A 55,207-nucleotide genomic window follows, 5' to 3' on the forward strand; every position below is an offset into this window, starting at 1 on the left:
AAAGTCCACGCGCTCTCGGAGTTCTTGCAAACACTCGACGTCCCCTTCGCGAAGGGCGGTGCGCTTCGCCCATCCCTGTTCAATCGCGTGCTGGCGCAGCTCGAAGGCCACGACCACTTCCCGCTGGTCAGCGAGGTCGTGCTGCGCGCGCAGGCGCAGGCCGAATATTCGTCGGAGAATTACGGTCATTTCGGCCTGAATTTGCGCCGCTACGCGCATTTCACCTCGCCAATCCGCCGCTATGCCGACCTCGTCGTGCATCGCGCGCTGGTCCGCGCGCTCGGCCTCGGCGAAGGCGCCCTGCCCGACAGCGAGACGGCGGAAAGCCTGAGCGAAGTCGCCGCGCATATCTCGCTGACCGAGCGGCGCGCGATGAAAGCGGAGCGCGAGACCGTAGACCGTCTCATTGCCCACCATCTCGCCGACCGCATCGGCGCGAGTTTTCAGGGCCGCGTTTCCGGCGTCACGCGCGCCGGGCTCTTTGTCAAACTCGCAGAAACTGGCGCCGACGGATTGATCCCGATCCGATCCCTTGGCACGGAATATTTCAACTATGACGAGGGCCGCCACGCGCTGGTCGGCACGCGCAGCCGCACCATGTACCAGCTCGGCGACGTCGTCGACGTCCGCCTGATCGAGGCAGCCCCCATCGCAGGCGCGTTGCGTTTCGAACTGCTGTCGTCATCCAGCGAGACCGCGCCGCGCGACCGCAGGCAGGCTGGTCCGCAACGCCGTCCCTCGCTCAAGGCGCAGCCCGGACGCAGCCCGGCGAAAAAACACAAGCCCTCGAAGCCAAAGCCTGGCAAAGCGAAGAAGAACAAGGGCAAAGGCGGGGGCCAGAAGGGCAAGGCATGGTGACCATGAGCACGGCCCCAAAAATCTGGACGCGCGAGACCGGCCTCGTCGAGAAGCGCGACGTCTGGGCGGCGATGAAGCGCGGCTTTCGCGGCCGCTGCCCGCGCTGCGGCGAGGGAAAGCTGTTCCGCGCCTTCCTGAAGACGGCGGACAATTGCGCACAATGCGGCCTCGACTTCACGCCGCACCGCGCCGACGATTTGCCCGCCTATCTCGTCATCGTCATCGTCGGCCACATCGTGGTGCCCTCGATCCTCTGGATCGAGACCAATTACACCACGCCGATCTGGCTCAGCTTTGCGGCCTATTTGCCCTTCACCTTCTTCGCATCGCTCGGACTGTTGCAGCCCGTGAAGGGAGCCGTGGTCGGATTGCAATGGGCTCTGCGCATGCACGGGTTTGACGAGAACCCGCCGGATGGTATTCCGCCTGTGTAAGCAAAATAAGCAAAAAGCAGTTTGGGTGAGGATATGACGGGTACGGCGCAGACGACTGAGAAAGCCAAGGTCCACGAGGAGAAGGAAGCCGATCACCATCCCTATTTCCGTCCCCGGGATGCGGCGACACTGATCCTGGTCGATCGCAGCGGCACCGTTCCAAAGGTCCTGGTCGGCAAGCGCCACGACAAGGTGGTGTTCATGCCCGGAAAGTTCGTCTTCCCCGGCGGCCGCGTCGACAAGGATGATTATCGCGTGCCGGTCGCGGCCTCCATGACCACCGAGTTAGAGGCCAATCTCGCCAAGGGCAGCCCGAAGACCCCGGCCTCACGCGCAAAGTCGCTGGCGATCGCCGCGATCCGCGAGGCCTGCGAGGAAACCGGTCTCTGCCTCGGGCGCAAGAGCCAAGAGAAGACTGAGGGCAAGGCCAAGCTCGAAGGCCCCTGGAAGCCATTTGCGGATGCAGGCCTGCTGCCCGACCCCTCCAGCCTGTTCCTGATCGCGCGCGCGATCACCCCGCCCGGCCGCGTCAAGCGGTTCGACACGCGCTTCTTCACCGCGGATGCGTCTGCGATCACCCACCATGTCGAGGGCGTGATCCATGCGGATGCGGAGCTGGTCGAGCTGGTGTGGGTCGAGCTCGGCTCAAGGCCGCTCGCCGATCTGCATCCCATGACCCGGAATGTGCTCAACGAGCTTCACGCCCGTCTTGCCACCGGCCCGCTGCGCCACGACGCGCCGGTGCCGTTCTTCCATTTCTACGGCGGCAAGATGCAGAAGGATGTTTTGATCTGAGCTGACAACGAAAAACAAAATAATCTTCCCGCGCCTCCCGATGGCGGAGTTCCGCGGCATGCCTATGTCTTCCCCAACGACACCCAGAACGGATACGGGCGATGGCACAACGGCAACTCAAGCTTGGCGCGTTCATGCGCCCGATCAGCATCCACACCGGCGCCTGGCGCTACCCCGGGGCCTGGCCCGACGCCAATTTCAACTTCGGCCACATCAAGACGCTGATCCAGAAGCTCGAGGCGGGCAAGTTTGACGCCTTCTTCATGGCCGATCACCTTGCCGTGTTGAACATGCCGGTCAACGCGCTCAAGCGCAGCCACACCGTGACCTCGTTCGAGCCGTTCACACTGTTGTCGGCGCTGTCGGCCGTCACTGAGCGCATCGGCCTGATCGCGACGGGATCGACCACCTTCGACGAGCCCTATCATGTGGCGCGCCGCTTCGCCTCGCTCGACCATCTCAGCGGCGGCCGCGCGGGCTGGAACATCGTCACCACCTCGAACCCCGATGCCGCGCTGAATTTCGGCCTCGACGACCACATGGAGCACGCCGAGCGCTACAAGCGCGCCCGCGAATTCTACGACGTCGTCACCGGCTTGTGGGACTCCTTCGCCGATGACGCCTTCGTGCGCGACGTCGAGAGCGGACTTTTCTTCGACCCCACGAAAATGCATGTGCTCGACCACAACGGCAAATACCTGAAGGTCCGCGGCCCCCTCAACATCGCCCGCCCCGTGCAGGGCTGGCCGCTGATCGTGCAGGCCGGCGCCTCGGAAGACGGCAGGCAGCTCGCGGCCGAAACGGCTGAAGCCGTCTTCACCGGCGGCGGCAGCCTTGCCGACGGGCAAAAGCTCTATGCCGACATCAAGGGCCGCATGGAGACAATCGGCCGCGATCCCGAGCATCTGAAAATCCTGCCCGGCGCCTTCGTCGTGGTCGGCGACAGCGTCGACGAGGCCAAGGAAAAGCGCGCGCTGCTCGACAGCCGCGTGCATTACGAGAGCGCCATCGCCTCGCTCTCGGTCGTCCTCGGCACCGATGCCTCCGGCTTCGATCCTGACGGACAATTGCCGGAGATTCCGGAGACCAACGCCAGCAAGAGCGGCCGGCAGCGCATGGTCGACCTCGCCCGGCGCGACAAGCTCACCGTGCGCCAGCTCGCCCAGCGCGTCGGGGGTTATGGCGGCCTGTCCTTCGTCGGCACCGCGAAAACCATCGCCGACCAGATGGAGGAATGGCTGGTCGGCCGCGGCTCCGACGGCTTCAACATCATGTTCCCGTTCCTCCCCGCCGGCCTCGACGATTTCGTCGACAAGGTCGTCCCGGAGCTGCAGCGGCGCGGGATTTTCCGGAAAGAGTATGAAGGGACCACTTTGAGGGAGAATCTGGGCCTGCCGAGACCGAAAAACCGCTTCTTCGAGGGGTGAAAGGGCCCGATTTGAGTGGTTTTCAGCCCCGAAATCCTTGACTTCCCCCGGTTTCTGGCTAGGTTGCCGGCCAACGCGGGCCGTTTGGCCGGCTCCCGATTCCCAAATATTCTGAGGTTCAGAACATGGCCAAAGCGGTCACCATCAAGGTCAAGCTCGTGTCCTCGGCCGACACCGGCTTCTACTACACGGCCAAGAAGAATTCGCGCACCATGACCGACAAGCTGGTCAAGAAGAAGTACGATCCGGTCGCGCGCAAGCACGTCGAATTCCGCGAAGCCAAGATCAAGTAAGATCGGCGACAAGCGTTGAAGAGTTTGCGGGGCCCTTGCGGGCCCCGTTTTCGTTTCGGCCTCGCTCTCGCCACGCTGTCATTGCGAGGAGCTTTTGCGACGAAGCAATCCAGACTGCCACCGTGGAGGGATTCTGGATTGCTTCGCTGCGCTCGCAATGACGGGTGTGGGCGACAGCACTGCCCCCTCTCCTGTCTGGACGCGCTGCTGCCTGCACGATGCGCAGCCGTCAGCCTCGCGAAATCCTCGCATGGTTAGAAGACGTAGCCTCGCAGGCTCCAATTGCGAGGCTGCTACGACGTCCACCGCTCTAACTCGTCAGCCCGGAGCGCGACAATTTCCAGCCGCCCATGAATTGCAGCCCCGCCGCGGCCAAACCATCCGGACATGCAACGCCCGCTGCGCTGTGCCGGGCTGGCTTCGCACATCTTCAATCAGGACGAGTTGCCGAGGCCGAGCTGTGTTGCCGGCAGGCGCTGACGCTGGACGAGCAACATCCGGATGCGCTGCATTTGCTGGGCGTGCTTTGTTTTCACGCGCAGCAGCCCGACGCCGCCGTTGAATGGATCGGGCGCGCCGTCCAGCAGGCCCCGAAGGCTGAGTATTCCCTGAGTCTCGCCACGGTGCTGGAGCGGCAGGGTCGGCTCGAGGACGCACGGCAACATTACAGCCACGCCTTGAGCCTCAGGCCTGATGATGCGGTCCTCCAAAATCACCTCGGCAATCTGCTCGCGCAACTCGCGCACAACGACGAGGCTGTGCTGCATTACCAGCGGGCCCTGAAGCTGAATCCGCAATATTGGGAGCCCGCGCAAAACTGCGGCATGCTGCTGCTTGAACTTGGCCGGCACGCGGAAGCCGTAAAGTGCTTCGACGTCACCGAGAAGCTGAATCCTTCCGCAGCCCTGTATCAGATGCGCGCCGTCTGCCTCTCGGCCGTGAACCGCTTCGAGGAGGCCGAGGCCGACTACGAAAAATCCATCGCGCTGGATCCGAGCCTCGCGGAGACGCACAACAATCTCGGCCTGCTGCATTGGCGATTTGGCCGGCTGGAGCAGGCCTTTGCCTGCTTCGATTCCGCGCTGGCGCTTCGACCGGATTTTCATGCGGTGCTCAACAACAAGGCCGTGGTCCTGTTGCATCTGCAATTGCTGGACGAAGCCTTCGCGACCCTGCACAGATCGCTCGCGGCCGCCCCCAACGATGCGCAGACGCTGTTCTATCTGGCGACGCTACAGCTCCTGTCCGGCGACTTCGATCGCGGCTGGCTTGCGCGCGAAGCACGTTGGCGGCTTCCCTCCGTCGGCCTGGTCGATCGCGGCTTTTCAAAGCCGCTTTGGCGGGGCGACGAGCCGCTCGACGGCAAGACCATTTTGCTGCACTCCGATGAGGGATTGGGCGATGCCATCCAGTTCGCGCGATATGTGCCGATGGTGGCCGCGCTCGGAGCCAAAATCATCCTGGAGGTCGAACCTCCGATCCAGCAGTGTCTGGCCGGCATCGCCGGCGTCGCAGAATGTGTCGGCCGATCGTCGACGCCGGCGTTCGACCTTCACTGCCCTCTTGGGACGCTGCCGCTCGCATTCGGAACGCAGCTCGATACGATCCCGCTCGCGCAAGGCTACGTTCCCGCTCCCCCGGCGGCGCGCGTGAAGGCGTGGCAGGACCGGCTTGAAGACCGGCTCGGTCCCCGCACCCGCTTCCGCGTCGGTCTGGTCTGGGCAGGCAATCCCGATCACAAGAACGACCACAATCGATCGATGACACTTCGCACGCTCGCGCCGCTACTGGATTGCGACGTCCAGTTCGTCTCCCTGCAAAAAGGCGTCCGCGATCAGGACCGCGCCTTCCTCGGCGAACGCCGTGACATCGTCGACCTCACGCAGCATCTGACGGATTTCAGCGAAACAGCGGCGTTGATCGGCTGCCTCGATCTGGTGATCTCTGTCGACACCAGCGTCGCTCACCTCGCCGGCGCGCTTGGAGCGCCCGTCTGGACGATGGTGCCGTTCAATCCGGACTGGCGCTGGCTGCTCAACCGTGACGACAGCCCGTGGTATCAGTCGATGCGGCTGTTCAGGCAGCCCAAGCGAGGCGACTGGGCCACCGTGGTGGACGACGTCCGTCGCGAACTCGAGAAGCGGGTCGCCGCCGGGCGAGCAGAGCAAGACCAAGCGTCGCTGCTGCCTGCTTGATCGTGACGCGCGGGTTGCCCCCCGCTCGTGTCCCGGGCGCGCTGCAACGCGCGAGCGTTGCTGCGCAGAACCGGGACCCAGAAAGCTCCGAGGAAGCTGCCGATCTGTTGGGTCATGAAAGCGAGGCCCCGGACTGTCGCGTCCGCTATGTGCGCACAGAAACGACGTTGAAATCGGACGGCCCGATGTCAGCCATGAGCAGAAGCCAGAGTGCACCTGGATCGCAGTCGGGATTGAGCTTCCGACTTGAAGAGAGCCGTTTTGACGTTCTTCAGAAACTCGATGTACGTCACGCCGCTCACTCGAATGACGATCTGCTGTGCGATCGCCAGACCGAACAGGGCGAGATTTTTTCTGACGATGAAGCCGATCACGACACACCTTTTCGGAGAGTGACCCCGCGAAGGGCGCGGCTGCCTGCGTCTTCCGATCGATCCATCGATCGGATCATCTCTGCTGCAAGGCCATGCGAACACCGAGACCGAGGTAGATCGCTCCGACGACGCGGCCTTGCCAGCGACCGATGCTGCGATGACGGGCGAGCCAGCCGGTGACCTGCCCGGCGGCAAGAGCGATCAACGCCGTGTAGATTGCGCTCATGATCACGAAGACGACGCCGAGGACCGCAAGCTGCGCGACGACGGAGCCTCGATCGGGATGTACGAACTGAGGCAGGAAGGCCAGGAAGAACAGCGCCGTCTTCGGGTTGAGCACTTCGGCGAGAACGGCCTGCCGGAAGGCGAGCGGCGCGTCGACCAGACGCGACTGCGCCAACTTGAGATCTTCGCTTCGCTCCATCAACGCGCGGATGCCGAGATAGATGAGGTAGGCGGCACCGGCATACTTCACCAGGCTGAAGGCAACAGCCGAAGTCATCAGCACTGCCGACAATCCGAGCGTGGCCATCGCCGTGTGAAGCATGTCGCCGGTGGCGATGCCCAGACCGGTGGCTATTCCGACGCGATGTCCGCCTACGGATGCGCGCGCGAGCACCAGGAGGACGGCGGGACCAGGAATGAGGAAGAGACCGAGAACCACCGCAATGTAGGTCAGCAAGGTGTCGAAATGGATCATGGATAGTCCCGATTTGGCCGTTGCTGACCAGGAGCCAGCCAGACGCGGCCTCTCAATGCAAGTCCTGAATGGACTAATCTTAGAGGCCCGGAGCGTGTGACGTCTGTTTTGAGCCGGAACCGTTGATTACGGCGAAGCAGCGCGGCGTCCGTTGCATCTCCCTAAGCAGACGCTCATGCCCGTCTACGCCGTCCGCAAGACCGGTGCGGGCGGCTGCGCCGGCCGCATCAGCGCGAACGCGACCTGGATGATGCCGCCGGCCAAGCCCAGCGCCACGCCGATGCGCCAGGCCATGTTGTAGGAGCCGAGCGCGTCATAGATCACCCCTCCTCCGTAGGCGCCGAGGAAGCTGCCGACCTGGTGGCTCATGAAGGCAAGGCCCTGGATCATGGCCTGCCAGCGCAGGCCGAACATCTCGGCGACGGCGCCCGCGACCAGCGGGCCGACGCCCATCCAGAGGAAGCCCATGATGGCGCCGAACAGCAGCGTCGAGAACGGCGTCGCGGGCAGCATGAAGTACCAGGCGAGCGCCAGCGAACGCAGGATGTAGATGCCGCCCAGCAGCGCCAGCTTGTTCCAGCGCTGGCCGGCCCAGCCGAAGAACAGCGAGCCCAGCACGTTGAAGCCGCCAATCATGCCGAGCGTCTGCGCGCTCAGCATCGGATCGAGGCCGCAGATCGCCAGATATGACGGCAGATGCGTGGTGAGGAACACGAGCTGCATGCCGCAAACCAGATAGGCGCAGGTCATCACCACGAAGGAGGCATTGCTGAACGCCAACCTGGCGACGGACGCGGCCGTGGCGTCGCCGATGTCGTCGGCGGCGGGCTTCGGCAGCGGGATGGCGTCGACGCGCCCGGCATACCAGGCGGCAGGAATCATCAGCACCGACATGACGACGAAGCCGGCGAGACCGACGCGCCAGCCAAAACCCTCGTTGAGCACCTGCCCGATCGGCGCCGACAGCAGCGCGCCGAGCGAGCCGGCGCCGGAGACGATGCCGAGCACGGTCGAGCGTACCGTCGCCGGCACCGCGCGTGCCGCCACCGACATCGCGATCGCGGCCGCCGTGCAGGCGAGCGAGGTGCCGATCAGCACGCCGGCGCCGATCATGATGCTGACGAGGCCGTTCGCGGTCGTCATCAGGATCAGGCCCGCGATGTACATCAGCGATCCGACGATCATGATGGGCCGGAAGCCGTAGCGAACGGTCATCGCGCCGGCGAGCGGCTGGAGAAAGCCCCAGGCGAGGTTCTGCACGGCCAGCGCCAGCGTGAAGTCCGACACCGAGAGGTGGATGTCGTGCGTCAGCGGCTGCATGAAGATGCCGAGCGACTGCCGCAGCCCCATGCTCAGCGTCAGCATGATCGAGGCGCCGATCAGGATCGGCAATGTCGGACGCAGGACCTGCAACAGGGGCATTGTTGTTCTCCCTCGTGGGCACGGCACGCGTGCCGGCGTCTGCAATTCGCGTCGATTTTGGTTACACAGACCTGTGTAATTAGTCTATAGAAGGGTCGGACTGTCAAGCGAAGAGGACGTATCCGGCCGCATGGCTCCCCCGCCCGCCCCACAGACGATGAAAGAGCGGATCCTCGAGACCGCCGACAAGCTGTTCTATCTGCAAGGCATTCGCGCCATCGGCGTCGACACCATCGCCGCCGAGATCGGCATCTCCAAGCGCACGCTCTACAACCACTTCCCATCCAAGGATGCGCTGATCGCGGCTTATCTGGAGCGCCGCTTCGTCCACGCGCGCCCCTCCGAGAAGCCGCCGGCCGAGCAGATTCTCGGCACCTTCGATTCGCTGGAGCGGCGTTTTGCAGCGAAGGATTTTCGCGGCTGCCCGTTCGTGAATGCAGTTGCCGAGCTCGGCCCCTCCGACCGCGCGGTGAAGAAGATCGCCATCGCCTTCAAGGAAAGCCGCCGCGTCTGGTTTCGCGAGCGGCTGACCGAGCTAGGTGTTGCGGAAGCGGACGCGCTCGCCACGCAGCTCGTGCTGCTGGTCGACGGCTCGATCGCGCAGGATCTGGTGCGCGACGATCCTGCGATGGCGCGCGCGGCGAAGGACGCGGCGAAGGTGCTGCTGCGGAATGCGGGGGTGGATGTTGGTGGTGATGCGCCGAAGCTCGTGAAGGGCAAGCACGCACCGCAATAGCCGCTGTCGTCCCGGACAAGCGCAGCGAAGCGGAGCGCAGATCCGGGACCCATACGCCGCAGCAATAGTTTGGCGAAGACTCGGGGTTATCTTCCGGCGCGAAGACCGTTCATCCCCGATAAATCACGCGGTATGGGTCTTTGCGTTCGCAGGGACGACACTGAGTGTTTCGCCGGGACGACTGCAGTATGGGCGCGCAGCCCCCTCGGCCTCACGCCGCCTGCGACACCACGCGATTGCGCCCGTCGTGCTTGGCGCGGTAGAGCGCCGTGTCGGCGCGCTTCAGGACATCACCCACCGCCTCGCCCTTCTGCTCCAGCGTGGTGAGCCCGATCGAGATCGTGACCTCGATGCGCTTGGTGCCCTTGTGGACGGCGAACGGCTCGCCGGCGATCGAGCGGCGCAGGCGCTCGGCGACCATGCCGGCGACGTGGAGATCGGTCTCCGGCATCACGATGACGAACTCCTCGCCGCCGTAGCGGCAGGCGAGATCGATGCCGCGGATCGACTTGCGGACACGCACGGCGAATTCGCGCAGCACGTCGTCGCCGGCGTCGTGGCCGTAATTGTCGTTGATCGACTTGAAATAGTCGATGTCGAGGATCATCAGCGCCAAGGGCTTGCCGCGGGTCGAGGCCTGCTCGGCCAGCGTCGCCAGGTGGCTCTCCATGTAGCGGCGATTGTGCAGGCCGGTGAGCGCGTCGGTGATCGCCATCTCGATCGAGTTCTGCACGTTGTCGCGCAAATGATCGGTGTAGCGGCGGCGGCGGATCTGGGTGCGGGCACGCGCAAGCAACTCGGTCTTGTCGATCGGGCGCAGCAGATAATCGTTGACGCCGATCTCGAGGCCGCGGAGCAGCCGCGTGGCATTTTCCGCTTCCGCGATCGCCAGGATCGGCACGTGGCGGGTGCGCTCCAGCGAACGCGCCTGGCTGCACAGCCGCAGGCCATCGAAATTGTTAAGATCGAGCGAGACGATCAAGAGATCGTAATTGCCTTCGGCGGCGTGGAACAGCGCTTCGGTAGGATTCGGCTCGACGTCGATGGTGTGCTCGGCGGCGAGGATCGTCGCCAGCCGCTCATAGGATGATTGCCGGTCGTCGACCAGCAGGATGCGGCCGCCCTTGCCTGCATCGGCGATGGCGCTGCGCTCGGGCGCCTGCATGCCGATCTCGAGCGAGGTGATGGCGCGCATGCGCAGCTCGTCCGTCATCATCTTCAGCCGCGTCAGCGAGCGCACGCGCGCGATCAGCACGACGTCGGAGACGGGCTTGGTCAGGAAATCGTCGGCGCCGGCTTCAAGTCCGCGGTTGCGGTCGGACGGACTGTCGAGCGCAGTGACCATCACGACGGGAATGTGGTGCGTGGCCGGATCGGTCTTGAGGCGGCGACAGACTTCAAAGCCGTCCATGTCGGGCATCATCACGTCGAGCAGGACGATGTCGCATTCGGCGCGGCTGGCCAGCGCCAGCGCCTCGGTGCCGTTCGAGGCGGTCATCACGTCGAAATATTCGGCCGAGAGACGGGCTTCGAGCAGTTTGACGTTGGCGGGAACGTCGTCGACGACCAGGATACGCGCGGACACTGTGAACTCACTTCCTATCCGATAAAACGCCGGACCGTCTCAATGAATTTGCCGACCGAGATCGGCTTGGACAAATAGGCTTCGCATCCGCCCTCGCGGATGCGCTCTTCGTCGCCCTTCATCGCGAACGCCGTGACCGCGACGACGGGAATGGCGCGCAGCTCCGGATCGTCCTTGATCCAGCGCGTCACCTCGAGCCCCGACACCTGCGGCAATTGGATATCCATCAGCACCAGGTCAGGCCGCATCTTGCGCACGAGGTCGAGCGCCTCGTAGCCGTTGCTGGTGCCGGAGGTCTGGTAGCCGTGCGCCTCCAACAGGTCGCGGAAGAGCTTCATGTTGAGCTCGTTGTCTTCCACGATCAGGACGGTCTTAGCCATCCCGCCCTCCTGATTGGCACGAAGCCCTATACATGTGACGCCTCAGGCGCCGCTTTCCGGCGCTTCGAAAACTGGATTCAAACTAGCCTCAGATTCGCTTGAGTTTCGTTAAACCCGAGGGGCCACTTTCTGCGATGTGGTTTCCAGTTGCTTGTCCGGGCCAGCAAGACTCGGGCCCGAGACTCAGTCCCGAGACTCGGTCCCAAGACTCGGGCATATTCCAAAGTAGACACCGAAAGTTAACGGAAAGGCAAACTGGGCCCGTGAAAAAGCCTGTTCACAACCCTCGCGAAGTCGCTGAAATCGTTGCGATTCAGGCGTTGTCCTTTATTGCGGGCGACCCTGAAAGGCTGGGCCTGTTCCTGGCTGAGACAGGTGTCGGCCCGGAGACGCTGCGGAACGCTGCCTCGGACCCCAATTTCCTGCTCAGCGTGCTCGATTTCGTGCTGCGCGATGACGACACCGTGAAGACTTTTGCCAAGGCCTCGGAACTGCATCCGACCAACGTTGCCGCAGCGCGGCAGGTGCTGGGCGATGCGCTCGGCGACCGGACCTGGGAGCGCGACGTGCCGTGAGCGCCGTCGATCCGGCCGGGCCCCGCTGCTTCTGCCGGGATTGTCTGGCCGATCTGGACATGAGCGTGCAGAACTTGGGCCTGCGGCGCTGTTCCGCCTGCGGCTCCCCTCGCCTCGTCCGCCACCGCGCGCTCGCGGGCCTGACCATCGCCCATATCGACTGCGACGCCTTCTATGCGAGGGTCGAGAAGCGCGACAATCCTGACATCGCCGACAAGCCCGTCATCATCGGCGGCGGCAAGCGCGGCGTGGTGTCGGCCGCCTGTTACATCGCGCGCACCTATGGCGTGCGCTCGGCGATGCCGATGTTCAAAGCGCTCGAAGCCTGTCCGCATGCGACCGTGATCGGGCCGGACATGGCAAAGTATGTCCGCGTCGGACGCGAGGTGCGACAGGCCATGCAGGCGCTGACGCCGCTGGTCGAGCCGCTCTCGATCGACGAGGCTTTTCTCGATCTCTCCGGCACCGAGCGGGTGCACGGCATGATCCCGGCCAAGGTGCTGGCGCGCTTTGCCCGCGACGTCGAGCGCGACGTCGGCATCTCGGTCTCGGTCGGCCTGTCCTGCAACAAGTTCTTGGCCAAGATCGCCTCCGATCTCGACAAGCCGCGCGGCTTTGCCGTACTCGACCGGGAGGAAGCGCGTTTGATGCTGGCTTCGAGGCCGGTCGGCTTCATCTTCGGCGTCGGACCTGCGACGCAGGAGCGCCTCGTGCAGCGCGGCTTCCGCATCATCGCCGACCTGCAGAAGGCCGACGAAATCGAGCTGATGCGGCAGTTTCCGAGCGACGGCCGCCGGCTGTGGCGGCTCGCCCGCGGCATCGACGACCGCCGCGTCGAAGCCGATCGCGGCGCCAAGACGATTTCGAGCGAAACCACCTTCGAGACCGACATCCGCGATTTCGTGGCGCTGGAAAAGATCCTGTGGCGGCTGTGCGAAAAGACGTCGTCACGGCTCAAGAGCAGTGAGCTTGCCGGATCAACCGTCACGTTGAAGCTGAAGACCGCCGACTTCCGTCAGCGCACGCGCTCGCAATCGATCGCCGCACCGACGCAGCTTGCTGCAAAGATCTTTTCGATCTGCCGCGAGATGCTGGCGAAAGAAATCGACGGCACCGCCTTCCGCCTGATGGGCGCCGGCGTCAGCGCGCTCCGCGACGGCTCCCCCGCCGACGACACCGACATGCTCGACCGCCGCGCCGCGCATGCCGAGCGGGCCGTGGACAGCCTGCGCAAGAAGTTCGGCAGCGCCGCTGTCATTCGAGGTATCGCGTATGACGGGCCGGAGAAAGCGCAGGAATGACTTGGCTGCCCGCTCGACTCAGTCGCGTTCGAAGATTTGCGCACCCGGATAAACAAGTTGAAGGTATTTTTTGGGGTGAAAGTCTATGCTTATTTGCGCCTTCGGTCGTAAAGCTCCTTACGATGATAAAGCGGTCGCCGAGTTTTCGTTTTGTTGCCGATCCTCAAGCATTTCTTGAGGGGCTGGACCAATCTGACGAATAAGGGCTCAACCCATCCTACCGGCCGACATCTCCCGCAGGAGCGCCATCGCTTCATCGGCCCGGTCGACAGGCACGAAGAGATGATCGTGGTGAAAGGCCGATACGGCGTTCACGCTGATCCCGGCCGCGGCCAGACGCGCAGTGAGGGCTGCCAGGAAGCCCACTGCATCGAGCGCGGAGTGAACCGTCAGGGTGATCAGGCGCGAGGCGAACGCGTGGGCCAGTCCTGCGGCTTCGGCTTTCTCACGCAGGATGACCAGCGTCGTCCCTTCCTGCTCACGGAACGTTAGCAGCGGATTGATTGCTGCGGGAATGCTTGCGCCCGGCGCAAGCGTGCAAAACACGAAGATGCCGTCCAGCATCTCCGGCTTCATGCTCTTCAGCAGCGCATCAAGATCGCGTTCGCCCGTCACCATTCCAGCCCTCTAGCCGCGCGAGCGGCTGTTGATGCCACGACCAACATACCTTGGTATATCGCCCCTAATCCTTCTAGTACGCCGACCTTATCTGTTCGGCTGTCCATTCCACATGCCCATTCGAATGCACTGATTGGCGCCTACTTTGCGTTTCGCTCACGTAAGCCCAGTATGCATCTCGTCGGCTCTGCCGATTTTCCGGTTGCCACATTGGAAAACGGTAATCGCGCTCATTGGCGAAGCGAAAGTCGACGGCTCCAATCCGGTAGTGCTTCGTGTGAAGATCAGGGAATCTCTGCTCGATGTGAGCCATAATTTGATCGTTCATTGCATTGTCGAGGAACCCCCGATTTCCCTCAGCGCGAAGATATGCCGTCCATTGATCTGGATGCTCTTGCTTGTAGGAATCGATTAGCGCAGTAAGTTCACCGGTGGACCACTCTCTTAGGCCCATATCGCGTCCCGGGCGCGTGGATCTGATCGTCATTGTTGGCCGCATGATTAAGTGCTCCCAGTACCTACCTGCCAAGCAATCATCGCTCTCTCAGGCTCTCTTGCTTATACCGCAGCAGCGGCGACATCACATAGGCGAGTTTCTGTCGTACCTGGAGAGCGATGTCCCTGACTTTTGGACAGAGATTCGGGAGGTCTACGATGAAATTGGCTTTGCGGAAATTTCGATTGTGGGGAAATTTCGTGAGCTGACGGCGAGCCGATTTGCTGTGCCCGAAGACCTTGATTGTTCAACAATCTCTGCGGGGATCGTGGAAGAGATGGATCGCTTGTTTCACTTCAGAATGATGCGCCCCGAAAATCGAGAGAAAATGTGGCGCCTTCAGGAAGATTGGATGGCCGCAAAAGAGAGCATGACGTTCGATGAATGGCGCCAAAGCGTCCAGCACGGGCGAAAGGCTAAGTAGTCTTAAGAACAATCTCAGCGAAGCTGCGAGTTACGGTGACAGTGCACTTAATTGTCGTAAATCCGAATTAGATTGCGCGTTAAACTTATCGATCTGACGATGCCGCGACGCGGCGGGCGGTGACAGCGCTGGACTGTCGCTGAAATCCCTGAAGTGAGATAGTTGCAGTGACGGTGCCGGACCATCGCCTAAATTGGCGGCACCGCAATCGCGAAGTAGCTGGTTCAGCATGAAATGAGGGGCGCTCGTTCGTCGGATTCCGAAAGCCGAAACGTCGGGGCGGCCAGCCCGTACCGCATTTGAAAAACGCCAGCATGGCAGAGTGCCACTGTTTTGCCCGACGCGTCAACTAAAATTCGTAAAAGACGAAATTAAGGTCACCCTGTCCCGTTTGGCAGCTGCGTTTCTACTGTGCATGGGGTTGTTTTCACGTTTTGCGGGAGCACGTGCCGGAGCGGCTCGTCCATTCTTCCTCAGCCTGAGACCGCCCGGCTGCGCACTCAATCCGCAACTGCAATCGCCTCGATCTCGATCAGCCACTCCGGCGCCGCAAGCGCGGTGACGCCGACGAGCGTCGAGGCCGGCGGCTCCATGCCTTCGAAGAAGGCCGAGCGGGCCTTGCCGATGATCGGGCGCAGCTCGGGCTCGTAGCCGACGACGAAGGTCGTGATCTTGACGATGTTGCTGTAGCTCGCGCCGGCTGCCTTCAGCGCATGACCGAGATTCTGCATCACCTGCGTGGTCTGTGCGGCGAGATCGCCCTCGCCGACGATCCGTCCCTCCTCGTCCACCGACACCTGGCCGGAGATGTAGATCGTGCGCGCGCCGGAGGCGGTGACGACGTGGGAATAAGCGGGATTGTGGTGCAGACCGCTGGGGCGGAGATGATCGAGCTTCGGCATGGGCGGGCTCCCGGAGTTTTTGGTTGGGAGGGAGCCTAACTGGAGATGGCGTTGACGGCTAGTGTCGCCGCTCAATTGCAGGGCTTGCTGTCCTTGACGTCGAACTTGCCCATCGCACCGGAAATGACGAAGTCGTTGTAGTCGAGCACGAGCTGGCGGGAGACGCCGTTTTCGTAGAGCTCGAACGACATCGCATAGACCGGCGTCTGCTCGCCTTCCTTCTGCTGGACCTCACGGTCGAAATAGCTGACGGTCACCGGCCAGCGCTGCAGCGTTTTCATGTGCTCGTCCGACGTCGACGGATCGGGCGAAGCGGTGCGCTCGGCGGGGATCGGCTGACCGATCACGGTCAGCGTGTTGTAGACCTTCTGGCCATCGTCGGAACCGTCATAGACGGACAGCTCCAGCAGCGATTTGCCCTCTTTGGCCGCCGCAATGATGTGCTGGATCTGCTCGGTCGGGAACACGATCTTGCCGTCGAGGGTGAAATTCTTCGGTGCCGGCAATTTCAGCTTGACGTTGATGTGGTCGCCGTCGCGTTCCGCCGAGCCGGCGACCAGGCCGGCCTCGGTCTCGTTCATCCGCGTCTCGATCTTGAAGCGGTAGCTTTTCCCGGTGGCGTCCTCCCAGGAATTGGAGCGGAGATCGCTGAGCGTGACCTTGCCCTCGCCGCTGTCGAGCTCGGAGACCTGGCGGAATTCGGACGTGTAGCCTTCGCAGCTGCTGCCGGCGAAATTGTAGAGGATGCGGCCACGCGCGCTGTTGATGGAATTGGAGCGCGATTTGACCAGGCTCAGATCGTAGAGCGCCTGGTGCGCAAGGAACGGACCGTTCGCGGCATGGACGCCACCGGCGCCGAGCGCGGCCGCCGCGAGCGCCATCACACCGAGGGAAGTCCGGAAAAGGTGAACCATGTCTGTTCCTTGGGGACGCGCAGATTCGGCACTTTAATGGCCGTTCCATTGCGTCGCAACTACGGCAGTTTCACGTAAAGTTGCGCCTCTCCGTTGAACCTCCTGACCTGCCTTGAGAAAATCAGTCCCACCTCGGCGTCCGACCGCTCTATCGGCTTGCTTGCATGTGGCGGCATGATGGGCGAAACAGGGCGCGTCCGGCCGTCACCAGGCGCGCCGGAGCGGATGAATTCCTGGACATCGAGGTCGAGACATGGCGGGCACGGTCGAGCAGAAACTGGCGGAACAGGGCATCAAGCTGCACGACGCCCCCACCCCCGTCGCCAACTACGTACCGTTCGTACGCACCGGCAATCTGCTGTTCGTCTCCGGCCAGGTCTGCTTCGATCCCGCCGGCAAGCTGATCGCCAAGGGCAAGCTCGGCGCCGGCGTCTCGATCGACGACGGTGCAGCGGCCGCGCGTGGCTGCGCCGTCAACCTGCTCGCCCAGGTCAAGGCAGCGCTCGGCGACCTCGACAAGGTCGTGCGGGTGGTGCGCCTCGGCGGCTTCATCAACTCGGCGCCGGATTTCCTGGACGGGCCAAAGGTTCTCAACGGCGCCTCCGACCTGATGGTCGCGGCCTTCGGTGACAAGGGCCGCCACGCCCGCACCACCGTCGGCGTCGCCTCGCTGCCCGCGGATGCGGCGGTCGAGGTCGAGGGCGTGTTCGAGGTCGCCTGAGGTCCGCATCGTGCGTGCTCCGGATTGGCTGACAGCGCGGCCGGTCGCCCATCGCGGCCTGCATGACATTTCGCGTGGCATCGTGGAAAACATGCCGGGCGCGGTGCAGGCTGCGATCGCCTGCAATTTCTCGATCGAGGTCGACATCCAGCTCTCCGCCGACGGCGAGGCCATGGTGCACCACGACCACGCGCTTGGCCGCCTCACCGAGGCCAGCGGCCCGGTGGTCGCAAAAACCGCGGCCGAGCTGAGGGCCGTCAAGTTCAGGGATACGCCTGAACGGATGATGTCGCTCAGCGACCTCTGCGCCATGGTCGCCGGCCGCGTGCCGCTGGTGATCGAGGTGAAGAGCCATTTTGACGGCGACCGCAAGCTGGTGAAGCGGATGACCGAGGTGCTGGCGTCGTATCAGGGGCAAGCGGTCGGGATGTCCTTCGATCCCGACCAGGTGCTGGCGCTGCGCGAGCTGCTGCCCTCCCGCCCGCGCGGCATCGTCGCGCAGCGGAGCTATGAGGACGAGTACTGGGCCTACCTGACGCAAGCGCAGCGCGACAGCATGCTGTACCTGCGCCACGGCTTCCAGACCCAGCCGCATTTCGTCGCCTTCAAGGTCGACCACCTTCCGGCGCCCGCCCCTTGGATCGCCAGCAACGTCTTCGGCTGCGCCCTGCTTGGCTGGACCGTGCGCACGCCGGAGCAGCGGGCGCGGGTCGGGCAATATGCCGATCAGATGATCTTTGAAGGCTTCGTGCCGTAGCCTTGATGTTCCCCACCCTTGAAGTCGCTGCTGCAATGCACGATCTTGGGCGCAATGGGATCATCTGACATCACGCTGGAGGCCGTACCGTCCATTGGCGAAGTATCGCCGGAGGATTGGGACGCCTGCGCCAATCCTGGCAAGGCCTGCAACGGGCATGGCGCGGGAACCTCATCCGGGCTTTCAGGCGATTCTCGCGGCCTTTTAAAGCTTGCCTATAACCCGTTCGTATCTCACGCGTTTCTTTCCGCCGTTGAGAAGTCGGGTTCAGCCACGATCCGCACCGGCTGGGGACCACGGCATCTGGTGGCCAAGATCGACGGCCGCGTGGCCGGCGTCGCGCCCTGCTATCTGAAATCGCATAGCCAGGGCGAATATGTTTTCGACCGCGGCTGGGCCGACGCCTATGAACGCGCCGGCGGACGCTATTACCCGAAGCTGCAGGTCTCAGTTCCCTTCACGCCTGCGACGGGGCCGCGGCTCCTGGTGCGCGACGGCGTCGACCGCGAGCGCATCACGGACGCACTGGCGAGCGGCCTGGTGGCGCTCTGCGGCGTCAGCAAGGCCTCCTCGGTCCACGTCACCTTCGCCCGCGAGGCAGAGTGGAAGCTGCTTGCCCGGCACGGCTTCCTCCAGCGCACCGACCAGCAGTTCCACTGGCGCAACGAGGGCTTTGACACCTTCGACGACTTCCTGGCGACGCTGAATTCCCGTCACCGCAAGTCGATCAAGCGCGAGCGGCGCGATGCGCTCGCCGCCGGCGTCACCATCCACTGGCTCACAGGCAAGGACATCACCGAGGACGCCTGGGACGCTTTCTTCGCATTCTACATGGAGACCGGCTCGCGCAAATGGGGCCGTCCCTATCTCACGCGCGAATTCTTCTCGCTGATCGGCGAGACCATGAGCGATGACGTGCTGCTGGTGATGGCCCGCCGGAACGAGCGCTGGATCGCAGGCGCGATCAACTTCATCGGCTCGGACACGCTGTTCGGCCGCAACTGGGGCGCGGTCGAGCATCATCCCTTCCTGCATTTCGAGGTCTGCTATTACCAGGCCATCGACTTCGCCATCAACCGCGGCCTCACACATGTCGAGGCCGGTGCGCAGGGCGAGCACAAGATCGCGCGCGGCTACCTGCCGCGGACGACGCATTCCGCGCACTTCATCGCCGATCCCGGTCTGCGCCGCGCCATCGACGATTACCTCAAGCGCGAGCGCGCCTATGTCGCGGAGGCGGGACGGGAGCTGGCCGAGCTCGGCCCCTTCCGGAAAGGCATCGACGAGGCGCCTTGACGCGCGCACCGGGCTGGTAACAGTTAGCGCAGAATCTTTGGAGCTGCCGCCATGACCACCTACGACCCCGACAACATCTTCGCAAAGATCCTGCGCGGCGAGTTTCCCTGCCACAAGGTCTACGAAGACGAGCATGTCTTCGCCTTCCTCGACATCATGCCGCGCGTGCCCGGCCACACGCTGGTGATCCCGAAGGCCCCTGCCCGCAACATCCTCGACATCAAAGCCGACGACTACGCCCACGTTGCCCGCGGCACGCACAGAATCGCGGCTGCCGCAATGAAGGCGTTCAAGGCCGACGGCATCACCGTGCAGCAGTTCAACGAGGCCGCCGGCGGACAGGTGGTGTTTCATCTCCACATGCACGTGCTGCCGCGCCACGACGGCGTGGCGATGCTGCCGCCTGCCAGCCGCAAGGAAGACGTCAAGGTGCTGGAAGAGAATGCAACGAAGCTGATCGCGGCGCTGAAGAGCTGATCGTCACTCCGTCTGAAAATCCCCCGACTGCGGCGCAGCCAGTGGCGTGAACTCGCAGCGGTCGGGCTTGAGGTCGATCAGCGGCGTGTTGTCGATGCAGTCGAGCCCCCGCACCAGGATCGCATTTCCCTCGATGCCGACCAGCTTCACGATCGAGGTGCCGATCGGATTGGGCCGCACCGGCGAGCGCAGCGAAAACGTGCCGCGGGTCTTCTCGTTGTTCTTCGGACTTTGCAGCACGATGTCGCGGCGCGACTTGTCGAGCCAGTAGAGCACTTCGAGATTGCTGTAGAAATCGACGCCCTTGATCGCGGGCACGAACGGCTCGAAGATTTCGAGGCGGCATATCGGCCCGTCCTGGCGTCCCTGCCGCGGCGTCTCCAGCCGCGAGGTCCAGGGCGTGCGGATGCGACCAATGAAGACGAGGCCGGCATCCTGCGTCGACGGCAGCTCGATGGCGACCTCGCCCTCGCGGAGTTCGTTTTCGCGAACCATATTCCCAGTTCCTTGGCTGTTCGGAGGCGGTTTTAGCCCAACCACCACTGGCCGGCCAGCATGAAGGCTTCGCCGGCGACAACGCCCGCAAAAATGGAGCGGCGGGTCAGCAGGAACACGACCAAGCCGGCGCCGACTGCGCCGTAGCGCAAGCCATCCGGCACGCTCGCGAGCGCGCCTGGCGGCTCGACCACGATCTGGGCGATGACGCCGGCCAGGATCGCGGTCGCGACCGCCCTCACCCAGACCAACAGCTCGGATCCCTCGTCGATGCCGCCGCCGAACCATAGGCCCAGCATGCGCCATATTTGGTTGGGAATGACGCCGGCGACGAACAGCACGACCAGCGCCTGCCAGTCGCCGACGAGCTGCGCGGCACTCATGCGCGCACGTCCCGCCACCAGTGCACGCCATAAGCGATCGTGCCCGCCGCCAGACCGCTGACGAGGATGTCGAGGCCTGAATTCATCTTCGCGGCCAGCGGATAGAGCAGAACCCCAAGCGCGAGCGCGACGACATCGGCGACCTCGCGGCAGTTGCGCGCGGTCGAGAACAGGAAGGACAACGGCGTCAGCAGAAGAATCGCAGCGCCAAGCGTCCGCGTCAGATTGGCGGCGAGGAAATAGCCGATCGTGTTGGCGGTCAGACACACCGAGACCAGACCGAAGCCAAGTCCGTTCACGAAGGCGATGCGCCGCTCTCGCGGCACTTGCGGCAGGAAGCGATGGCATTCGACCCACAGCGTCACGGCCGTCAGATGCGCCGCGAAGAACAGCTCGCGCCGCTTGGTCGTCGGCGTGCGCATCAGGGGCAGCACGGAGACCACCATCGGAAACAGCCGGATCGCGCTGACGGTGACCGCGATCGCCGACTGGATCACGGTCGCGCCCGAGCCGAGCGTGGTGATCAAAATGATCTGTGCCGGCCCGGCCCAAACGAACAGTGTCGAGCAAAGCGCCCAGACCAGACTGAAATGGCTGTCATGGGCGAGCGCGCCGATGCCGAGATAGGTCGCGAACAGGACGAGCGTGAGGATCGTCTGCGTGATCGAACGCAGCCCCCAGGTGAAGGCGCGCCACGAACTTTGCCATTGGGGGGAATCGAGCGGAGGAAGCGCCACGGGACGGCCGGCTGAGGTTGCGGAATCGTGGCCGCATAACGGGCAATGCGGGCGGCCGCGTCAAGGAAGCGCGCGGCGGGGCTGGCATGCGCGCGCCCCTTACCCGCTCACGCCCCGGTTCTTCAGCACGAAGCACGCCCCGCCCGCTTTCCGGATGCGGTTGCAGAGATCGTCCGCTTCGGGCCGCGTGTCGGTGCCGATGCGCACCTGGTAGAAGGCGTGCGAACCGCGGCTGCGTACCACCGAACTTAACAGGCTCGGATCGCGCTCGCCGATCACGGCGCTGAGGCGCGTGACGGCGCGGGAATACATCGCCAGCGCCTTGTTGCGGTCGAAGCCGGCGGCGAGCTGAACGCCCCAGATCTTGGCGGCAGCGAGCTCGACATGCTGCTCGAGCTCGGCAACGAACGGGTTCGGCGCACGCTTCAACAGCGCCATCAGATCACGACAGCTCGTTGGCGGTGAGCTCGGCGGCCCCTTGCCGGTGCTGCCGGCCTTGGCCCATGCGTCAACCGTCGCGCCGGTGATGGCGTAAACGTAGTTGCGCGTCTGCTCCGGCATGCCGCCGGTGCCGGCGAGCCATTCCTGCACCCGCCGCGGGCCGGCGTTGTAGGCGGCGGCGGCCAGGCCGAGATTGCCGAACTGGTTGCGCAGCTCGTTCAGGAACTCGGCCGACTTCGGCAGGGCCTGAACCGGATTGAAGGGATTTAGAAGCCCGCGCTCGCTCGCCGTGCCCGGCATGAACTGCGCGATGCCCTGCGCGTGCTCGCCGCTGCGCGTCATCGGGCCCACCGCATCGGCCTGGAAGCGGCTCTCCTGCCAGATGACGCGGGCGAAGAATTCCAGCGGCAGATTGGCGTCGCGCGCGGCCGCCTCCACGATCAGGCAGATCGATTCCCGCGTATCGCTCTCGCGCGCATCGGCGGCCTTTTGCGGCGGCATCGCGAGCTCCTCGACGCTCGGGACGGCGACGTTGGTCTTGGCGGGCGAGCTGTCCCATGCCATCGCGTGTGTCGCGGATACGAGCAGCGCGGGGATGATGCGTGATGCAATTCGAGTCAGTCGTGCCCAAGTATCGCCGTGGCGCGTTCCGGCGCGGCATGCAACAAGGTGATCTGCCATGTCGTGGCGTCGTGCCATGGTTAGACGAGTTGCCAATCTATGCTGCCTGACCTGCTTCTCCCAATGCGTTCCCCTGCCAAACGGATCCGTGCGATCCTCGCCCTGGCATTGTTGATTCTGTCCGCCGCGCCAGCCATGGCGCAAGTGAGCTGGCGGATGACCACCGAATATCCCGAGAACAACATATCCGGGATCGGGCTCACCAGTTTCGCCGATCGCGTGACCGCGCGCACAAACGGTTTCGTGAGCGTGACCAATGCCTTCGACAATCAGCTGAAGATCAGCTCGGGCGAGATGCCGCGCGCGGCGCTGGACGGCCGGATCGCCCGCGGCGACGCCTTTGCGGGCGCGCTCTCGGGCCTCGACCCCGTGCTCGGCCTCTCGACGCTACCCTTCCTGGTGCAGTCGGTCGACCTCGCCCATGCCGCCAACTTGCGCGCACGGCCGCTTTACGAAAAGGCCCTCGCCGCCCGCGGCCTCAAGCTGCTCTATCTGACGATCTGGCCGGCCACGGGCCTGTGGTCGGATCGCGCGCTCGCAGGCGCCGACGACCTGCCAAAACTCAATATGCGTGCTTACGATGCCAATTCCAGCGAGGTGATGAAGGCGGCCGGCGCCAACGCGCAGTTCCTGCCGATGGACAAAGCGCTTGCCGGCCTGAAGGAGCATCAACTGAACGCCTTCCTCACCTCCGGCGATGGCGGTGCGGGACGCAAGCTGTGGGACTTCCTGCCGTATTTCACGGCCATCAACTACGCGATGCCGGTCTCGATCGCCTTCGTCCGCACCGAGGCATTCACCGCGCTGCCAGAGCAGATGCAGCGCGAGGTGCTTGCGGCCGCCGCCGACACCGAGCAAAGCCAGCTCGCGCTCCTGGCCCATCGTACGACCGAGAATTATGCGCGCATGCGCGACAACGGCGTCAAGATCGCCGAGCCCGCGCCGCCATCGCTGGTCGCGGCACTTCGGAGGGCCGCAACGGCTACGATCGCCGCCTGGGAGGCGCAGGCGGGCGCGGATGCCGCTGCGATCGTCGAATGGGCGAAACAGCAATGACGGGAACGGCCCTTGACTTGAGACCCGATCCGGCTAGCAACGGACCGGCAGTTTCAATGTGGGCCAGCTCCCAATGGCGACTATCTTCTTCGATCTCGACGGCACGCTGACCAACCCGAAACCCGGGATCACCCGCTCCATCCAATACGCCCTGGAGCGGCTGAACCTCGCGGTGCCGAGTGAGGACGAGCTGACCTGGTGCATCGGGCCGCCGCTGCATGCGAGCCTGAAGAAACTCACCGGAACCGACGCACTGGCCGATCAGGCGCTCTTGCTCTATCGCGAGCGGTTCAGCGATATCGGCCTGTTCGAGAACGAGGCCTATGCCGGTATTGTCGACACGCTGACGACGATTGCCGCGAGCCGTCAGCGCATGTTCGTCGCGACCAGCAAGCCCGCTCTCTACGCCACCCGCATCGTCGATCATTTTGGACTGAAGCCGTACTTCGAACGCGTGTTCGGCTCCGAGCTTGACGGCACGCGTGTCGACAAGCGCGAGCTGCTGCGCTACGCGCTCGATGAGACCAAAGTGGACGCGAACAGTGCCATCATGATCGGCGACCGCAGCCATGACGTGGTCGGCGCCCGAACCAACGGCATGACCGCCATCGGCGTGCTCTATGGCTATGGCAGCGAAGCCGAACTCAAGGACGCCGGCGCGCATCACATCTGCGCCGTGCATCCGGAGTTGCTCGGCCATTGCGTCACCTAAGCGGCGACCGTCTCGACCGCCGCAAGCATCCCCGTCTTGGGGTGACAGTTCAGATACTCGAAGAACTGTTCATCGACAGCTGCCACCGTGACCTCGTGATAGAGCCGCAGCTTGGCTGACGGCCCGAGCGTCGAGAGGTACTTCATCGCCGCACCGAAGATCTTGACGTGCGTCGGATGCGATTCCGCCCAGCGCTCCAGGGCGGCGAGACTTTTCCACCAGCTCTGACCGTAAGATTTTTCACTCGCCTTGCCATCGGGCGAGAGCACTTGCATGTAGCGGTTGGCATAGCAGCCGATCGCGAGACCGTCGTCGCGCAAGAAATCCATACCCTCGCGGAGCACCGGCTCGACGTCGTCGAGATAGAGCTTGCGCTCGGACGCCTCGGTATCGCTCCAGTCCTGCCCGGAGCGGATCAGACAGAGATTGTCGTTCGCCTTCACACGCAGCCGCGCACCATCACGGATCACTTCCGGATTGCCGCCCGGCGACATTGGGTCGGTCTGCGACAGCGGAATGCGATCGCGCATGCCGCCCCAATAGGCATGCTCTTGTACCTCGCCGCTCATGCCGTCGGCGATCACGGCAACACCCTCGGGCCTGCCGAGCGAAGAGAACAGCGTCTCATGCCGCGCCACCGTAGGACGCAGCACCTCGATGAAGGTGCCGATGCCGTTGCGCTGCTTTCCGGTCCACGCCTCGCGTGCCGGCGCAAACCAGCCGTCGAACCGCCCGATGTCGTCCCAATAGGCGACCGAGACAATGTTCGCGTGGCCGGCCTGGTCGACATAGTGCGCGCGGTCCCAATGCGAGGGACCACCTTCGCCGACGAACAGCCCGGCGATGTCCGCGAGCGCTTCCGTCGCAGCCGCCGGGGTCGCTCCACGATACTGCACGCCGAAATAAGCCATCACGACGCGGCTCACGACGGGCTTGTAACGCGCCACGAACGATGGATATGGCGGCTGGTAATCGTCCGGCACGCGCTTGTGGCGTGTGCGCTCGGTTTCGAGATGCATGGGAATTGCGGATTCCATGATCGTGCCTCTCCTTGATCGCAGCGATCAACTGGCTGCCGCGTTGATGTCTGTGGGCTCAATGGTATCCACCGGCAGCGCGAACTGCTCGACGCGCTTGTACGGCTTCTTGTTGAGCAGCAGCCGCGTGACGTCGGGCCGCGAATAGTGCCCGGCTGGATCGGCGGCGTTCTTGGCCACGCCGATGGCGCCAAGGTCGATCTCCGCGATCAGCAGCCCCTCCTGGTCTGGCGCCAGCCTGTCGCCGATCTGGCTGCCGTCGGGACCGTAGATCGCGGCAAAGCCGCCGCCCACATGCAGCAGCGCGTTCTTGTCCGGCCGGTCGCAGAGTTCGTCGATCATCGCCTGCGATACCGTCGCGCAAGGTGCGAGCACGAAGCAGGAGCCCTCCACCGCATAGACGCGCGAGGCGGCGTTGTTGACCTCGGCGCCGAGCGCCGGCGCAAAGGGGTCGTACAGCGAAAAGCTCGGCCAGGCCGCCACATGCACCTGCTCGTTCTGAGCGTACATCGCGTATTTCGACAGCGGCTGGAGATGCTCCCAGCAGCACAGCGCGCCGATGCGGCCGATGTCGGCGCGCGCATGCACCGCAAGATCGCTGCCGTCGCCCTCGCCATAGACGGTGCGCTCGGCATGGGTCGGCCGCAGCTTGCGGCGTTTTGCAATTGTCTCGCCATCCGGCCCGATCAGCCATTGCGCCAGATAGAGGCTGCCGCCATCGCGCTCGGACAACCCGAACACGGCCGTAAGCTTCGCTTTCCGCACCGCATCTCGCAACTTCTCGGCCTGCGGGTTGTCGTAAGAGAGCGAATTATCAAAGTAGCGCTGCACGAAGCCGCGACCGATTGCCCAGGCCGGCGAGTCCATCCAGATATGCCAGGGGTAACCGGGGATGAAGGCTTCCGGGAAGGCGATCAGCTTGGCGCCCTTCTCCGCCGCGTCCCTAATCAGCGCGATCGACTTGTCGATCGAGGCGTCGAGGTCGAGCCAGGCGGGTGCCGCCTGCACCACCGCGACCTTGTATTTCGGATGTTCGATGCCCATTGCCGCCTCCATTGCCGGTTGATCGGAGACCACGTCCGATGCAGTCTATTGGGCCAAACCGGGCGGCCGCGCGCTCGACCGCGACGGAACAAAAACTCGACTGGCAAAAACTCGACTGGAAGGATCGCCGCCCCGGTACGGAACTTGCCTGCGGTCAGGCCGGATCTGCGCCACCATGCGGTTTAGCTGGATGTGAAAGGGAGGCCTGCCGATGACAATCCAGTTCACGACAGACGGCAGCCCCGGCTACCGGCGGCTCGCCCTCTGGCAGGACATCGTCTGCGACGTCTTCGTCGGGCTCGACTGCAAATCGGACCTCGGCAGTGCCTTTCACGGCTCGGTGACCCAAGCCGCACTCGGCAAAGCCGTCTGCTCCGAGGTGTGCTCCGACCGCCAGCACGTTTTCCGCACGCCGTCGCGTATCGCGCGCTCGGATCAGGATTATGTTCTCGTTGCGCTCGGCCATCACGGCGATGGCGGCGTGGTGCAGGATGGCCGGGAGACCGTGATTCATCCCGGCGAGTTCGCGCTCTACGATACCACGCGTCCCTATGAGCTGAAGTTCAAGGACACGTTCTCCCAGACCATCTTCAAGGTGCCCCGCGAGATGTTGCAGCGCCGGCTCGGCCGCACCGAGACGCTCACGGCGATTGCCTTCGGGGCCGATGTCCCGCTCGAGCGGCTCGCCTATGATTTCATCTTCCGCCTCTGCCAAAGCGCGGACCGGCTCGCGCCCAACAGCGCCGCCGCCCTGTCCGAGCAGGCCGTCGACCTGCTCGCCATGGCGCTGAGCGAACGGCTCGGCGGGGCGTCGCTGCCGTCCTCGACCCATCGCTCCGCCCTGCTCTACCGGCTCAAGGCATATATCCGCACACGCCTCGCCGACCCCGACCTCTCGTTAGCCGAGACCGCCGCCGCGCTCGGCATCTCGTCGCGCTACGTCAACGATCTCCTCGCCGACGAGGACACCTCGTTCCAGCGCCATGTGCTTGCCGAGCGTCTCGCTCAGTGCAAGCGCGACCTCGCCTCGCCCGTGCTCGCCCAGCGCCACATCAGCGAGATTGCGTTTGCCTGGGGCTTTAACGATCTCTCGCATTTCGGCCGCGTCTTCCGCGAGCATTTCGGAATGTCGCCACGCGACTTCAGGCAGAGCCAGTCACGACACTGAAAGCCGTTCCGGTCAGCCATCATCGCGAGCCTTCGCCTCCGGCGAAGGCAATGCTCGCCAATTCCAGATTGCCAGGTCTTGCGGTCTGCCTCAGGCTGCCGCGTATGAGGTCTCGCGCGACAATAAGCGGATCGGAACTGCTGCTGGGTGTGATCGCGATCCGGCTCGCGGTGCTGGTCCTGGTCGGCTGGGGCTTGACGCTCCTGCCTCGGCAGGCACGTGACAGCGAACCTGCCTGCGTCGCCTCGTCCGCCGAGGGGATTGAAGCGCAACCTGCCGCGAAGACGGTCGGTTCGCGCGTCGCAGATGCGATATTCGATGACATGCGTCTGCACGACTAGGCCATTTTCCGAGCAAGGCGGGTATGTCAGCGTGCAATAGGACAACGGGCCTGCTTGCATTACGATCTGCCTTCAAGGCCGCGCCAACCAATCAGCGGCCGTGAGGAGCAGTTCGATGGAATACCGACGCTTGGGCCGGTCCGGCCTCATGGTACCCGCTTTGAGCCTTGGCACGGGCACGTTCGGCGGCGTCGGCCGTCTCGCGGCTTGGGGGACGACCGACGCCACGGAAGCGCGGCGTCTTCTGGACATTTGTCTCGAGGCCGGCGTGTCGATGTTCGACACCGCCGACGTCTATTCGCTCGGTGAATCCGAGCGGGTTCTCGGTGAAGCCATCAAGGGCCGCCGCGACAAGGTGCTGGTCTCGACCAAGGCCACCTTCCGCCTTGGCGACGGCGCCAACGACATCGGCTCGTCACGCCAGCATCTGCTCGCGGCCATCGACGCTTCGCTGAGCCGGCTCGGCACCGACTATATTGACCTGTTCCAGCTTCATGGCTTCGACGCAATGACGCCGCCGGAAGAAGTGCTGAGCACCCTCGACGTGCTCGTCCGCGCCGGCAAGATCCGCTATGTCGGCGTCTCGAATTTCTCGGGCTGGCACCTGATGAAGTCGCTTGGCGTTGCCGACAAGCACGGTTTCCCGCGCTACGTCGCCAACCAGACCTACTATTCGCTGGTCGGGCGCGACTATGAGTGGGAGCTGATGCCACTCGGTCTCGATCAGGGGCTTGGCGCCGTGGTCTGGTCACCGCTCGGGTGGGGCCGCCTCACCGGAAAGATTCGCCGCGGCCAGCCGAAACCTGAAGTGAGCCGCCTGCCCCAGACCGCCGATTTCGGGCCGCCCGTGCCGGACGAGCACGTCTATCGCGTCGTCGAGGCCATCGACGAGGTCGCCAAGGAGACCGGCAAGAGCGTCTCCCAGATCGCGCTCAACTGGCTGCTGCAGCGCCCGACCGTTTCGACGCTGATCATCGGCGCGCGCAACGAGGGGCAGCTGCGCGAAAACCTCGGCGCGGTCGGATGGTCACTGACCAAGGATCAGATCGCGAAGCTCGACGCGGCAAGCAAGGTGACCTTGCCCTATCCGTACTGGCACCAACGGGGCACCTTCTCCGACCGCAATCCGCCGCCGGTGTAGTTGGCTTACCCGCAAGGGCTGGCTTGAGGCTAGCGCGCGAAGGTCTGGCCGATCCATGCCTGGGGCGTCGGGAGACCTGCTTCCTGCACAGGAACCGCCCGTGCCCTGCCGGGTTGCGATGGACAGCGCAATTTCCTAATCCGGGGATCATCACGGCTCGAATCAAGCACGCCTCCATCATGTCGTCCGCCCCGATCGAGCACGCCGACGGCCTGCCACAGCCCCAGCGCAATCAGGCGATCCTGACCATTGCGCTCGGCATCCTCATGGCCGTCGTCGACAGCGCCATCGCCAATGTCGCGCTGCCGACGATCGCAACCGACCTGAACGCGAGCCCCGCCTTCTCGATCTGGATCGTCAACGGCTACCAGCTCGCGATCACGATCTCGCTGCTGCCGCTGGCGTCGCTCGGCGAGATCGTCGGCTATCGGCGCGTCTATCTGGTCGGGCTCGCGCTGTTCACGCTCGCTTCCGCTTTCTGCGCGCTGGCGCATACGCTGCCGCTGCTGACGATCGCGCGCATCATCCAGGGGTTTGGTGCGGCCGGCATCATGAGCGTCAACTCGGCGCTGGTTCGCTTCACCTACCCGCGCAACCTGCTCGGCCGCGGCATCGGGCTCAACGCGCTCGTCGTCGCCTTCTCCGCCGCGGTCGGGCCGACGCTTGCCGCCGGCATCCTCGCCATCGGCAGCTGGCCCTGGCTGTTCGCCATCAACGTTCCGCTCGGCGTGATCACGCTTGTGCTCGGCCTGCGCAGCCTGCCGCACACGACGCCGGCGAGCCATTCCTTCGACTGGCAGAGCGCGGGGCTCTCGGCGATCACTTTCGGCGTCGGCATCGCCGCGATCGACAGCGTCGGCCACGGCGAGGCGACGATCACCTGCCTCGTCCAGTTCGCCGTCGCGATCGTCGCCGGCGCGTTGCTCATCTATCGCGAGACGCACATGAAGTCGCCGCTGCTGCCGGTCGACCTGTTGCGCATCCCGGTGTTCGGGCTCTCGATTGCGACCTCGATCGCCTCGTTCTGCGGGCAGATGCTGGCCTTCGTCGCGATCCCCTTCTACCTCCAGAGCCGCTTCGGCTACTCGGCCGTGCATATGGGCCTCTTGATCACGCCGTGGCCGATTGCAGTGGCGTTCGCCGCTCCGCTGGCTGGTCGCCTGGTCGAGCACTATCCGGCCGGCCTGCTCGGCGGTATCGGGCTGACGCTGTTCGCCTGTGGCCTCGCCGCGCTCGCCTTCCTGCCCGCCAGCCCGACACCGCTCGACATTATCTGGCGGATGGCGCTCGCCGGCGCCGGCTTCGGCCTGTTCCAGACCCCCAACAACCGCACCATGATCGCCGCCGCTCCGCGCGAGCGCTCCGGCGGCGCCAGCGGCATGCTGGGCACGGCACGGCTGCTCGGCCAGACCACCGGAGCTGCGCTGGTCGCGCTGTTCCTCGGCCGTTATCCGGTCGAGGGAACCCGGATCGCGCTTCTCACGGGCGTTGGATTTGCCATGTGCGGCGCGATGCTGAGCATGCTGCGGCTGTCGCCCGCAGGTGCGCGCGGCGCCGAGCACGTCCGCGTGCAGGACGATCAGCGCCTGCGGGGCGAATAACAGGCATCCCTACAGCGACGGCAACGCAAGCAAAAAGGCCGGCTCTTCAGCCGGCCTTTTCGATTCATGATGCCCTGATCAAGCCTTGACCAGCGGGCCCTTCGAGGTCGGCCCCTTGGAGCCGCCGGGGCCACCGGGCTTGTTGGGCTTGCCCGGCGGACGCTTGCGGGCGGGCAGCTTTTCCTGCTTCGGCGTGACCGGGCCCTCGACGAACTCGAAGCCGATCTTTTCCTTGGTCTCGTCGGCCTCGTCCTTGACCAGGACGACGCGAACGTGACCACCACCCTTGAGCTTGCCGAACAGCACCTCGTCAGCCAGCGGCTTCTTGATGTGCTCCTGGATGACACGGGCCATCGGCCGCGCACCCATCTGCTCGTCATAGCCATGCTGGACCAACCAGGCCTTGGCGGGCTCGGACAGCTCGATGGTGACGTCGCGATCGCCGAGTTGCGCTTCAAGCTGAAGCACGAACTTCTCAACGACCGTGCCGATCACCTCGACGCTGAGATGGCCGAACGAGACGACGGCGTCGAGGCGGTTGCGGAATTCCGGCGCGAACTGCCGGTTGATCGCCTCGTGGTCGTCGCCTTCCCGCTTCGAGCGCGTGAAACCGAACGCCTGCTTGGCGAGATCCGAAGCACCCGCATTCGTGGTCATGATCAGGATCACGTTGCGAAAATTGACCTGCTTGCCGTTGTGGTCGGTGAGCCGGCCGTGATCCATGATCTGGAGCAGCACGTTATAGAGGTCGGGATGCGCCTTCTCGATTTCGTCGAGCAGCACCACGCAATGCGGATGCTGGTCGACGCCGTCGGTGAGCAGGCCGCCCTGGTCGAAGCCGACATAGCCGGGAGGCGCGCCGATCAGGCGCGACACCGTGTGGCGCTCCATGTATTCGGACATGTCGAAGCGCAACAACTCGACGCCGAGCGACGCCGCGAGCTGCTTTGCAACCTCGGTCTTGCCGACGCCGGTGGGGCCGGAGAACAGGTAGCAGCCGATCGGCTTCTCCGGTTCGCGCAGGCCCGCGCGGGCGAGCTTGATGGAGGCAGCCAGCGACTCGATCGCCTTGTCCTGGCCGAACACGGTGCGCTTCAGGGTCTGCTCGAGATGCTTGAGCACCTCGGCGTCGTCCTTCGACACGCTCTTCGGTGGAATCCGCGCCATCGAGGCGATCGTGGTCTCGATCTCCTTGATGCCGATGGTCTTCTTGCGCTTGTTCTCGGCGACCAGCATCTGCGCCGCGCCGGACTCGTCGATCACGTCGATCGCTTTGTCAGGCAGCTTGCGGTCGTGGATATAGCGCGAGGAGAGCTGAACCGCGGCCTCGATCGCCTCATTGGTGTACTTCAGCCGGTGATAGTCCTCGAAGTACGGCTTGAGGCCCTTAAGGATGGCGATGGCGTCCTCGACCGTCGGCTCGTTGATGTCGATCTTCTGGAAGCGCCGCACCAGCGCGCGGTCCTTCTCGAAGTGCTGACGGTATTCCTTGTAGGTGGTCGACCCCATGCAGCGGATCGTGCCCGAAGCGAGCGCGGGCTTGAGCAGGTTCGATGCATCCATTGCGCCACCCGACGTCGCGCCCGCACCGATCACGGTGTGGATCTCGTCGATGAACAGGATCGCGTTGGGATGTGCCTCGAGCTCCTTCAGCACCTGCTTGAGGCGTTCCTCGAAGTCGCCGCGATAGCGCGTGCCCGCGAGCAGCGTGCCCATGTCGAGCGAGAACACGGTCGCAGCCGCCAGCACCTCCGGCACCTCGCTGTCGACGATGCGCTTGGCCAAGCCCTCCGCGATCGCGGTCTTGCCGACACCGGCCTCGCCCACGAACAGCGGATTGTTCTTCTGGCGGCGGCACAGCACCTGGATCGCGCGGTTGATCTCGGAATTGCGTCCGATCACCGGATCGATCTTGCCGTCACGCGCCTTCTTGTTGAGGTTGACGCAATAGGTTTCGAGCGCCTCGCCCTTCTTCTTGGCGTCCTCGGCACCCTTGGTCTCGGTCTCCTCGTCGACGCCGCGCACCGGCCGCGCCTCGGAGACGCCCGGCCGCTTGGCAATGCCGTGGCTGATGTAGTTGACGGCGTCGTAGCGCGTCATGTCCTGCTCCTGCAGGAAGTACGCGGCATGACTCTCACGCTCGGCGAAGATCGCGATCAACACGTTCGCACCGGTCACCTCTTCACGACCGGAGGATTGCACGTGGATCACCGCGCGCTGGATCACGCGCTGGAAACCGGCGGTCGGCTTGGCGTCGTCGGCGCCATCCGTCACCAAGTTTTCGAACTCGGTCTCAAGATAATTGACGAGGCTCGTGCGGAGCTTGTCGAGATCGACGCTACAGGCACGCATGACAGCGGCTGCATCGGAGTCATCGATCAAGGAGAGCAGGAGATGCTCGAGCGTCGCGTATTGGTGATGACGCTCGTTGGCGATCGCCAGTGCACGATGCAGGGATTGTTCAAGGCTTTGGGAAAAAGTCGGCATTCGCGTCCTCTATGGCCCCCACCATCATGATCGCCATCGCCCGGTCAGGCAACAACAACCTTTGTCACATATAGTTATACAAGACTGCGGCAAAAGACCGGTTCCGCGACTCGATGGGCATTACGCGCCCACCGCATTCTCGATGCAAAACCCGTTCCGATTTGGGCAAAACTACCCATTTGGGCAGGATTGGCGACGGTGCTGATTTTCGCCGGATCATGCAGCGGTATGCGGTGACATCACACACCGCACGAAAAGAACCGATCTAAAGAACTGGGACTCGCGCGATTACTTCTTTTCCATCACGCATTGCAGCGGGTGCTGGTGCTTGCGGGCGAAATCCATCACCTGCGTCACCTTGGTCTCGGCAATCTCGTAGGTGAAGACGCCGCACTCGCCGATCCCGTGATGATGGACGTGCAGCATGATCTTGGTCGCGGCCTCGACGTCCTTCTGGAAGAACTTCTCCAGCACATGGACGACGAACTCCATCGGCGTGTAGTCGTCGTTGAGGATCAGCACGCGATAGAGGTTGGGCCGCTTGGTCTTGGGTTTGACCTTGGTGATGACGGACGTGTTCGGACCCGCCGGGCCATTGGAACGGTTCTCATCGTTGCTCATCCGGGGAGCGTGGGCGGCGGCGGCGCCGGACAGGTCTCGTCTGGAAGTCAGTTGCGGCATGGCTCAGGCGTTCAAATTCCCCACGGAAGCGTATGACGGTTCACCGCGCGGCCCCGCAGTCGAGAGCCTAGCGCCGGCGCACCGCCTTATTGGATCGCCGCTTCCAACCGGTTCCGGTCGAAGCCGGGTCGGTCGCAGGGAATATGGGCCCGCCCCCGGCTCGCCGCAAGCGTGCGCAGGTCCAGCCGATACGGCCGCGTCGGTCCCGATTCCCAGCCCGGCGATCCTGACCAAGGTTAATCAATCCGGAACGATTTGACAAAACAATCCGTTCCTCGGTTTCACCTCCTTAACCAAAAACGCTTCGGCAAAGGGGACGCGACCTTTTGCGCGCCTCCAACTCCGGTTTTGTACGGTCGAGTTTACCTGATATTCAATCGCGCTCCCTGAAATGAGGCAAAGCCAGAGATTTCGGGGAACGTCATGTTTCGCCTGCCCGCCGCCCGGTGCATTCGTCGATGCCTAGCCCGCTTTGCCGCCGGCGAGCGAGGCAACGTCGCCGTCATCTTTGCGATCATGCTGTTCCCGACCATCTATTTGTTGGGCATGACGCTCGATTACACCCAGGCCCAACGCCGGCAGTCGCAGCTGGACGCCGCAGCCGATGCCGCTGCCATCGCAGCCGTGACCCCGTCGATGATGGCCCAGAGCACGACCGTCGCACAGACGACCGCCACGAATATCTTCAATGCGACGGCGAACGCAATCGCCGGCGGCCTGACCGGGAATCCCGTCCTGACGGTCAACGTCGGCAACATCGGTCTGGTGCGCACCGCGACCGTCAGCTACACCGCGAACTCCAGCAACGCCTTTCCGACATTGCTCGGTGCCCCCGTGTGGCCGATCAGGGGTGCAGCGACGGCCAGCGCCTCCGGCGCGCCGAACATCAACTTCTATCTGCTGCTCGACGACTCGCCATCAATGGGAATTGCAGCGACGCCGGGCGATATCACCAACATGATAGCCGCGACGAAAAACCAACCCTCCGGCTCAGCGAACTGCGCGTTCGCTTGTCATGAAGCGCATCCCAACCTCGACAGTGGCGCCAACTCCTCGACCACGGACAACCTCACCATCGCACGCAACAAAAACATCACGCTGCGCATCGACCTCGTGGCCCAGGCGACCGCAAGTCTCATGACCACGGCGAAAGCCACACAGGCGGCGCAGAACAACACTTACAAGGCCGCGATCTATACATTCGACTACGGCTTCAACACGATTTATGCGCCTTCGGGACTGCCGTCCGCCGACCTGACGACTGCCGGGACTCAGGCCGCCAACAATATTTCGCTTCTCACCGTCGACCATCAGAACTGCGTCGTTTCGGGAAGCTGCACCACCGACTATGGCACAGACATCGAAAACGCGCTCACCAGCGTCAACAGCCTCATGCCCTTACCCGGCGGCGGGTCCAATCAAACCGGAGACACGCCTCAGGAAGTGGTGTTCCTCGTCACCGACGGCGTTGACGACAAGATGGTATCCTTGAAGTCCTCCTGCAGCGGCACGCCGCTTGCCAACGGCTCCAAGTATCGGTGTCAGCAGCCGATCAACACGTCGATATGCACGACGATCAAGAACCGGGGAATTCGCATCGCGGTGCTTTATACCGAGTACCTGCCGCTGCCGACCAACAGCTGGTACAACAGCTATATCGCGCCGTTCAACAATCCTGACTCGAAGACCGGACAGATCGCGCAGAATGCGCAAGCCTGTGCATCGCCTGGCTTGTACTACGGCGTGCAATCGGGCGGCGACATCGCCGATGCACTCAAGAAACTGTTCCTGTTGGTCGTGGAAACGGCCCCTCACCTGACCAACTGAGCTAACGTCATGCCCGAGTTGCGAGCCATATCCGGAAAGCGACGCCTTCGCGAGCTGTTCGCAACTTTCCGCAAAGACGAAGACGGCGCGAACGCCGTCGAATTCGCGCTGGTTGCGCCGGTGTTCATCGCGTTGCTGGTTGGAATCATCCAGATCTTCCTGGTCTTCTTCGGCCAGCAGCTGCTTCAGCAGGTCGTGCAGCAGTCGGCGCGCCAGGTCATGACCGGCCAGGTACAGGCGGCCGGCATGACGCAGACCCAATTTTCGACCCTGGTCTGCTCGCAGGTCCGTATCATCTTCAACTGCAACAAGTTGATGATCAGCGTTCAGTCCGGGAGCAGTTGGTCGGCGTTGAGCGCGGCTGCACCAACATTAACTTTCAATGCCGACGGCACTGTCGCCAACAGCTGGCCCTACAACCCGGGAGGCCCCAGCGACAAGGTCATCCTGGCGGTGATCTACCAATGGCCGGTCTTCATGGGACCGCTCGGCTTTACCCTTGCAAACCTGCCCAACGGCAATCGCCAGATCACGGCATCCGCCGCTTTCCAGAACGAGCCCTATCAATGACCCGCTTGCCCATGCGCCTGAGGGAATTCCGGGCCGACGAAAATGCCGTGGCAGCCATCGAGCTTGCCATCGTGCTGCCGTTCATGCTGCTGCTTTGCATGGGCGGAGTCGAACTCGGCAACGCGCTCTCGATCAACGTCAAGGTGACGGCTACGGTGCATACCATCGCCGACATCCTGTCGCAGAATAAGTGCGTGACCACGTCCGACGTCAGCGGCATCCTCAACGCCTCGTCGAAAGTCCTGTCACCCTATGACATCTCCAAGGCCGTGGTGACCGTCACGGAGGTGCAGCCGACAGGCGATAGCCTCACAGCCAAAGTGATCTGGAGCCAGTCACTCAACGGCACCGCGAGAACCGCCGGGACGACCGTCACCCTGCCGACATCCCTGACGGGGGTGCCGACGACAGCTGGGCTCATCCTCGGTGAGGCGACATACTTCTACACGCCCAACCTCGGCTACACGATCAGCGGGACGGTTTCGCTCAGCGACAGCTACTACTTGTATCCCCGCCAAACGAGCTTTGTCCCGACGATCACGAGCGGGACGACGCCGCCGGTGCCGGGAGCCTCATGTCCAACTTCTTGACGTGAAGCCGCTCGCAAAAAAAAGCCCGGCTGGTTCAGCCGGGCTTTTTGATTCGAGAAGTTCAGAAAATTACTGGGCGGCCGGGGTGAACTTCGACACGACCGTTTCGACCGGCTTGAACGCCTGCTTGGCGAGGTCGCTATAGAGGCCGGCGATCTTCTGCGATTCCGCGACGAAGGTCTCATAGGCGGAACGGGCGAAATCGGTCTGGGCTTCCATCGCCTTGTCCAGCGACTTCACGCCGGAAAGCTTCTCGACGAAGGACTTGGTGTCTTCGAACGACTTCTTGGTGTAGTCGCCGTAAGCGCTGGCGATCGCCTGGAGGCCGTGCTGCACCGAGGTCGCGGAAGCAACGCACGTCTCGAAATGCTCTTTCCCGTAGTTCTGAAAGTCTTCAACCTTGAACATCTTGGAATCCTTTTCCCTGGCTCGCGTCCGGAAGCCCCGGCTCCCTGACTCTGCCTACAATTAGTGCAACGCACAAAAAAGTCAAGAATCTTGTGCGACGCACAAAAATCATTGCAAGTTACAGAGATTCCCGGGCTTTCCCGCAAGGGTTTCTTAAGCTTTTGGAAACCGCGGCACCCTACCTTGATTCCCTGGACGTGTTCACTTCCGCAGACGGTCAAAAGCCGATTGAGAACATCACCTTAGCCAGAACAGCGGTTCAGGCCCAACGTCTCCCGCGGCGAGCACCAGCGGAGAGACAGCTTGAGCAGGTAATGATCCCGGGTCCGCAGGGCACAATTTCGCCTCACGAGCCGGTGATCAAGTCACAAACGGGGACGGGGTTCCATGCTTCGTAACAACTGGTCTTCCTCGCGCCTGGCGCGGGTTGGCGTTTTCGGGCTTCTCACGGTCACCACAGCCGTGATCTTCACGACCGATGCCGCTGATGCGCGACGCCATCGGCGCCATTACGCGCACCACCGGGTGCAGCACGAAGCGTCCGAGAGTTCTAGCCCGAAATTCGCGTCGATCATCGTCGACGGCAATTCCGGCTCGGTGCTCCAGTCGACCAGCCCCGACGGGCTTCGCCATCCCGCCTCGCTCACCAAGATCATGACGCTCTATTTGCTGTTCGAGCGTCTCGAATCCGGCAAGATGAAGCTCGACACCGAGATGCCGGTGTCGCAGCACGCCGCCGACCAGGATCCGACCAAGCTCAATCTGCGTGCCGGCCAGACCATCCGCGTCGAGGACGCGATCAAGGGTCTCGTCACCCGCTCCGCCAATGACGCGGCTGTTGTGATCGCCGAAGCGATCGGCGGCGACGAGGACGATTTCGCCGCGATGATGACGCGCAAGGCGCGCGCGCTCGGCATGTCCAAGACGGTCTACCGCAATGCCAACGGCCTTCCCAACGACGAGCAGGTGACGACCGCGCGCGACCAGGCCACACTCGGCCGCGCCATCCAGGAGCGCTTCCCACGCTACTATCGCTATTTTTCGACCACGTCATTCACCTGGCGCGGCGAGCAGATCCGCAACCACAATCACCTGCTCGGCAGCGTCGAGGGCGTGGACGGCATCAAGACCGGCTACACCCGGGCCTCCGGCTTCAATCTCGTGACCTCGATGCGTCGCGGCAACCGCCATCTGATCGGTGTGGTGCTCGGCGGCCGCAGCGGCGGCTCGCGCGACGCCATCATGCGCAATCTGCTCGCGGAGAACCTCGAGAAGGGCGCGACTGCCCACACTGTCGTGGCGGTGACCGAGCGCAACAGCGCCGACACCAGCACCGATGTCGCCGATGCCTCGGATACCCCGGCCCGTCCCGCTGCGCCGGTTCAGGTCGCGGCCGCCCCTGCCCCCGAGGCACCCGCGCCGCGTCCCGCCTCGCGCCTGTCGGCCCTTGCAGCTGCGACCGCCGCGATGCCGCCCGCTCAGCCCAAGCCCGAAGCCAGGCCCATGGAGTCCAAGATCGAGCCGGCGCCGCTCACCAATGGCGTGATCTCGAGCCAGCCGCTCTCCCTCATTCCTGGTTCGTCCGAGCCGATGAAGCCGGTCCGGGTCAAGACGGTTCAGGTCAAGGCCGGCGCGGTCAAGGTCGCGTCCGCCGCCCCGACCCAGGTCGCACCGCAGGTCACCAACACGATTTCGTCCCGCACCGACGTCGCTGAGACCTCCGGCGCTGTCGTCGCCAGAGCCGACATCATCAACAAGCCGGAGCCCGCCCGGGCCGAGGTCGCCCGGACCGAAATGCCGCAGCAGCCGGCCGGCTTCGGCACCGGCAACGGCATCCTCGGCGTGCTGCCGGCGGCGGCCACTGCCGCTGCCCCGGCGCCCGCCCCGGTCGCCAAGCTCGCCTCCGCCGATCCGTCACCGCAGCCGATCCAGATGAGCGCCACCACCAAGCCGGTCGCCAGCCATAGCGGCTGGATCGTCCAGGTCGGCGCACTGGAGAGCGAGAGCGAGGCCCAGCAGCGCATTGAAGCCGCCCGCAGCTCGGCCCGCGGCCTGCTCAGCAGGGCCGATCCGTTCACCGAGCCCGTCGTCGCCAGGGACAATCGCAAGCTCTACCGCGCCCGCTTTGCCGGGCTCGAGCGGGACCAGGCCGAAGCGGTGTGCAAGACGCTGAAGCGCGCCGACATCTCCTGCATGACCGTCCGCAACTGATCTGCTGACCCGTCCGAACAAAATGCCCGCGCCTTGCGCGGGCATTTTTGTTTTTGGGATGCGGTGGCGCTTGAGGCTGCTGCACGACAACCTCTCGTCAACAATTTACGGTTAAATTTTTACTCAAGGGATCGACCACGCCGACAATGGCGGGCATCGGGGCGACGGCAAACAGAGCCAGCGGAGCTCACGCGGTACGGGCGTTTGTAGCGTGGTGCCGGAGTTAGCCGTTATGCGTACGAAGCAGAGTATCCTTGGCCTCGTTTACACGGGCAGCGAGGTACGTCGAGCCCCCCTGGTCGGGATGCAGTTTCTTCATGAGGGATTTGTGCGCCCGGCTGATGTCGTCGCGCCCCGCCCCAGGCTGCAAGCCAAGGATCTGATAGGCCTCCTCCGCCGTCATTTTGCCGCTCGACGCCGTGCGACGCTGCCCCCCTGCCGCGTTGCCCTGCGCGTTCTGACGCCAAGCGGGAAACCGGCGGTCCAGATAGCTTTCAAGTAAGGCGACGCTCTCGGCGTCGAACGCCGGGACCATCGCCAGCAGGCTTGCAAGATCGAACTCGTCGAGACCGCGGCCGGCGTGAGGCCCGGCGACGATCTGACCCGTGAGCTGCCCGGAATCGTGGTCGAGCCGCATGTCCAGGAATTGCGAGCGCACGCGCGAGCTCTGGCTGGACGAGCGCGTCGCGCCGCCACCGAACAGGCCGCCGATATTGCCGAAGCCCGCATTCGCCAACGGCGTCCAGCCGAGCAGTCCGGCGCCAAATATCCCGAGCGGGATCGCCACGGCCAGTTCGCCCCTCAAGCCCGTGAAGGCGGCCACCGCGAGCGCGACCACGCCGCCCCCAACCTTGATGGCACGCGCCAGCACCGCCGGATTGGCGGCGCGGAACATCTGGAGCAACAGATAAAGCGTGATAACAGCGACAAGGCCGGCAATCAGGGTCATGGCGGGAATATAGTCGCCCTCTTGTCAAAAAGCATGGTGTCCTTCCCTCCGTCCATGATCGGGAGGGTGACACGACAGGCTCTTTTGCCGATAAGCACTCTGCCCAATCATTCCGGAGCGCGCGGTCGTAACGACGGTCGCGTCGTCATCGCAGGAGCGATGGCACGTCTCTGCCTTGCTGATCGCGATTGCCGCAGAGCCCTATTCGCGTCTCGCCGCCCTCATCCTGTTCACCGTCGGCGCAGCCTTTAGTCACGGCCGGCGTCTCAGCAGCGCTCGGCTACCCGTCGCCGCACCGCCTCCGCCGCAGGCTGCTCGGGCTTGACCTGCTACTTCATCTGTCCGATCAGCTGCGCCGCGCCGCTCGCCGTCTTCGCCAGTTTCAACAATGCCTCGCGGCCACCGGCGGCATAGGCCGCAGCGGCCCGCAACAACTCGCGCAATTGCGCCGCCGCGCCCGGATCGAACCGGCACCAGGCACCGCCGGTCAGGCGCGCGATCTCGCGAAACGCCGGTTCGGCGATCGCATCATGGCCTTCCTGAAACAGGAACACCGGCACCTTCAGCATGCCGAGCTCGCCGGCCTTGGCGCAGAGCGCATCGACCTTCTCTTCCATGGCGTCGCCGACGAAGACCACGGCACGCACACCCGATGCGACCGCCTCGCGCCGGGCATCGGTCAATACCCTGCCAATCTGGGTGTCGCCGCCCCGGCAATCGATCTTGCTCATCAGCGTCGCAAGCTTGCTGCTGTCCGAGATCCAACCGGTGGCACGGCATTCGTTGAAGCCGCGGTAGTAGACGAGCCGGATGTCGAGGCTGCCGAGCGAGGCCGCTTCGCGAAACATGTCCGCCTGAAGCGCGCAGGCCATGTCCCAGGTCGGCTGCCGGCTCATCGTCGCATCCAGCGCGAAGATCAGGCGGCCCTTCGCGCCCGGCGAATGCGGCGACAGCGCACGCGCCTTGGCGACGAAGGCCGCGACGTCCTCCGAAGTCGACGTCTTTGCCTGCGGCAACGCACCGTCGCTTTCGCTTTCGGCGCGCGCCGAGACGGCATCGCTTGGGCGCGGTTTAATGGGGTCGCCGGGCATCTGGGGTCGCACTTGGTGTCACACCACCAATGTGGATAGCGCGCCCTGCCCGGTCAATGTGCAAAGCCTCCGCAGGCCGACGCCAACGGAGGCTTTGAAGGTAATTCCCGCGAGGGGCGGATCGATCAGCTCTTGGCCGGCGACATCAGGGCAACGGGACCCGGCTCGAGTACCTTCGGCGGCGACGACGTGGTGTCGACCGGCGCGATCGCGCTGTCGGTGTCGGTGAGGAATTTATCGAGCATGCTCTGGATCGAGTTCTTGGCGCCATCCGGACCAGTGTCACGCATGTCATTGTGCTGGAAGTCGGTCTTCACGACCTGAATTCCGGCCTTCTCGCACTCCTCATCGGTCGGGATCACGCCCGGATCCGTCTTGAACTGCGGATCCTTGGAGCGGAACGACAGGATCTTGAACTTGCCGGCGGTGACGAAGGGCACGCGGAGATTGTCCAGCGTCACGACCTTCTTGACCTCGTCCGGATACTGCTTGGCGAAATACATCGTGATGTCGCCGCCCATGGAATGGCCGACCATCGTCACCCGCGCATAGTCAGCGTTGGGCTGGACCTTCTTCATCTCCTGCATCGCCAGATGGATGTTGGCGACACCGCGCAGGATCTGCGGCAGGCGGCCGACATAGATCTCGCCGGGCTTGGTCACCATCGGCGGATCGGTCGGCAGATCATGCTGCGGGCTGACGACGAGATAGCCGCGCGCGGCGAAGGCATTGGCGAGGAAGCCGTACTCGGTGTTCTTGACGGTGTTGCCGTGATTGATCACTGCGACCGGCATGGTGATCATGCCGGCATTAGCCTGCATTTCCTTGTCGCGACGGATCGCAATGTCGACAGGCACGGGACGGTTGTCGCGCGAAGCGTCGTAGAAGGTGATGGTCTCGTGCTTGATGGCCCACTTGCTCGCCGTGAAATAGGCGACGCCGCAGAGGGCTCCGACAGAAACCAGAACGGCAATTCCACGCTTCATTTTCGTCCTCAGCCTCAGGTCTTGCGACCTGATCCCTGTTGAAAATCGTGTTGTTCGAGGAGCTCTTCGGCCCCTTCGCGCCTATTCCCTAATATATGTCACAGCCGCGTGACAGGAAGGCCAAATTTTGTGAACTGGCAGCCCTTTCGTTGTGCGCCGCACACGTTTCTTGGGCATCCCGTTCCCAGAAGTCTGCGTCAGGGTGGAGGTTACCATCCGACGCAACCGATCTAGATGGGGTTCAATTTCGCGGTAAACTTGCAATGAAAACGGCGAAGTACGGCCGCAGTTCCCGCGGGAACCGGCAGCTTTATTCGACTAGAAGTAGCTTTATACCGTCCGCATCAGGCGCCGAGGATGTCGTGAACCTCGAGCGGCTTGTCGACCTGGCTGAACCACTCGGCGCGATTTGCCGCACGACGACGGCCACGCTCGTCGAGCGGCAGCTTGAGTTGGCGGAGCAGGCTGGTCACTTCTTCCCGCGCGGTGAGGTGGCCGAGATTGGGCCGCATCCCGAGCGTGGCCTCGTCGATCTCGTCGAGTGCCGTCAGGCCGCGCGGAAAAAACTCGCGATACACGACACGCTCGGCGAAGCCGTCGACGTAGCGGAAGCCCAGTCGCAGCGACAGATCCTTCAGCCCCTCGGCGACGAGTTGCTTGTTGCGGGAGCCGAGCATCGACAGGCGGTTGCGCACCACGATCCAGTCGGTGGTCGAGCCATCGAGCTGGCGGCGCTTGCGCCTGACGTCGCGCACCATCTCCGCGTAATGACTTTCTCCTGTCACCGCGTAATTGGCGGGATCCACGGTGCCGAGCACATCGAAATCGAGGAAGCTGTCGTTGATCGGCGTGACCAGCGTGTCGGCCATCGAATGGGCCAACCGCATCAGGTAGCTGTCGGTGCCAGGCGTATCGATGACGATGAAGTCGAAACTGCTCTCGACCGCCGAGACCGCCTCCATGAATTGAAGGAACTCGGAATTCTCGTTCTCGGCGACCTGCATGGTCTCGCCGAGCTTGATGCAGCGATGCGTCGGCAGCTCGAGGCCGAGCTTGGTGCGGCGCGCCCAGGCGGAGCGGTTGTTGATGTAGCGGGTGAAGCTCTGCTGGCGGCAGTCGAGATCAATCGTAGCGACGCGCTGACCGGCCTTCAGGAGCGCAACTGCGATGTGTAGGGCGGTGGTCGATTTGCCGGAGCCGCCCTTTTCATTGCCGAGCACGACGACATGCGCCGAGCCGGATTGGCTTTGGCTAGCCTGCACAAGCATGGCGATCCTCAACACCCCTAAACAATATCTTCGAGTTGGCCGCGTCTGCGGTCAAGTGAAATGCGTGACAGGATGACGAAATCACAGTGCGCTGGTCTTCATCCTGAATCGTGTCGCGGTGTCGCGTCTGTGATCCAGCCCGCAAGGGCGCGACATCCTCGCAACGGGGGATGCTGTGCCGCATGTCGATGCATGGCGTCCACGACCGCCGCTTGTTAAGGTTAGCCGCGAGCGCGGCAGGCTGCGCCCACCCAGCGATCCCTGAGTCCAGATGTCACGAAGCCCCTTGATCATCCGCACGGTGCCCGCCCTGCGACGCGCCGTCGACAATCTTCGCAAGCGAAAGGCCACGGTGGCGCTGGTTCCGACCATGGGAGCGCTCCATGACGGGCATGTGTCGCTGGTGCGCCTGGCGAAGCGACGCGCGAGCCGCGTGGTTGTGTCGATCTTCGTCAATCCAACCCAATTCGCCCCGACCGAGGATCTCGGCGCTTATCCGCGCACCTGGATGGCCGACATCGCCAAGCTAGCGGCCGAGGATGTCGATATCGTCTGGCACCCCGGCGTCGAGGCGATGTATCCGGACGGCTTTGCGACGCGCATCGTCCCGGAGGGGCCGGCACTGGCCGGCCTCGAGGACCGCTTCCGCCCACACTTCTTCGGCGGCGTCGCCACCGTCGTCGGCAAGCTGTTCACGCAATGCCGGCCGGATGTCGCGGTCTTTGGCGAGAAGGACTTTCAGCAATTGCGCGTGGTGACGCAGATGGCGCGCGACCTCGACCTTGGCGTGAAGGTGATCGGCTCCCGCACGGTGCGCGAGCGCGACGGGCTCGCGATGTCCTCGCGCAACGTCTACCTCTCGCCCGAGGAGCGGCAGATTGCCACCACCCTCTATCGCACCATGAAGGACAGCGCCGGGCGGATCCTGGCCGGCGAGACAATCGCGAGCGCAATGGCGCGCGGCGCGGTGGCGATCAAGGCGGCCGGCTTTGCGCTCGACTATTTTGAAGCGCGTCATGCCGAGACGCTGGCGCCTGTCACCTCGTGCAAGGACGGGCCGTTGCGAATGCTGGTCGCGGCCAAGCTCGGGACCACGCGGCTGATCGACAATATCGCGGTGCGATAGCCGAGACGGCCTCAGAGCAGTCCGAGATCGCGCAGCTCGCGCCGCATCGGCTCCGGCATCGCCGCGATGGTGCCGGCAGCGGACTTGCCGAGATCGGGCGGCACAGAATCGTCGGTGAGATAGCGCCAGCCCTGAAACGGGCGCATCGGCCGCGGCGACACCGGGATCACCTTCGGCTGCATCACGATCCGGCAGCGCCCGATGCCGTCCTTGTCGCGGAACGGCTCGATGCCGATGATCTTCTCGCGCGCGGCGACCTCGCCCTTGATGACCCAATAGAGCGATCCGCCCGCGAGAATCTCGGCGTCGCGCTTGGGCACCATGCGGGTGATGTGGATGTGGTGTTGCGGCAGGCCTTTTTTCTTGGCCGTCTGCATCCGCTCGGCGATCCACCCCTTCAATTCCTTGACGGAGTCGCAGCCGACGGCAAGCTTGATCAGATGAAGTGGCATGGCCCAGCATTAGCGGGCCAGCTGCAGGTTTTCAAAGCCGAACTAGTTGTTATCCGCAGCCGCGGGAGCCGAGCTCGGCGGCGGGGCAAGCGGAACCGGCGCAGCGGCGGGCGCCCGCGCAGCCTTCGGCGCCGGCGGCTTCTTCGCAGCCGGGGCCGCTGGTGCGGCGGCCTGTGCCGAGGTCGCAGCCGGGGCACGTGGCGCAGGCGCTGCGGTCGCATTGCCGGCCGGTGCCTGGCGCGTGGCCGCCGTCGGCGGCTCCGGATTCATGATGCTCACCGGCGGCGTCGACGAGGCGCTCGGGAACTCCGCATTGGTCGGTTTGCCCGTTGGCATCGATGGCGGCAGGCCGGCAAGAGCACCCGAGGCTGGCATCGCCGGCGCAGCAGCGGGCGCGTTCCAGGTCGGCGCATAGCGTGCCACCAGAGTATCGTAGAGATGGACGTCCATATTGGCGGCGACCTGCTGCTGATCGGTCAGCGAGCGGAAGACGGCGCAATCGAACTGGGTGCAGCCGTTGCGCGCGACCAGCACTTGCGCGACGAGGCCGTAGCGATCGCGCTCCAGCGACTTGCGCAGCACCCTCATGTCCAAGGTCAGGCTCTTGTCGGCGGTCGCCGCATCGCCGAGCGCGGTCAGCCGGTCTATCCTGGCCGCGGTGTAGGCGACGGCGGCAGCCGCAGCGTCGGGCGCGCCGAACAGCGCCTTCTCGCAGCCGATGGCCACCGCATCACCGGCGAGATCGTCGAGGCAGGACAGCGCCGGCAGGCTCGCAACCACCGCAGCCTGAGCGCGCGCCTCGGCTGGAGCGGCCTCTCCCGCCGGTCCATAGACGCGAACGGTGGCGGCCACCGCGATGGCAATGGCGAGCAGCGTGATGACGGTCAGCGCGCCGTTGGCGACCGATTTCTCGGCGCGCAGCAGCGTGATCAGCAGGATCAATCCGAAGAAGCCGGCAGCCGCCAGAGTCATCCACATCGGAAAGGCCGCTGAGCGCCAGATTTGGTCGAGCGACGAGGCCCATGCCCAGTCCATGCGCGACGTCCCTTCACGCGAGCTGAAAGCGAATGGTCAAGCGAGCACCGCGAGTCGGCAACTTGCCCCCGGCCCACCTTGTCGAGGTGAAGCGGGCCTTTTGACGGCGAGCGGATGATTGGTCAGCGCCTCAGGACTGAGCGAGCTGGCTTTCCTTGGCAACCCGTTCGAACGCTTCGGTCGAGCTCTTGATCCGGTACTGGCAGTCGTCGCCCTCCGTCGGCAGCAGGCGGATGATCTCATACGAGCCACTCGCTGCCGGGCGCGCGACGTTGCTGGCAGTGAACAATACGCGCGTTCCAATCGGGAATTTGTGCTTCAACACCCTCTCCATCACTCAAACAACGCCTGCCTCGCCCGTGGTCCCACTGCGAGGCCGGCTGGAAACCCGACCGCTGTATAGCACGCATGCGGCGTTTTTGACCAGCCTCATGCGAGCATGGCAATGTACCAATTTTGAAGTCTTTTCAGGACGATAATGGGAACCGAACCGGCCTGGACGACCGCTGGAACCAGGCCTCAGGCGCCATGAGGCAGATGGCCCTGCGGGCTTGCCTGATCCACGGCCTTGGGCAGTTCCTGGGCCAGGATCTCGCCCAGCTGGTCGACCGGGATGTTGTAGCGCGCGGCAAGCTGGCGGACGGTGTCGTTGCCGAGCACGGCACGCAGCTGGTCGGCCGAGATCGGCAGGTTCTGCCCGTTGCCGAGCCAGGATTTGACCTGATCGCCAAAGCCCGCCTGCTGGAGCTTTGCGACGATCGCACCGAGGCCACCCTGATTGTTGCTACCGAGCACCTCGTTCATCACGGCCGGCAGGACGGCGGCGCCGAGCTGGGCAAGCGCGCTGCGCAGCGCGGGATTGTTCTCCAGCGAGTCCAGGATTCCCATTGCCGTCCCTCTCGTTGCCGATCGTTTCACTCGGATTGAGCGCCGCAAGCGTGCGTGCCGTCAAGCGGCGCTCAATCAAAATCCTGACTACACGGTCTCGAACTTTTCGATGACAAGCGTTTCGGCGAGCCCATCGCGGGTCCATTCCTGGAAGGCCGGCATCGCCATCATCGTGTCCATGTAGGCCTTCGTCTCCGGCGTGACCTCGATGGCGTAGGTCCGGAAACGATGCACGACCGGGGCATACATCGCATCCGCCGCGCCGAAGCGGCCGAACAGGAACGGCCCGCCGGCACCGTAGCGGGTCCGGCACGCGTACCAGATCTCCTGCACGCGCGCGACGTTGGCCTCGGCGTCCGCCGACAGCATCACGGGACGCACGGGACGGTGCAGGTTCATGCCGCATTCGTTGCGCAAGGCCATGAAGCCGGAATGCATTTCGGCGCACACCGAACGGGCAAGTGCGCGGGCCGCGACGTCATCGGGCCACAGCTTCACTTCGGGATGACGCTCGGCGACGTACTCGATGATGCTGAGCGAATCCCACACCGTGATGTCGCCGTCGACCAGCACCGGCACCTTGCCGGCGCGGCTGAAGGACAGGATCTGCTCCTTGTCCGCGGGATTGTCGGTGTAGAGCGGGATCACGGTCTCCACGAACGGAATGTCGTTGGCGCGCAGCGCGAGCCAAGGCCGCATCGACCATGACGAATAGTTCTTGTTGCCGATCGCGAGCTTGAGCGCTGCCATGTCACGGGTCCTTCCGTAAGTCCTCTTGGATGCGGCTGCTTTTAACGCCATCGCCTGCCGCCAATCAATCGTTGCCGCAACTCAACCTGCGTGGCAATCGTTGCAATCTCGCGAGGAGAGAAACATGACCAGGCATTGGGTCGACATCACCGCCGTCGGCTTCTTCATCATCGAATGGCTGGTCTATGCCGCAACTCTCGAGCATTCCGCCTATGGCCGCAACAGCCTGTCGGCGCGGATGAACCGCTACCGCGAGGTCTGGGTCCGCCGCCTGCTCGACCGCGAGGCACGCATGGTCGACATGCAGATCATGGCCTCGCTCCAGAACGGCACCGCCTTCTTCGCCTCGACCAGTCTGTTCGCGCTCGGCGGCGCGCTGGCGCTGCTGCACGCGACCAACGACGCCATCACCATTCTGGGCAAGCTGCCGATCGACCTCAGCACATCGCCCGCAATGTGGGAGTTGAAATGCGTCGGCCTGGTACTGATCTGCGTCTACGCGTTCTTCAAGTTCGCCTGGGCCTACCGCCTGTTCAACTATGTCGCGATCCTCTACGGCGGCATGCCGCCGGCTACGCAACGCGACACGCCGGAGGCCGAGGCCCATGTCCTCCGCACCACGCGGGTGTTCGAATCCGCCGGCCGCCACTTCAACCGGGGCCAGCGCGCCTTCTTCTTCGCGCTCGGCTATCTCGGCTGGTTCGTCAGCCCCTGGGTGCTGTTCGTGACCACGGCCGCCGTGGTGATCGTGACCTGGCGACGGCAGTTTGCGTCCAGTGCATGGGCGGCGATGGCGCCTGATGTAGCGGTGGGTGACGAGGGGTTGAAGCGCGGTCATTAATGCACCTCTCGTGTCCCGGACGCGCTGCAGCGTGCAACGCGCAGAGCGGGGACGGAAGTGAGACACGATTACGGTTCACTCAATTGACGAAGTCCGCTACGCGACTGCTATTTGCCGGGTGCAACCACGCAATCCGGGCTACCAATCATGACCCAAAATCCTGCGGCGTGAACGACAGGTCCATCACCTTCCATTCCTCGTACTTGTCGACGGGCAACATCTTGTAGGGTTGGCAAGCCTGCAGCGCGCTCATCGCTGATTGCACGATGGCCACGCCCTTCGTCGAAGGCGGAGCCTCGATCAGGATCGGCGGGCGCGCCAGCGTGCCGTCGGTGGCGAGCACCGCACGCAGCCTGACGTGCACGGCATCGGTCGGTGCGACCTCGGCCGGCAGTTTCGAGCAGCTCCTCAGGTGCCGGCGAAGCGCGGCAATGACCTCGGGCGGCAACTTGGCGCCGATCGAATCCTTGGCATCGCCGCCGTCATCCTTGGGCGCGTCTTTCGGCGCGGGCCGCAATTCGGGCGGCAGGCCCAGTATCACGTGGTATTTGACGGTGATGTCAGGCGCCGGTGCCTGATAGGCCGGCGGTGCCGGCTGTGGCATTGCGGGCTGAGGCTGCTGCGCCTGAGGCTGAGGCTGTTGCGGTGCCAGCTGTGACGGCTGAGGCTGCGGCTGCTTCTGCTGCGGTTCGTGCGAGGCCTGCTTCTGCGGCGATGGTTGCGGCGCCGCCTTCTCCTTGGCCGGCGCAGGCTGCAGCGCAGCGTCTGGCTTGTCCTTGTCGGTGAAGTCCAGCTTCGGCAGCTTGAGCTCGGGGAGCGGCTCCGGCGGCTTCTCCCTCGCCTTTTCCTGCACCTTTTCCTCTGCCTTGGCCTCCTCCTGCTTCACCTGCTCCGGCGTGACGATATCGACCGCGACAGTCTCGGGCGGTGCGGAACGAAACGGATGGACCTCGCTGATCACGATGATCAGCGCCACCAGCGTCAGATGCGCGATGGCTGACGCCGCAATGTCCGTCCGTATGATCTTCCGCCGTTCCATCGCCTGATCTTGGGTTGCCGGCCTGCTCCTAGCATACAGCAGGCTCCCCTCAATCCCATTTCGGCGCGAAGCCAAAATCGGTCAGACGGCCCTTGGGGCTGGCGAGCGCGGCGACCTGCGCCATCTCGTCATCCGAGAGTTCGAAATCGAAGATCTCGATGTTTTCCGACAGACGCTCGACACGCGACGTTCTGGGAATCGCGGACACATTCTGTTGCACCAGCCAGCGCAGGCAGATCTGTGCCGGTGTCTTGTGATGGACGCGGCCGATCCCGGCGAGCGTCTGGTCGGCCTTGATGCGGCCCTTGGCGATCGGGCTGTAGGCAACGAGCGCCATCCCATGCTGATCGCAGGCCGCTCTCACCTTCGCCTGATCCAGATAAGGGTGATATTCGACCTGGTTGCAGACGAGCGGCTCGCCTGACAACGCGACCGCCTGCTCGATCAGCGCGACCGTGAAATTGGAGACGCCGATGTGGCGGGTCAGGCCCATCCGCTTGGCGTGCGCCAGCGCGCCCAGCGTCTCCGCCAGCGGCACATGCGAATTGGGCCAGTGCAGCAGCACCAGGTCGACGGCGGGGAGCCTCAAGCGCACCAGGCTCTCCTTGACCGACCGTTCGAGATCGTGGGGCGCGAAATGATTGGTCCAGACTTTTGTGGTGACGAAGATGTCGTCGCGACGGACGCCGGAGGCGCGCAATCCGTCGCCGACCTCGCGCTCATTGTCATAGACCTGGGCAGTGTCGAGGTGGCGGTAGCCGAGCCGCAGCGCCTGCTCGACCACGCGCGCGCAGGTCCGGCCGCTCAGCTCCCAGGTCCCGAGCCCGATCGCCGGGATTCTTGCGCCATTGGCCTCGACGAACAGCATGAGGAATCCTCTCTGTTGCGGCAGCCCCAGATGTCATCGCTGGCATCATTATGGACGCGGTCCGCCAGAGTGCAACGGCGGACGCCGGCCTCGGGGCCGGATCTTTCTGCGCAACGCTAATGGGAGGTTCGCGTCAGGCGTTCAGGCTTTGGCGAGCGCCTGGAACACGGTGTCTGGCGCATGCGCGATCACGGCCAGCAGTGCGCGAGCGGGTCCGCGCGGGGCGCGCTTGCCCTGCTCCCAGTTGCGGATGGTCTCGACGGGCACGCCGAGCTTGGCGGCGAATTCCATCTGGGTGAGACAGGCACGCCGGCGCAAATCACGCACCGCGAGCGAACCGGCCTCTGCCGGCGGCGGCTCGACCGCAGACGCGACCGGCTGGACGGGAAACTCTTGCCCGTCCCGCAACTCAACGACCCGTCCGTCCGCCTTCAGCCGCAACCGCATGCTCATTCCCCCAAGCGCGGCGATGATGCGGCAGTACGTTTAAGGTGGGATTAAAGGCGCAGCGCGCCCGGCACCCGAGAGGGGTGAACGGCCATCACCCCGTCATTGCCGAATCGAGAGAGCGGCGTCCCCGACCTCTTCCTACTTCAACCCGAACCACAGCGTGGCGATGCCGAGGAAGGAGAAGAACCCGACGACGTCCGTCACCGTCGTCACGAACGTGCCCGACGCCACCGCCGGATCGGCCCTGACGCGTTCGAGCGCCATTGGGATCAGGATGCCGCCGAGCGCGCCGGCAATGAGGTTGCAGATCATCGCGAGCCCGATGACGATGCCGAGGCCCGGGATCTTGAACCAGGCCACCGCGGCGATACCGGTGATCACGGCAAAGGCAACGCCGTTGATGAGACCGACCAGCGTCTCGCGGATGACGACGCGCCAGGCGTTGGAGGAGCCGAGCTCGCGGGTCGCGAGCGCCCTCACCGCGACCGTCATGGTCTGGGTCGCGGCGTTGCCGCCCTGGCTCGCGACGATCGGTGCCAGCACGGCGAGCGCCACCATCTGTTCGAGCTGGCCCTCGAACAGGCCGAGCACGGAGGACGCCAGGAAGGCGGTGGCGAGATTGATGAGCAGCCAGTTGAAGCGCGCACGCGCAATCGTCAGAAAGGTGTCCGACAGTTCTTCGTCGCTGTTGACACCGCCGAGCGCCTTGAGGTCCTCGTCCGCCTCCTCCTCGATGACGTCGACGACGTCGTCGACGGTGATGACGCCGACCAGGCGGTCCTGGGTGTCGAGTACGGGTGCCGCGACGAGGTTGTACTTGCCGAACATGCGCGCCACCTCCTCCTGGTCCTCCAGGACGGAGACGCGGCGGCGGTCCTCGTCGGTCAGCTCGGCGAGCGGCACAGGGCGGCGCGCGCGCAACAGAACGTCGAGCGAGACCGCGCCCTGCCAGTGCTGCTCCTTGTCGACGACGTAGATCTCGTAGAAGCGGTCCGGCAGATCGGGCGTATCGCGCATGTAGTCGATCGCCTGCCCGACCGTGAAATCCTGCGGTACGGCGATGAACTCGGTCTGCATCCGCCGGCCGGCGGAGTTTTCCGGATACAGCAGGCTGCGCTCGAGCGCGACGCGCTCCCGCAGCGGCAGCTTCTCGAGGATTTCCTCCTGCTCGTCCTCGTCGAGGGTTTCGAGCAGCTCGACCGCATCGTCGGATTCCAGCTCGCGGACGCCTTCGGCGACGGTCTCGGGCGGCAGCTCGTCGAGGATCTCCTCGCGGACGGTCTCGTCGACCTCGTTCAGTGCGGAGAAGTCGAAATCGGCGCCGGTTAGCTCGACCAGGCGGACGCGTTCGTCGGGCGCGAGCGCCGCGATGAGGTCGCCGAGGTCGGCCTCGTGCAGATCGGCAACGCAGGCGCGCAGCGCGGCACTGTCGGCAGCTTCGATCGCATGGGCGATTTCCTCGACGAATTCGTGCCGAATTTCGCCCTCTTCATTGCGCATCGGGACGTGGTCGAGTACCAATGTCTCGGCGGGTGCAGCGCCATCGATATGTTCATCCATGGAACGCCTCGCCATTGAACAGGTTGGTCATTTGGGGCTGACGGTCACGCAATACCCTCAACGTAATCGGGAGCGCAATGGCAAAGATGCAGCGGCCGAAATGGACCTCGATCACGCTGGGCCTGGCTCTCGCAGCCCTCACCGCGATCGGCTCAGTCGAGGCCGCGGATTGCCCGCGCAGCGATGCGCTGGGCACCTCGCGGGTCATGAGCGTCGATGCCAGGACCACGCCGCGCGTCGGCCTGAAGAGTTTTCCGCAGACGCTGCCGCTCGCGGATCACGAGGTGGTGCTGACCTTCGACGACGGTCCCCGCCCGCAGACCACCTCGAAGGTGCTGGCGGCGCTGGCGCAGGAATGCGTGCGCGCGACCTTCTTCCTGGTCGGCCGGAGCGCCGCCGAACATCCTGACATGGTCAAACGCATCGCCCGCGAGGGTCACACCATCGGCCACCACACCTGGTCGCATCCGTACATGGCGCGGATCCCGGCCGACGCGGCGAAGTACGAGATCGATCACGGCATCGCCACCGACGAGATGGCGCTGCACGGGGTCGCGACGACGACGCCGTCGACGCCGTTCTTCCGCTTCCCCTATTTCGAGTCCACGCCGGCCCAGCTCGATCTGCTCGAGTCGCGCGGCATCGTCGTGTTCGGCGCCGATCTCTGGGCCAGCGACTGGAACGACATGACGCCGGATCAGGAACTGAAACTCATCACGGAGCGCATCACCGCCGCCGGCAAAGGCATCATCCTGTTCCACGATGCCCAGGCGCGTACGGCCGCCATGATGCCGGCCTTCCTGCGGTTTTTGCGGGAGAACGGGTTTCACGTGGTTCATTTGGTCCCGGCGGCCACATCACAGAAGAACGCCGACGCGCATTGATGCCGGAAAGTCACGCCTGACCAAAATGGGGTGATTTGAGCCCTATTAACACTCTGTTCATGCTACGCCGTGCAAAGATCGAGGGGGATCCGAGGCGGGAAAGGTCTTTGCGCCCGAACCGTTTCCTGATGTCTCCGACCTATTATGGCGGCAAACGCTGATGAGGACAGACCGGGTTCATGATCGGCAGTAGCGTTGCTTTTCGGACGCGATCCTGGACCGTCCTGTTTCTGGGGTTGCTGACGGCGGCGTCGCCGGCGGCCTTTGCCGCCGAATGCCCGGGCCATCCGGGCGCGCTCGGCACGTCGCGCACGCTCGTCGTCGATCCGCACTTGCATCCGCGCATCGGCACCATGCAGTACCGCGAGACCCTGCCGTTGAAGGACCACGAGGTGGTGCTGACCTTCGACGACGGTCCGCTGCCGAAGAATTCCAACCAGGTGCTCCAGATCCTCGCCGACGAGTGCATCAAGGCGACCTTCTTCATCATCGGCGAACAGGCCAAGGCGAACCCGGAAGGCGTGCGCAAGCTGGTCGCGGCGGGGCACACCGTCGGCACGCACAGCATGAACCATCCGCTGACCTTCGACCGGATGCCGCTCGACAAGGCCGAGGCGCAGATCAACGGCGGTATCGAGTGGACGTCGGCTGCGATGACCGATCCGTCCAAGCTCGCGCCGTTCTTCCGCATTCCCGGCCTGATGCGCGCCGAGGGCGTCGAAAACCTTCTGATCTCGCGCGGCATCCAGGTCTGGAGCGCCGACTTCCCGGCCGACGACTGGCGCCACATCGCATCCGATCGCGTCTACCAGCTCGCGATCCAGCGGCTGGAAGCCAAGGGCAAGGGTATCCTGCTGCTGCACGACATCCAGGCGCGCACCGTGGCGGCGCTGCCAAAGATCATCCGCGACCTGAAGGCACGTGGCTATCGCATCGTTCATGTGGTGCCGGCGACCGCCGACCAGCCGGCGACGCCGACCGCGGCCGTGGAGTGGCTGCTGCATCCGCCGACGGAAACGACGCCGATCGCGCGCTGGCCTTCCGTACCGAACTTCGTGTTCACGCAGACCGCATCGCTGCCGGCACCCGGCCTCGCCGATCTCAACACGCAGACCGCGCACCAGCCGCTGGTATTGCCGCGCAAGACCATGGCGCAGGCCGATGTCGCTGCCACCCTGCCCGCACCCGAACGTGATCTTTTCGCGATCCCCGAGGGCTCGGTCGAGGTGCTGCTGTCGACGACCTTGTCGCGACGGGCCGCAACCCGGCTCGCGATGGCCGCCGAAGCGCCCCATGCCGGCAAAGGCAAGGCCGCCAAGATGCAGCCACGGCGAACCGCGCATGCTGCTGCGCACCCGGCACCGAAGCACGCCGCTCAGGCCAAGAGCACGGCGCCCCGCCCGACCCGCGTCGCCACCGGCGTGAAGAAGCGCGCCTGAAGCGTGATGAGATCATCGCGCTTCAGGTTATTGGTTTGAGCATGATCTTTTCGGAAAACCGCTGCACGCTTTTCCGGATCATGCTCCAAGCCGTTACTGCCGCATGATGTTGGCGACGCAGAGCAGCACGATCAGCGCCAGGAAGAACAGGTCCATGTAGGACTTGAGCTCGCCGTCGCGGCGCAGCCGCGCGACATCCATCACGATCTGCTTGCGACCGGCCGTTCCGCCGGAGCCGTCATTGATCGGCCCCTGCAGGCGCTTCGTCTCGGCTTCCAGCTTCTCGATCT

At 64.2% G+C, this 55,207-nt stretch carries 59 protein-coding genes and 1 pseudogene (2 of these 60 cut by a window edge); 29 read left to right on the top strand and 31 right to left on the bottom strand.

All coding sequences use genetic code 11. The features are described 5' to 3' along the window. From rnr to K3F49_RS00310, 7 genes and pseudogenes are all read left to right on the top strand, one after another. Window positions 1-858: the 3' end of a ribonuclease R gene (gene rnr, locus K3F49_RS00280; RefSeq protein WP_234678799.1), read on the top strand. The gene continues 1,488 nt to the left of window position 1, outside the view; the window shows 858 of its 2,346 coding nt (coding positions 1,489-2,346); the start codon falls outside the window, past its left edge; it ends in the stop codon at window positions 856-858. Next, the gene (locus tag K3F49_RS00285; RefSeq protein ID WP_234678800.1) at window positions 852-1,292 is read left to right on the top strand and encodes a DUF983 domain-containing protein; all 441 of its coding nucleotides are present in this window, start codon (window positions 852-854) and stop codon (window positions 1,290-1,292) included. Before rnr ends, K3F49_RS00285 begins: the two co-directional genes overlap by 7 nt. A 33-nt stretch (window positions 1,293-1,325) precedes the next feature. Continuing rightward, window positions 1,326-2,087 (top strand): NUDIX hydrolase, encoded by a 762-nt coding sequence (locus K3F49_RS00290; protein WP_234678801.1) that lies wholly within the window; start codon window positions 1,326-1,328, stop codon window positions 2,085-2,087. 101 nt (window positions 2,088-2,188) lie between these two features. Then, complete coding sequence (locus K3F49_RS00295) at window positions 2,189-3,514, top strand: LLM class flavin-dependent oxidoreductase (protein ID WP_234678802.1); 1,326 nt, start codon at window positions 2,189-2,191, stop codon at window positions 3,512-3,514. Window positions 3,515-3,639: 125 nt separating this feature from the next. Beyond that, on the top strand, window positions 3,640-3,807 hold the full coding sequence (gene rpmG, locus K3F49_RS00300; RefSeq protein WP_008139339.1) for a 50S ribosomal protein L33: 168 nt from the start codon (window positions 3,640-3,642) through the stop codon (window positions 3,805-3,807). A gap of 350 nt (window positions 3,808-4,157) precedes the next feature. Beyond that, window positions 4,158-4,565 (top strand): annotated as a pseudogene (locus K3F49_RS39600) (tetratricopeptide repeat protein); the annotation flags it as partial. Further along, on the top strand, window positions 4,566-6,002 hold the full coding sequence (locus K3F49_RS00310; RefSeq protein ID WP_234678804.1) for a tetratricopeptide repeat protein: 1,437 nt from the start codon (window positions 4,566-4,568) through the stop codon (window positions 6,000-6,002). Between the two features lie 188 nt (window positions 6,003-6,190). Here K3F49_RS00310 and K3F49_RS00315 read toward each other — a convergent pair whose 3' ends face one another. The 3 genes from K3F49_RS00315 to K3F49_RS00325 all read right to left on the bottom strand — a co-directional run bounded on the left by K3F49_RS00315 (window position 6,191) and on the right by K3F49_RS00325 (window position 8,498). Next, window positions 6,191-6,376 (bottom strand): hypothetical protein, encoded by a 186-nt coding sequence (locus K3F49_RS00315; protein ID WP_234678805.1) that lies wholly within the window; start codon window positions 6,374-6,376, stop codon window positions 6,191-6,193. Between the two features lie 73 nt (window positions 6,377-6,449). After that, window positions 6,450-7,076 (bottom strand): LysE family translocator, encoded by a 627-nt coding sequence (locus K3F49_RS00320; RefSeq protein WP_234678806.1) that lies wholly within the window; start codon window positions 7,074-7,076, stop codon window positions 6,450-6,452. Between the two features lie 183 nt (window positions 7,077-7,259). After that, the gene (locus tag K3F49_RS00325; RefSeq protein WP_234678807.1) at window positions 7,260-8,498 is read right to left on the bottom strand and encodes an MFS transporter; all 1,239 of its coding nucleotides are present in this window, start codon (window positions 8,496-8,498) and stop codon (window positions 7,260-7,262) included. Between the two features lie 130 nt (window positions 8,499-8,628). On the opposite strand from K3F49_RS00325, the gene K3F49_RS00330 reads away from it, so the two are divergent. After that, complete coding sequence (locus K3F49_RS00330) at window positions 8,629-9,234, top strand: TetR/AcrR family transcriptional regulator (protein ID WP_234678808.1); 606 nt, start codon at window positions 8,629-8,631, stop codon at window positions 9,232-9,234. Window positions 9,235-9,445: 211 nt separating this feature from the next. Here K3F49_RS00330 and K3F49_RS00335 read toward each other — a convergent pair whose 3' ends face one another. Next, window positions 9,446-10,819: a PleD family two-component system response regulator gene (locus tag K3F49_RS00335; protein ID WP_234678809.1), complete on the bottom strand. Its 1,374-nt coding sequence runs from the start codon at window positions 10,817-10,819 to the stop codon at window positions 9,446-9,448. 14 nt (window positions 10,820-10,833) lie between these two features. After that, window positions 10,834-11,199 carry a response regulator gene (locus K3F49_RS00340; RefSeq protein ID WP_008566616.1) on the bottom strand — a complete coding sequence of 122 codons (366 nt, stop codon included), beginning with the start codon at window positions 11,197-11,199 and terminating at the stop codon, window positions 10,834-10,836. Between the two features lie 263 nt (window positions 11,200-11,462). Between K3F49_RS00340 and K3F49_RS00345 the strand changes: the two genes are divergently transcribed. Next, window positions 11,463-11,774 (top strand): DUF3572 domain-containing protein, encoded by a 312-nt coding sequence (locus K3F49_RS00345; protein ID WP_234678810.1) that lies wholly within the window; start codon window positions 11,463-11,465, stop codon window positions 11,772-11,774. Next, window positions 11,771-13,075: a DNA polymerase IV gene (locus K3F49_RS00350; protein ID WP_234678811.1), complete on the top strand. Its 1,305-nt coding sequence runs from the start codon at window positions 11,771-11,773 to the stop codon at window positions 13,073-13,075. The genes K3F49_RS00345 and K3F49_RS00350 overlap by 4 nt, the downstream gene beginning before the upstream one ends. Window positions 13,076-13,282: 207 nt before the next feature. On the opposite strand, the gene K3F49_RS00355 is transcribed toward K3F49_RS00350, so the two are convergent. Next, window positions 13,283-13,690: an ACT domain-containing protein gene (locus K3F49_RS00355; RefSeq protein WP_234680543.1), complete on the bottom strand. Its 408-nt coding sequence runs from the start codon at window positions 13,688-13,690 to the stop codon at window positions 13,283-13,285. A 473-nt stretch (window positions 13,691-14,163) separates the two neighbouring features. Between K3F49_RS00355 and K3F49_RS00360 the strand changes: the two genes are divergently transcribed. Continuing rightward, window positions 14,164-14,613, top strand: coding sequence for a hypothetical protein (locus K3F49_RS00360; RefSeq protein WP_234678812.1), 450 nt, complete (start codon window positions 14,164-14,166; stop codon window positions 14,611-14,613). Window positions 14,614-15,113: 500 nt separating this feature from the next. Here K3F49_RS00360 and K3F49_RS00365 read toward each other — a convergent pair whose 3' ends face one another. Beyond that, entirely contained in the window at window positions 15,114-15,515 is a 402-nt protein-coding gene (locus K3F49_RS00365; RefSeq protein ID WP_234678813.1) for a RidA family protein, read from the bottom strand. A 71-nt stretch (window positions 15,516-15,586) separates the two neighbouring features. Further along, window positions 15,587-16,429, bottom strand: coding sequence for a cell envelope integrity EipB family protein (locus K3F49_RS00370; RefSeq protein WP_234678814.1), 843 nt, complete (start codon window positions 16,427-16,429; stop codon window positions 15,587-15,589). Between the two features lie 253 nt (window positions 16,430-16,682). Between K3F49_RS00370 and K3F49_RS00375 the strand changes: the two genes are divergently transcribed. Genes K3F49_RS00375 through K3F49_RS00390 form a run of 4 tightly spaced genes read left to right on the top strand, consistent with a single transcriptional unit; the run spans window position 16,683 to window position 19,680 of the window. Continuing rightward, window positions 16,683-17,150 carry a RidA family protein gene (locus K3F49_RS00375; RefSeq protein WP_234678815.1) on the top strand — a complete coding sequence of 156 codons (468 nt, stop codon included), beginning with the start codon at window positions 16,683-16,685 and terminating at the stop codon, window positions 17,148-17,150. A gap of 10 nt (window positions 17,151-17,160) precedes the next feature. Continuing rightward, a complete protein-coding gene (locus K3F49_RS00380) occupies window positions 17,161-17,907 on the top strand; it encodes a glycerophosphodiester phosphodiesterase (protein ID WP_234678816.1) in 747 nt (248 codons plus the stop codon). Window positions 17,908-17,961: 54 nt separating this feature from the next. Further along, window positions 17,962-19,203, top strand: a complete 1,242-nt coding sequence (locus K3F49_RS00385; RefSeq protein WP_234678817.1) for a GNAT family N-acetyltransferase — start codon at window positions 17,962-17,964, stop codon at window positions 19,201-19,203. A 51-nt stretch (window positions 19,204-19,254) separates the two neighbouring features. Further along, on the top strand, window positions 19,255-19,680 hold the full coding sequence (locus K3F49_RS00390) for an HIT family protein (RefSeq protein ID WP_234678818.1): 426 nt from the start codon (window positions 19,255-19,257) through the stop codon (window positions 19,678-19,680). A gap of 3 nt (window positions 19,681-19,683) precedes the next feature. On the opposite strand, the gene tsaA is transcribed toward K3F49_RS00390, so the two are convergent. From tsaA to K3F49_RS00410, 4 genes are all read right to left on the bottom strand, one after another. Beyond that, a complete protein-coding gene (gene tsaA, locus K3F49_RS00395; protein ID WP_234678819.1) occupies window positions 19,684-20,175 on the bottom strand; it encodes a tRNA (N6-threonylcarbamoyladenosine(37)-N6)-methyltransferase TrmO in 492 nt (163 codons plus the stop codon). Window positions 20,176-20,207: 32 nt separating this feature from the next. Next, on the bottom strand, window positions 20,208-20,558 hold the full coding sequence (locus K3F49_RS00400) for an AzlD domain-containing protein (RefSeq protein WP_234678820.1): 351 nt from the start codon (window positions 20,556-20,558) through the stop codon (window positions 20,208-20,210). Then, window positions 20,555-21,295 carry an AzlC family ABC transporter permease gene (locus K3F49_RS00405; RefSeq protein ID WP_234678821.1) on the bottom strand — a complete coding sequence of 247 codons (741 nt, stop codon included), beginning with the start codon at window positions 21,293-21,295 and terminating at the stop codon, window positions 20,555-20,557. The genes K3F49_RS00400 and K3F49_RS00405 overlap by 4 nt, the downstream gene beginning before the upstream one ends. A gap of 99 nt (window positions 21,296-21,394) precedes the next feature. Further along, window positions 21,395-22,300, bottom strand: coding sequence for a lytic transglycosylase domain-containing protein (locus K3F49_RS00410; protein ID WP_234678822.1), 906 nt, complete (start codon window positions 22,298-22,300; stop codon window positions 21,395-21,397). A 156-nt stretch (window positions 22,301-22,456) separates the two neighbouring features. Between K3F49_RS00410 and K3F49_RS00415 the strand changes: the two genes are divergently transcribed. Beyond that, on the top strand, window positions 22,457-23,473 hold the full coding sequence (locus tag K3F49_RS00415) for a TRAP transporter substrate-binding protein (RefSeq protein WP_452100144.1): 1,017 nt from the start codon (window positions 22,457-22,459) through the stop codon (window positions 23,471-23,473). A gap of 73 nt (window positions 23,474-23,546) precedes the next feature. Further along, a complete protein-coding gene (locus K3F49_RS00420; RefSeq protein ID WP_234678824.1) occupies window positions 23,547-24,185 on the top strand; it encodes an HAD family hydrolase in 639 nt (212 codons plus the stop codon). Here the strand turns inward: K3F49_RS00420 and K3F49_RS00425 are convergent. Together K3F49_RS00425 and K3F49_RS00430 are read right to left on the bottom strand one after the other, a co-directional pair. Then, complete coding sequence (locus K3F49_RS00425; protein WP_234678825.1) at window positions 24,182-25,222, bottom strand: phenylacetaldoxime dehydratase family protein; 1,041 nt, start codon at window positions 25,220-25,222, stop codon at window positions 24,182-24,184. The genes K3F49_RS00420 and K3F49_RS00425 overlap by 4 nt on opposite strands. Window positions 25,223-25,249: 27 nt before the next feature. Beyond that, window positions 25,250-26,266, bottom strand: coding sequence for a carbon-nitrogen hydrolase family protein (locus K3F49_RS00430; protein ID WP_234678826.1), 1,017 nt, complete (start codon window positions 26,264-26,266; stop codon window positions 25,250-25,252). Between the two features lie 211 nt (window positions 26,267-26,477). Between K3F49_RS00430 and K3F49_RS00435 the strand changes: the two genes are divergently transcribed. From K3F49_RS00435 to K3F49_RS00450, 4 genes are all read left to right on the top strand, one after another. Further along, window positions 26,478-27,434 (top strand): AraC-like ligand-binding domain-containing protein, encoded by a 957-nt coding sequence (locus K3F49_RS00435; protein WP_234678827.1) that lies wholly within the window; start codon window positions 26,478-26,480, stop codon window positions 27,432-27,434. Window positions 27,435-27,484: 50 nt separating this feature from the next. Continuing rightward, window positions 27,485-27,775, top strand: coding sequence for a hypothetical protein (locus K3F49_RS00440; protein ID WP_234678828.1), 291 nt, complete (start codon window positions 27,485-27,487; stop codon window positions 27,773-27,775). A 115-nt stretch (window positions 27,776-27,890) separates the two neighbouring features. Then, window positions 27,891-28,916 carry an aldo/keto reductase gene (locus K3F49_RS00445; protein WP_234678829.1) on the top strand — a complete coding sequence of 342 codons (1,026 nt, stop codon included), beginning with the start codon at window positions 27,891-27,893 and terminating at the stop codon, window positions 28,914-28,916. Window positions 28,917-29,095: 179 nt separating this feature from the next. Next, the gene (locus K3F49_RS00450) at window positions 29,096-30,517 is read left to right on the top strand and encodes an MFS transporter (RefSeq protein ID WP_234678830.1); all 1,422 of its coding nucleotides are present in this window, start codon (window positions 29,096-29,098) and stop codon (window positions 30,515-30,517) included. Between the two features lie 78 nt (window positions 30,518-30,595). Here K3F49_RS00450 and clpA read toward each other — a convergent pair whose 3' ends face one another. Together clpA and clpS are read right to left on the bottom strand one after the other, a co-directional pair. Further along, on the bottom strand, window positions 30,596-33,004 hold the full coding sequence (clpA, locus tag K3F49_RS00455) for an ATP-dependent Clp protease ATP-binding subunit ClpA (protein WP_234678831.1): 2,409 nt from the start codon (window positions 33,002-33,004) through the stop codon (window positions 30,596-30,598). 288 nt (window positions 33,005-33,292) lie between these two features. Continuing rightward, on the bottom strand, window positions 33,293-33,625 hold the full coding sequence (clpS, locus tag K3F49_RS00460) for an ATP-dependent Clp protease adapter ClpS (protein ID WP_234678832.1): 333 nt from the start codon (window positions 33,623-33,625) through the stop codon (window positions 33,293-33,295). 483 nt (window positions 33,626-34,108) lie between these two features. On the opposite strand from clpS, the gene K3F49_RS00465 reads away from it, so the two are divergent. The 3 genes from K3F49_RS00465 to K3F49_RS00475 are packed head-to-tail and all read left to right on the top strand — an operon-like array spanning window position 34,109 to window position 36,672. Next, window positions 34,109-35,512 carry a TadE/TadG family type IV pilus assembly protein gene (locus K3F49_RS00465; RefSeq protein ID WP_234678833.1) on the top strand — a complete coding sequence of 468 codons (1,404 nt, stop codon included), beginning with the start codon at window positions 34,109-34,111 and terminating at the stop codon, window positions 35,510-35,512. Window positions 35,513-35,521: 9 nt separating this feature from the next. Then, window positions 35,522-36,082, top strand: a complete 561-nt coding sequence (locus K3F49_RS00470; RefSeq protein WP_234678834.1) for a TadE/TadG family type IV pilus assembly protein — start codon at window positions 35,522-35,524, stop codon at window positions 36,080-36,082. Beyond that, complete coding sequence (locus tag K3F49_RS00475; protein ID WP_234678835.1) at window positions 36,079-36,672, top strand: TadE/TadG family type IV pilus assembly protein; 594 nt, start codon at window positions 36,079-36,081, stop codon at window positions 36,670-36,672. The genes K3F49_RS00470 and K3F49_RS00475 overlap by 4 nt, the downstream gene beginning before the upstream one ends. 69 nt (window positions 36,673-36,741) lie before the next feature. On the opposite strand, the gene K3F49_RS00480 is transcribed toward K3F49_RS00475, so the two are convergent. Next, window positions 36,742-37,080, bottom strand: a complete 339-nt coding sequence (locus tag K3F49_RS00480; RefSeq protein WP_148754857.1) for a phasin family protein — start codon at window positions 37,078-37,080, stop codon at window positions 36,742-36,744. 387 nt (window positions 37,081-37,467) lie between these two features. Between K3F49_RS00480 and K3F49_RS00485 the strand changes: the two genes are divergently transcribed. Next, window positions 37,468-39,291, top strand: a complete 1,824-nt coding sequence (locus K3F49_RS00485) for a D-alanyl-D-alanine carboxypeptidase (protein WP_234678836.1) — start codon at window positions 37,468-37,470, stop codon at window positions 39,289-39,291. Window positions 39,292-39,514: 223 nt separating this feature from the next. On the opposite strand, the gene K3F49_RS00490 is transcribed toward K3F49_RS00485, so the two are convergent. The 4 genes from K3F49_RS00490 to K3F49_RS00505 form a co-directional block, all read right to left on the bottom strand. Beyond that, window positions 39,515-40,240 (bottom strand): DnaJ domain-containing protein, encoded by a 726-nt coding sequence (locus K3F49_RS00490; RefSeq protein WP_234678837.1) that lies wholly within the window; start codon window positions 40,238-40,240, stop codon window positions 39,515-39,517. 329 nt (window positions 40,241-40,569) lie between these two features. Continuing rightward, entirely contained in the window at window positions 40,570-41,331 is a 762-nt protein-coding gene (locus K3F49_RS00495; RefSeq protein WP_234678838.1) for a VWA domain-containing protein, read from the bottom strand. A gap of 125 nt (window positions 41,332-41,456) precedes the next feature. Next, the gene (locus K3F49_RS00500) at window positions 41,457-42,317 is read right to left on the bottom strand and encodes an alpha/beta fold hydrolase (protein ID WP_234678839.1); all 861 of its coding nucleotides are present in this window, start codon (window positions 42,315-42,317) and stop codon (window positions 41,457-41,459) included. A gap of 344 nt (window positions 42,318-42,661) precedes the next feature. Then, window positions 42,662-43,585 carry a division plane positioning ATPase MipZ gene (locus tag K3F49_RS00505; protein WP_234678840.1) on the bottom strand — a complete coding sequence of 308 codons (924 nt, stop codon included), beginning with the start codon at window positions 43,583-43,585 and terminating at the stop codon, window positions 42,662-42,664. Window positions 43,586-43,856: 271 nt separating this feature from the next. Between K3F49_RS00505 and panC the strand changes: the two genes are divergently transcribed. Next, entirely contained in the window at window positions 43,857-44,711 is an 855-nt protein-coding gene (gene panC / locus K3F49_RS00510; protein ID WP_234678841.1) for a pantoate--beta-alanine ligase, read from the top strand. Window positions 44,712-44,722: 11 nt separating this feature from the next. On the opposite strand, the gene K3F49_RS00515 is transcribed toward panC, so the two are convergent. The 5 genes from K3F49_RS00515 to K3F49_RS00535 all read right to left on the bottom strand — a co-directional run bounded on the left by K3F49_RS00515 (window position 44,723) and on the right by K3F49_RS00535 (window position 47,836). Beyond that, entirely contained in the window at window positions 44,723-45,163 is a 441-nt protein-coding gene (locus K3F49_RS00515; RefSeq protein ID WP_234678842.1) for a DUF1489 family protein, read from the bottom strand. A gap of 42 nt (window positions 45,164-45,205) precedes the next feature. Next, entirely contained in the window at window positions 45,206-46,198 is a 993-nt protein-coding gene (locus K3F49_RS00520; protein WP_234678843.1) for a hypothetical protein, read from the bottom strand. A gap of 130 nt (window positions 46,199-46,328) precedes the next feature. Then, window positions 46,329-46,532: a hypothetical protein gene (locus tag K3F49_RS00525; RefSeq protein WP_234680544.1), complete on the bottom strand. Its 204-nt coding sequence runs from the start codon at window positions 46,530-46,532 to the stop codon at window positions 46,329-46,331. Window positions 46,533-46,717: 185 nt separating this feature from the next. After that, window positions 46,718-47,086: a YidB family protein gene (locus K3F49_RS00530; RefSeq protein WP_234678844.1), complete on the bottom strand. Its 369-nt coding sequence runs from the start codon at window positions 47,084-47,086 to the stop codon at window positions 46,718-46,720. Between the two features lie 87 nt (window positions 47,087-47,173). Further along, window positions 47,174-47,836: a glutathione S-transferase family protein gene (locus tag K3F49_RS00535; RefSeq protein ID WP_234678845.1), complete on the bottom strand. Its 663-nt coding sequence runs from the start codon at window positions 47,834-47,836 to the stop codon at window positions 47,174-47,176. 124 nt (window positions 47,837-47,960) lie between these two features. On the opposite strand from K3F49_RS00535, the gene K3F49_RS00540 reads away from it, so the two are divergent. After that, entirely contained in the window at window positions 47,961-48,677 is a 717-nt protein-coding gene (locus K3F49_RS00540) for a DUF599 domain-containing protein (RefSeq protein ID WP_234678846.1), read from the top strand. Between the two features lie 145 nt (window positions 48,678-48,822). Here K3F49_RS00540 and K3F49_RS00545 read toward each other — a convergent pair whose 3' ends face one another. The 4 genes from K3F49_RS00545 to mgtE form a co-directional block, all read right to left on the bottom strand. Beyond that, the gene (locus K3F49_RS00545) at window positions 48,823-49,716 is read right to left on the bottom strand and encodes a hypothetical protein (protein ID WP_234678847.1); all 894 of its coding nucleotides are present in this window, start codon (window positions 49,714-49,716) and stop codon (window positions 48,823-48,825) included. Window positions 49,717-49,765: 49 nt separating this feature from the next. Continuing rightward, window positions 49,766-50,584 (bottom strand): aldo/keto reductase, encoded by an 819-nt coding sequence (locus K3F49_RS00550; RefSeq protein ID WP_234678848.1) that lies wholly within the window; start codon window positions 50,582-50,584, stop codon window positions 49,766-49,768. Window positions 50,585-50,725: 141 nt separating this feature from the next. Further along, entirely contained in the window at window positions 50,726-51,037 is a 312-nt protein-coding gene (locus K3F49_RS00555; RefSeq protein ID WP_148777091.1) for a helix-turn-helix domain-containing protein, read from the bottom strand. A gap of 135 nt (window positions 51,038-51,172) precedes the next feature. Further along, a complete protein-coding gene (gene mgtE / locus K3F49_RS00560; RefSeq protein ID WP_234678849.1) occupies window positions 51,173-52,594 on the bottom strand; it encodes a magnesium transporter in 1,422 nt (473 codons plus the stop codon). A gap of 77 nt (window positions 52,595-52,671) precedes the next feature. On the opposite strand from mgtE, the gene K3F49_RS00565 reads away from it, so the two are divergent. Both K3F49_RS00565 and K3F49_RS00570 read left to right on the top strand, forming a co-directional pair. Beyond that, complete coding sequence (locus K3F49_RS00565) at window positions 52,672-53,478, top strand: polysaccharide deacetylase family protein (protein WP_234678850.1); 807 nt, start codon at window positions 52,672-52,674, stop codon at window positions 53,476-53,478. A 179-nt stretch (window positions 53,479-53,657) separates the two neighbouring features. Further along, entirely contained in the window at window positions 53,658-54,917 is a 1,260-nt protein-coding gene (locus K3F49_RS00570) for a polysaccharide deacetylase family protein (RefSeq protein WP_234678851.1), read from the top strand. A 93-nt stretch (window positions 54,918-55,010) separates the two neighbouring features. Here K3F49_RS00570 and K3F49_RS00575 read toward each other — a convergent pair whose 3' ends face one another. Next, window positions 55,011-55,207, bottom strand: the 3' portion of a protein-coding gene (locus K3F49_RS00575; protein WP_234678852.1) for a BREX-1 system adenine-specific DNA-methyltransferase PglX. It continues 178 nt past the right edge of the window; 197 of the gene's 375 nt are visible here — the last part of the coding sequence; its start codon lies off the right edge, out of view — the gene reads right to left on this strand; it ends in the stop codon at window positions 55,011-55,013.

This window comes from Bradyrhizobium monzae (assembly GCF_021458635.1).
Lineage (GTDB): Bacteria > Pseudomonadota > Alphaproteobacteria > Rhizobiales > Xanthobacteraceae > Bradyrhizobium.

Bases quoted from the DNA above. Each gene is read 5' to 3' on its own strand.
- K3F49_RS00285 (WP_234678800.1), top strand. From the start codon at position 852: ATGGTGACCATGAGCACGGCCCCAAAAATCTGGACGCGCGAGACCGGC.
- K3F49_RS00290 (WP_234678801.1), top strand. From the start codon at position 1,326: ATGACGGGTACGGCGCAGACGACTGAGAAAGCCAAGGTCCACGAGGAG.
- K3F49_RS00295 (WP_234678802.1), top strand. From the start codon at position 2,189: ATGGCACAACGGCAACTCAAGCTTGGCGCGTTCATGCGCCCGATCAGC.
- rpmG (WP_008139339.1), top strand. From the start codon at position 3,640: ATGGCCAAAGCGGTCACCATCAAGGTCAAGCTCGTGTCCTCGGCCGAC.
- K3F49_RS00320 (WP_234678806.1), bottom strand. From the start codon at position 7,076: ATGATCCATTTCGACACCTTGCTGACCTACATTGCGGTGGTTCTCGGT.
- K3F49_RS00325 (WP_234678807.1), bottom strand. From the start codon at position 8,498: ATGCCCCTGTTGCAGGTCCTGCGTCCGACATTGCCGATCCTGATCGGC.
- K3F49_RS00330 (WP_234678808.1), top strand. From the start codon at position 8,629: ATGGCTCCCCCGCCCGCCCCACAGACGATGAAAGAGCGGATCCTCGAG.
- K3F49_RS00340 (WP_008566616.1), bottom strand. From the start codon at position 11,199: ATGGCTAAGACCGTCCTGATCGTGGAAGACAACGAGCTCAACATGAAG.
- K3F49_RS00365 (WP_234678813.1), bottom strand. From the start codon at position 15,515: ATGCCGAAGCTCGATCATCTCCGCCCCAGCGGTCTGCACCACAATCCC.
- K3F49_RS00370 (WP_234678814.1), bottom strand. From the start codon at position 16,429: ATGGTTCACCTTTTCCGGACTTCCCTCGGTGTGATGGCGCTCGCGGCG.
- K3F49_RS00375 (WP_234678815.1), top strand. From the start codon at position 16,683: ATGGCGGGCACGGTCGAGCAGAAACTGGCGGAACAGGGCATCAAGCTG.
- K3F49_RS00385 (WP_234678817.1), top strand. From the start codon at position 17,962: ATGGGATCATCTGACATCACGCTGGAGGCCGTACCGTCCATTGGCGAA.
- K3F49_RS00390 (WP_234678818.1), top strand. From the start codon at position 19,255: ATGACCACCTACGACCCCGACAACATCTTCGCAAAGATCCTGCGCGGC.
- tsaA (WP_234678819.1), bottom strand. From the start codon at position 20,175: ATGGTTCGCGAAAACGAACTCCGCGAGGGCGAGGTCGCCATCGAGCTG.
- K3F49_RS00400 (WP_234678820.1), bottom strand. From the start codon at position 20,558: ATGAGTGCCGCGCAGCTCGTCGGCGACTGGCAGGCGCTGGTCGTGCTG.
- K3F49_RS00410 (WP_234678822.1), bottom strand. From the start codon at position 22,300: ATGGCATGGGACAGCTCGCCCGCCAAGACCAACGTCGCCGTCCCGAGC.
- K3F49_RS00415 (WP_452100144.1), top strand. From the start codon at position 22,457: ATGCTGCCTGACCTGCTTCTCCCAATGCGTTCCCCTGCCAAACGGATC.
- K3F49_RS00420 (WP_234678824.1), top strand. From the start codon at position 23,547: ATGGCGACTATCTTCTTCGATCTCGACGGCACGCTGACCAACCCGAAA.
- K3F49_RS00425 (WP_234678825.1), bottom strand. From the start codon at position 25,222: ATGGAATCCGCAATTCCCATGCATCTCGAAACCGAGCGCACACGCCAC.
- K3F49_RS00430 (WP_234678826.1), bottom strand. From the start codon at position 26,266: ATGGGCATCGAACATCCGAAATACAAGGTCGCGGTGGTGCAGGCGGCA.
- K3F49_RS00435 (WP_234678827.1), top strand. From the start codon at position 26,478: ATGACAATCCAGTTCACGACAGACGGCAGCCCCGGCTACCGGCGGCTC.
- K3F49_RS00440 (WP_234678828.1), top strand. From the start codon at position 27,485: ATGCTCGCCAATTCCAGATTGCCAGGTCTTGCGGTCTGCCTCAGGCTG.
- K3F49_RS00445 (WP_234678829.1), top strand. From the start codon at position 27,891: ATGGAATACCGACGCTTGGGCCGGTCCGGCCTCATGGTACCCGCTTTG.
- K3F49_RS00450 (WP_234678830.1), top strand. From the start codon at position 29,096: ATGTCGTCCGCCCCGATCGAGCACGCCGACGGCCTGCCACAGCCCCAG.
- clpA (WP_234678831.1), bottom strand. From the start codon at position 33,004: ATGCCGACTTTTTCCCAAAGCCTTGAACAATCCCTGCATCGTGCACTG.
- clpS (WP_234678832.1), bottom strand. From the start codon at position 33,625: ATGAGCAACGATGAGAACCGTTCCAATGGCCCGGCGGGTCCGAACACG.
- K3F49_RS00465 (WP_234678833.1), top strand. From the start codon at position 34,109: ATGTTTCGCCTGCCCGCCGCCCGGTGCATTCGTCGATGCCTAGCCCGC.
- K3F49_RS00470 (WP_234678834.1), top strand. From the start codon at position 35,522: ATGCCCGAGTTGCGAGCCATATCCGGAAAGCGACGCCTTCGCGAGCTG.
- K3F49_RS00475 (WP_234678835.1), top strand. From the start codon at position 36,079: ATGACCCGCTTGCCCATGCGCCTGAGGGAATTCCGGGCCGACGAAAAT.
- K3F49_RS00480 (WP_148754857.1), bottom strand. From the start codon at position 37,080: ATGTTCAAGGTTGAAGACTTTCAGAACTACGGGAAAGAGCATTTCGAG.
- K3F49_RS00485 (WP_234678836.1), top strand. From the start codon at position 37,468: ATGCTTCGTAACAACTGGTCTTCCTCGCGCCTGGCGCGGGTTGGCGTT.
- K3F49_RS00490 (WP_234678837.1), bottom strand. From the start codon at position 40,240: ATGACCCTGATTGCCGGCCTTGTCGCTGTTATCACGCTTTATCTGTTG.
- K3F49_RS00495 (WP_234678838.1), bottom strand. From the start codon at position 41,331: ATGCCCGGCGACCCCATTAAACCGCGCCCAAGCGATGCCGTCTCGGCG.
- K3F49_RS00500 (WP_234678839.1), bottom strand. From the start codon at position 42,317: ATGAAGCGTGGAATTGCCGTTCTGGTTTCTGTCGGAGCCCTCTGCGGC.
- K3F49_RS00505 (WP_234678840.1), bottom strand. From the start codon at position 43,585: ATGCTTGTGCAGGCTAGCCAAAGCCAATCCGGCTCGGCGCATGTCGTC.
- panC (WP_234678841.1), top strand. From the start codon at position 43,857: ATGTCACGAAGCCCCTTGATCATCCGCACGGTGCCCGCCCTGCGACGC.
- K3F49_RS00515 (WP_234678842.1), bottom strand. From the start codon at position 45,163: ATGCCACTTCATCTGATCAAGCTTGCCGTCGGCTGCGACTCCGTCAAG.
- K3F49_RS00520 (WP_234678843.1), bottom strand. From the start codon at position 46,198: ATGGACTGGGCATGGGCCTCGTCGCTCGACCAAATCTGGCGCTCAGCG.
- K3F49_RS00525 (WP_234680544.1), bottom strand. From the start codon at position 46,532: ATGGAGAGGGTGTTGAAGCACAAATTCCCGATTGGAACGCGCGTATTG.
- K3F49_RS00530 (WP_234678844.1), bottom strand. From the start codon at position 47,086: ATGGGAATCCTGGACTCGCTGGAGAACAATCCCGCGCTGCGCAGCGCG.
- K3F49_RS00535 (WP_234678845.1), bottom strand. From the start codon at position 47,836: ATGGCAGCGCTCAAGCTCGCGATCGGCAACAAGAACTATTCGTCATGG.
- K3F49_RS00540 (WP_234678846.1), top strand. From the start codon at position 47,961: ATGACCAGGCATTGGGTCGACATCACCGCCGTCGGCTTCTTCATCATC.
- K3F49_RS00545 (WP_234678847.1), bottom strand. From the start codon at position 49,716: ATGGAACGGCGGAAGATCATACGGACGGACATTGCGGCGTCAGCCATC.
- K3F49_RS00550 (WP_234678848.1), bottom strand. From the start codon at position 50,584: ATGCTGTTCGTCGAGGCCAATGGCGCAAGAATCCCGGCGATCGGGCTC.
- K3F49_RS00555 (WP_148777091.1), bottom strand. From the start codon at position 51,037: ATGAGCATGCGGTTGCGGCTGAAGGCGGACGGACGGGTCGTTGAGTTG.
- mgtE (WP_234678849.1), bottom strand. From the start codon at position 52,594: ATGGATGAACATATCGATGGCGCTGCACCCGCCGAGACATTGGTACTC.
- K3F49_RS00565 (WP_234678850.1), top strand. From the start codon at position 52,672: ATGGCAAAGATGCAGCGGCCGAAATGGACCTCGATCACGCTGGGCCTG.
- K3F49_RS00570 (WP_234678851.1), top strand. From the start codon at position 53,658: ATGATCGGCAGTAGCGTTGCTTTTCGGACGCGATCCTGGACCGTCCTG.